We start from the raw sequence: 54,411 nt of genomic DNA, 5'->3' as shown, positions 1-54,411 counted from the left end.
CCCGTCCGCCCAGCGGGACCTCGGCATCTCGGACGGCAACCGCCAGTGGGTCATCACCGCCTACACCCTCGCCTTCGGCGGGCTGCTGCTGCTCGGCGGCCGGATCTCCGACCTCGTGGGCCGCAAACGCACCTTCGTCATCGGGCTGATCGGCTTCGCGGGCGCCTCCGCGCTCGGCGGCGCGGCCGTCAGCCCCGGGATGCTGTTCGGCGCCCGCGCCCTCCAGGGCGTCTTCGCCGCCGTCCTCGCACCCTCCGCGCTCAGCCTGCTCACCACGACGTTCACCGACCCCAAGGAACGCGGCAAGGCCTTCGGCATCTACGGCGCCCTGGCCGGCAGCGGCGCCGCGATCGGCTTCATCGTGGGCGGCGTGCTCACCGAGTACCTGGACTGGCGCTGGTGCCTCTACGTGAACGTGCCCATCGCGATCGTCGCGGTGCTCGGCGCGTCCGCCCTGCTGCACGACTCCCCCGGCCACCCGGCCCGGCTCGACGTGCCCGGGGTGGTCCTGGGCTGCGGCGGCCTGTTCGCGATCGTCTACGGCTTCAGCGAGGCCGAGTCGCGCGGCTGGAGCGATCCGTTCGTGCTGTCGCTGTTCGCGGCCGGGGTCGTCCTGCTCGCGGCCTTCGTGTGGTGGCAGACGCGCGCCCCGAGCCCGCTGCTGCCGCTGCACATCCTCAAGGACCGCAACCGCGCGGGCTGCCTGCTGACGATGATGCTGGCCGTCATCGGCATGTTCGGCCTGTTCCTGTTCATGACCTACTACCTCCAGGTCATCCTCGGCTACTCGCCCATGAAGACCGGCTTCGCCTTCCTGCCGCTCACCCTCGCGATCATCGTCGGCTCCACCCAGATCTCGGCCCGGCTGATGAGCCGGGTGCAGCCGCGGGCGCTGATGGTCCCCGGCATGATCCTCGCCGCGAGCGGCATGGTGATCCTCACCCAGATGACGGTGGACTCCTCCTACACCAGCGAGATCCTGCCCGCGCTGCTGCTCATGGGCCTCGGTATGGGCCTGACCTTCATGCCGGTGTTCGCCACGGCGACCGCGGGCGTCGCCCCGAAGGACGCGGGCGTCACCTCGGCCACCGTGAACACCTCGCAGCAGGTGGGCGGTTCCATCGGGACGGCGCTGCTCAACACCATCGCCACCACCAGCAGCGCCGCCTACATCACGGCCCATCTGACCGGCCCCGCCGAACGCAACGCGGTCACCCGCGAGGGCATCGTCCACGGCTACACGGTCGCCATCTGGTGGGCCGCCGGGATCATGCTCCTGGCGGGCCTGATCGCGGGCCTGATGGTGACGGCGAAACCCCCGAAACACGAACTCCCGTCCCAGGAGGCGGTCCCGGAGTCGGTGGGCTGACCGCCCTGAAGGGGCGCGGGGAACTGCGCGGCCGGCCACAGCGCCGCCGCAGACGAAAGACGGCACATCGAAAGACGGCACATCGATCGGCGGCACATCGATCGGCGGCCCCTCCCAGCGGAGCGCTCAGTGCCGCCCCGACACCCGGTCCGCGAGCCGCGCCAGGCGTGAGGAACCCGCGCTGTGGGTGCGCGTCTCGCGGCGGTCGGCGGTGCGGTAGGTGGCGTACATGCCCTGGACGCCCAGCCAGCGCAGCGGCTCCGGCTCCCAGCGGCGGACCTGATGGCCGACCCAGGGCAGCACGGTGAGGTCGGTGTTGCCGCCGCGCCCGGAATCCAGGAGCACGAGGTCGCGCAGGGTCCGGCCGGCCAGGTTGGTGGTGGCGACGCCCGAGCCGACGTAACCGCCCGCCCAGCCGAGCCCCGAGGCCCGGTCGAGGGTGACCGTGGCGCACCAGTCGCGCGGCACGCCGAGCACCCCGGACCAGGCGTGCGTGATCCGCAGCCCGGCGAGCGCCGGGAAGAAGGAGACGAGGATGTCCCGCAGCGCCTCGACGGTCTCGGGCTGCGTGCGGCCGTCGTGGTCGGTGCGCGAGCCGAAGCGGTACGGCACCCCGCGCCCGCCGAGCGCGATCCGCCCGTCGGCGGTGCGCTGGGCGTACATGTAGGCGTGCGCCATGTCCCCGAGCGCCTCCCGGCCCTCCCAGCCGACGGCCGCCCACTGCTCGTCGGTGAGCGGCTCGGTGGCGATCATCGAGGAGTTCATGGGCAGCCAGGTCCGCCGCTCGCCCTTCAGCGCGGCCGTGAATCCCTCGGTGCAGCGCAGGACGTACGGCGCGCGCACGGTGCCGTACGGCGTCACGGCCCGTCCGGCGTGGATCTCGGTGACCGGCGTCGACTCGTACACCTCGACGCCCAGCGCCTCGACGACCGACGCGAGCCCCTTGACCAGCTTCACCGGGTGCACCCGCGCCCCGTGCGGGGTCCACGTCGAGCCGACGGCCCCCGTGATCCGCAGCCGCTCGGCGGTCTGCCGGGCGCCGTACAGCTCGCGGTCGGTCTCGCCGTACGACACCTCGTGCGCGTGGAAGTCCTTGAGGCGGGCCAGTTGCGCGGGGGTCCGGGCCACCTCCAGGACGCCGCCGACCCGGACGTCGGCGTCGACGCCCTCCTCGGCGAGCGCCCGCACCACCTCGGCGACGGTGTCGTTCATGGCGCGCTGGAGCCGCACGGCGGCCTCGTGGCCGTGCAGGGCGGCGTAGCGGTCGCGGCCCGCGATGCCGTTGTAGAGCCAGCCGCCGTTGCGGCCGGAGGCGCCGTAGCCGCAGAACCGCTGCTCCAGGACGGCGATCCGCAGATCGGGGGCGGCCTTCTTCAGGTAGTACGCCGTCCACAGCCCGGTGTAGCCGCCGCCGACGATCACGACGTCGGCGGACCGGTCGCCGCCGAGCGGCTCCCGTACGACCGGGAGTCCGTCGTCCGCGTACCAGTAGGAGATCCCGCCGTTCACGACATCGCTTGCCGAGGTGCTCATGGCCGGACGTTATCCGGTGACACGGGCCCTGTCTCCTTCGGATTCCGCACTTTTCCACGTCCTCTGACCAGCGGATAACAGCCGAGACCGATGAGGGCGGCGACGAAGTGGCCGAAGTCGGTGAAGGTCGGCCCGGCGGCCAGCGGCACCGCGAAGAAGGCGAGCACGACCGCCAGATACGCCCACCGCCACGGTGTGCGGATCCGGTGGCCGAGCACCGCCACCACCCCGGCGAGCGCGTAACTCACGCCCACGTCCAGGGTGTTGACCGAGGACACCGGCGCGATCCCGTCCCGGATCGCCTTGAGCAGCGCGCCCTCGCTGACCAGGGTGGCCAGCACATGCGCCGCCACGCACACCGTCAGCCAGCGCCAGGTCCCCAGCCAGCGCTCGGCCTGCGCGTGGAAGACGGAGTACAGCGCCGCGTACGGCAGCCAGTACCCGCCGTCGATCCACATCGCACTTGCGATCAGCACCCGCACGGGGTGCCGGGACAGTTCGTGGAGGTTGGTGGACCGCTGCCGCAGGAACTCCTGCTCGAACTCCGGGGACATGTGGTGCAGGGCGACCGTGGTGAAGAACAGGACCGCCAGCCACACATAGGTGCCGGGCGCGCTGCGGACGTACGACCACACCGCCCGCCGCAGAGCGGAAAACCGCGGGAGCCGATTCACACCCGCAAGTATCGTCCGGAAGGTGATCGAGATTCCGGGCGCGCTGGTGACAGAACAGGTAAAGATCAACGGCGCGGCGGGGCGGGCGTTCGTCACGGGGCTGCCGGACCTGGTGGCGGTCTTCCTGGAGCGCTGGGAGCTGCGGACCGACGGTCCGCCGATGCACGGCGTGTGCGCGCTGGTCCTGCCGGTGACCGGCGCCGACGGCACCCGGGCCGTGCTCAAGCTCCAGCTCCTCGACGAGGAGACGGCGGGCGAGCCGGTCGCGCTCCGCACCTGGAACGGCGATCACGCGGTACGGCTGCTGCGCCACGACGGGCCGACCGGCACCCTCCTCCTGGAACGCCTCGACCCGCACCGCACGCTGATCCACGTCGAGGACGTCCACGCGGCCGTGCCGGTCATCGGGGACCTGCTGGCCCGGCTGACGTCCGTCCGGGCGCCGCAGGGCCTGCGGGAGCTGGGCGATGTCGCGCGGGGCATGCTGGAGCGGACCCCGGAGGCGCTCGCCCGGACACCCGGCCGCCGGGACCGCCGGCTGCTCGCCGACTGCGCGGCCGCCGTACGGGAGGTCGCGGCCGAGCCCGGCGACCGGCTCCTCCACTGGGACCTCCATTACGGCAACGTCCTCGGCGCCGACCGCGCCCCCTGGCTCGCGATCGACCCCAAGCCGCTCGCGGGCGACCCGGGCTTCGAACTCTGGCCGGCCCTGATCAACCGCTTCGACGCCGAGGACGTCCTCCGGCGCTTCGACGCGCTGAGCGGGGCACTGGGTCTCGACCGGGAGCGGGCCCGCGCCTGGACCCTGGGCCGGCTGCTCCAGAACAGCCTGTGGCGGATCGAGGCCGGCGAACGGCCTACGGCGGCCGACATGGAGATCGGCCGCCGTCTGCTGGGCCGGTGACGCGCCTGTCACCGGCCCGCGGTGGTCAGTGGGTGTCCGGTGGTGGGTCCCCGCGCAGGGCGAGGGAGTGGTAGGCGCCTGCGGTGACGGCCTGGACCTTGGTGTTCGCGGTGGCGGGGACCGTGTTCAGGGCCGTGCTGTTCGCCTTCCACTCGATGGCCCGGCCGCTGTCGAGCAGGGCGACGATGTGCCCGTATCCGGCGGCCACCGCGGTGACCTTGGACTGGGCGAGGGACGGCACGGACTGGTTGGCCACCTTGGCGCCCCAGGCGTAGACCCGGCCGCCGACGACGGCGACGGAGAGGTCCTTGCGGGCGGCGATGGCGGTGACCGTGCCGTTCTTGACCGCCGTGGGGATGTCGGTCTGCTTGTTGCGGTTGTCGCCCCAGGCGATGACCTTGCCCTCGTCGGTGAGGGCGAGGGCGTGGTAGGCGCCGGCGGCGATCGCGGTGATGCCGGAGTGGGCCGCCTCGGGCACGTCCGTCTGGTTGTAGCGGTCGTCGCCCCAGCCGATCACGGCGCCGTTCCTGAGCGCCAGCGAGAAGAACTGGCCCGCGGCGATGGCGCTGACGTCGGACTTCGCGGCGGGCGGGACGACCGTGGAGTCGTAGCGGTCGCTGCCCCAGGCGACGACCCCCTCGTTCCTCAGGGCGAGGGAGTGCAGATAGCCGCCGGAGACGGCGGTGACGCCCGAGGAGAGCGAGGCGGGGACGTCGGTCTGCTGGTAGAGGTTGCTCCCCCAGGCGACGACGGCACCGTCCTGCACGGCCAGTGAGTGGAAGTCGCCCGCCGAGACGGCGCTCGCTCCCTTCAGCGCCGCCTCGGGGACGGTCTTCTGGCCGTAGGTGTCGTCGCCCCAGGAGAGGGTGTCCCAGTCGGTCGCCGCGAGCCGCTCGGCGGCCGCCCGGGGAGCGGCCGACACGGGGTGGGTGAGGGCCGGCAGTCCGCAGGCCAGGACCAGGGCGAGCACCAGAGCCCGGCGCCGGGTCGGTTCACGGTGGGTCGGCATGGGGTGGGGTCCGTTTCGCTCTGGGCGCGGGGGCGCGGAGGTCGGCTCAGCCACGGTCGGCTCCGGCCGCCGGGGAGCCCGCGTCGTTGGGGGTCTCGGCGGAGGGCCGGCTGGAGCGGCAGCGGGACAGCTCGGCCGGGGTCATCGGGCCGGTGCGCTGGTAGAAGCGGTCGGCGAGCTGCGGGGAGGGGTAGTCCAGGACCGTGTACAGGCGCCAGTCCTGGTGCGGGTCGGCGGGCGTGGGGTTCGACGTGAACCAGCCCTCGGTGCGCTGGCGTCCGCTCTGGGTCTCGATCCAGGAGACCTCGCCGGGGCTGATCACTTCCTTGACCGTGCGGGTGGCCTCCGGGCTCCAGGCGGGGGTGGTGCCGGTACCGGTGGTGAACTGCCCGTTCATGTTCGTCGGGTTGGCGGTGGCACTGGCGGGCGGCAGTCCGGCGGGGGCCGGCAGATCGCTGATGGTGCGGGCGGTGAACTTCAGCGGGCGCTCGCGGTCGAGCGTGGCGCGGGTGCAGTTGACGTAGTTCTCGCCGACCTGCCGGGCGGGCTCGTAGTAGGCGAAGGAGTAGTCGTCCTCGGGGTGAACGCGCACCGGGCGGCGCTTCTGTTGCACTCGGTGACGGCCTGGGAGACGTCGGTCAGCTTGTCGTTGCCCTTGAAGGCGAGGGACGGGGGCAGGGCGTTGCTGCGGACGGTCTTGTCGAGCGGGGGCGCGACCTGGACGGCCTTGATGCCGGCGATCATGGGGCCGCAGTAACCGCCGTTGGTGCCGGTGCCCGCGGCGGCGCCGTACGGCTTCACCGGCACCGTGGAGGCGAAGGTGAGCAGGGGCTCGTACTGGTCGGCGGTGAAGGTGTACGTCCGTCCCGTGCGCCAGACGCCGGAGCCGAGGACGTTGAACTCCGCGTCCGGGTCGGGCTCGGTCAGCTCCTCCTGAGCCTCTCCGCCCTCGCCCTGGACCGTGTAGGTCTGGCCCTGTTCCACCGTGCGCGGGGCGCAGTAGGTGGAGACCCCGGGGCTGTCGTCGAAGGTGACGGTGACCCTGGCCCCCGGGCGGACACCGCGCAGGCGCTGCTTGAACTCGTAGGCGGCGCCGTTCTCGCGCAGCATCACGGCGACCTGCTTGTCCGGGTGGCCGGAGGCGTCGCCCGAGTAGCGCCAGACGCCGCCGGCGGTTCCGGCGCCGTTGTTCGCGGAGGTCGAACCGACCGACCAGCCGGTGACGCCGGCGTTGTTGTAGCCGGTACCGCTGAACGCGGGCAGCGCCAGATCCCCGTTGATCACCTCGACGGGCTCCTGCTGGACCCGCCCGGCGAACGCGGGACCGGCCGGCAGGACGACCAGTCCCAGGCAGACGGCGGCGACGGCGGGACGGCGCAGGGCGGTGGTTCGTCTTCTCACGTTCGTCCTCTCCGGGACTCGGGCGCGTAGGGGCTGCGGCGCACGGGCGGTCACGAGACCTCACCGCCGAGCGCGACGCGCTCCTTCAGCCGGGACCCCTCGGGCAGCTCCGGCGTGCCGGGCAGGGCGGCCGACCTGGTGGGAGGCTTCGGCTTGTCGGGGTCCTCGGCGCCGGTCTTGCCGCCGGGCCGCAGCTTCTGGCAGGTGTTGCCCGGGACGGTGAAGGTGTCGGCGACGAACGTGCTCGTATTGACGCTGGAGGGGCCGTCGACGAAGACGTTGCGGATCCCGAGCCCACCCCCGGTGGAGATGCTCCCGGCGACCCGCTGCATCGCGGCGCTCGCCCCGAACACGAGCGCGTCACCGGGCTCGACGACGACCTCGTAGGAAGTGGACTCGGTCTGCTGGGTGCTCCAGGTCTTGGAGTACGACAGCTTGAACGCGCCCTCGAAGGCGGCCCTGAGCGTGGCCGAACCGCCGATCGTGCCACTGGCGTTGGCCCCGCCCTTGGCGTTGACCTCGGCGCTGGGGCCCTTCGACTGGTCCGGCGTCTTGAAGTTGCCGCCGGCCTCGCCGCTCACCCCGGCGGTGACCGAGCCGGAGGCGTTGAGCTGCCCCTCGAGCGTGATCTGCCCGGTGATCTCCCCGCCCAGGTTGTCGGAGCTGGAGACCTCGAGGGAGACCTGACGGGTGACCTTGATGTCCTTCTTGGTGCAGTTGACGACCGCGTTGCCGAGGGACTTGACGGCGGTGTGGTACTCGCTGGAGGCGGCGCGGTTGACCGTGAACCGGCAGTCTCCGGCGTGCGCGGCGCAGTAATCACTCACTTCCTTGACCGAGGTCAGCGGGGAGTCGCCGTTGAAGGCCTGGGCGGCGGGCACGCTCCGGTCGGGGTCGGCGACGGCGGACGCGGCCGGCACGGTCAGCGCGACGACCACGGCGGCGCCGAGGGCGAGGGCCCGGCGGTTCATGGTCGTCACGGGTTCATCAGCTCGCAGACACCGGTCAGCTCGCCGGAGCCGGCCGAGGAGGTGAGCGCGGAGGGCAGCCCGGCGGCGAAGTCGTCGCAGGCACCGTCCACGACCGTGGAGGCGTTGTTCTCGGGGGCGGGGTGGACGGCGTCCAGCGTCTGCTGGGTCTTGGCCAGGCCGTCCTTCTGCTCCTTGCCCTCCCCTGCGAGGTCGGACATGCACTGCTTCGAGGACGGCGGGCACTTGGTGGCCTGGCCCTTGGCGGCGGCCATGTCCTCCTTGGCCTGGGCGGTGTCCTTGCCCACCTGGCCCTTCTGGCCGTCGACCTCGCCGCTGGAGGGCGGCGGGTCGTCGAACGCGCGGACGGCGGCGACGGCCGGGGAGGCGGTGAGAACGGCGACGGCCACCGCGAGCGCGGCGAGGCCCTGGGATACGCGGATGCGTGACATCTGAGGCACGAGCCCTTCCGAACATACGGCGAACGCATGTTCATGAATCGGTCAGATCGCCGCAAAGATATGCAAATGATCACAAGACTCAAGGATGCCGCGCCGGTCACATAGTGTGATCAATCGCCCGCCTGGCGCAAAAAAAGCGACCCCGAGGCAAGGACCCCGAGGCCGCGACGAGCCCCCTGTCGGACTCGAACCGACGACCTTCGCTTTACAAGTTCACCCCAGCGGCCGAGAAGCCACGGGCCCTGCTCCCCAGCCCAGCGAGCAGGGTGCACGACCGACTCTCCCGGTACGGCAATGTGCACCGGTGTTGCCGTCAAAGACTGCCGTCAGTCCCCGATGCCGTTGACGGGGGCCCGCCCGACAGCAAGAAGGTGTGAACTGGCCGCAAGTAGTTCCGGGTACGGCTCAGCCATCCGCGCGGCAGCCACGGCGGAGGCAATCAGGTCGTCGGAAGGTGCCGTACCTGACTGCTGCTCAACGGCCTTGACGAGAGACCATGCCGGGCCCTCGATCCCGAAGACCTGAACATCGGTGAGCCCAGACTCCCGCAGTTCTTCGGCGAGTTCCTCCCCGCGATGGAAGTACGACAGGGTGAAGTGATGGCCGTTGTGCACGGCCGTGCGGAGAATGTTGGACACCGACCCGTGCATCCGCTCGGTGTGCAGGTGGGCGTACGTGACGTGCTCGAACAGCGAGGCGTAGCGATTGATGGCTGCTGCCGCTACAAGCCCGCCAGGCTTCACGACGCGCCTGGCCTCCGAGAGTGCCGCGCGCCGGTCGGAGGCGTCGGGCAGGTGGTAGAGCGGGCCGAAGAGCTGCACGACGTCGTAACTGCTGTCGGACGCCTCCAACGCTCGCGCGTCCCCGAGCGACGCAGGGCAGACGACCGAAGCCTGTTCGACATGGCGGGGGACGGGATCCACCAGAGTCACCGCGTATCCGTCCTTGACCAGCCACTCCGCATGCACTCCCGCGCCGCCCCCGACGTCCAGCACGCTCGCAGGCGCCGGCGGCAGGAAGCGGCGCAGAAGTTCCTGAGTTCGCGCCAGCTCAAGGCGGCCATCCGCCGAACGGTGCAGGCGCCGACTCTCGTCCACGGTCTCGCCATAGAAGCGCATGACAGAAGGGGCCAATGCGAAATTCGACATAGCGGCAGTATGCTGTGTACCGGTGGACCAGTCCAGTACAGGAGACGGCACGAGGGGCATACATGGCACTACTGAAGTACGAGGAGATCGCAGAGTCACTGCGCGCCCGTATCGCTGCCGGCGAGTTCGGACCCGGTGAGACCCTGCCATCCGGCCGCGACCTGGCTGAACAGTGGTCGGTCTCACGCGCGACCACGGTCAAGGCCATGGACGTCCTACGGAACGACGGCGTTGTCGTGGCCAAGCAGGGCACCGGCTTCGTGGTGACCGAAACACCCGTCGCGCGGCCGGCTGGCGCCCGACGGGCGGGCTCCGCCCGCATCGCTGGCGGCATGCCGTTCCTGCGCGTCGGGGAACCGGATTGGGCGGAGCCGCCCGCACATGTGGCTACAACGCTCGGCATGGATCCCGGTGTGGCCACGCTTCGCCGCATCCGCATCCTCCAGCTCCCGGACGGCAGTCCGCACAGCTACGCGGAGGCCTGGTTCCCGCCGGACGTCGCGGAGGCCTCGCCTCGACTGGCACAGACGGCCCCCATCCCGGAAGGCACGACACGTTACGTGCGTCGGCAGACTGGCCGCTTCCCGGCGGAAGGCGTGGACGTGACCACCGTCCGCCTGGCCACCGAGACCGAAGCACTCCACCTAGGGCTGTCGGAACCCACGGCCGTCGCGGTGGTCCTTCACACCGCCTACGACCAGGAGGGGCGCCCTCTCGTGTGCGAGGAAGGCGTGACGCCTTCCCCTCACTTCGAACAGGTGGACACGTATGCGATGTAGGTGAGTGACCCATAGAGAAGCTGGACCGGTCCGCCGGTCCAGCTTTTTTTCTGCGCCAAATCAGCTCTGACCTGCACAGATGAGCAACACCCAATGACAGAAGGGGACTTGGAGCTTGACTGGACCGGTCCACCGGTCCAGTCTAGAGATGTGCCGGAGAGGCCACCCCAACGGAAGGCGGGGAGGCGTTCTCACGGCTGCTTGACCTGCACGAATGCATAGGGCGGGGACGCTGCAATCCCGCTAAAGGCCAGGGGATCAATCAGGGCTTCGGCCCGGTCTGGCGAGGTGGCCCGGTGACCGCGAGCAACGGCCGGCGTGTGGGGACTTGGTCCCCCTTGCAGTGATGTTCCCTGCCCCTTCGACCTGGGAGTTCCGATGCTCCGAAGAACGCTTTGGGCGCCGCCGTGATGGACCGGCCGGCGGCGCCTGCGCAACACCTGAGCCAGTGAGCGGAGCGCACGCGCTCACGGCCGAACCGGTCCGCCCCCTGACCTGCCATCGCAGCGGCTAGCGCTGCGGCCGGTTGCCTCCGCTGCACGTCTCGTACGTGCGGCGCTGAGGGGAGCCGGAACACCCCTTCTCGTTTCCCTGGAGTCCGCATGACCGCGACTGTCGAGATCGTCTCGTTCGGTTACCTGCACGACGCGCCCCCGGCCGCGCACCTGACCATCGACCTACGTCACCACTTCCGCGACCCGCACGTCTCGCCGGAACTGCGCTACATGACCGCCGACGACGCGCCCGTCCGGGCCGCCGTGATGAGCACGCCCGGCATCGCGGAGCTGGTGGAAGCGACCACTGCGGCGGTGGCCGCGTTCGCCGCCGGCCCGAGCGCCGGAACCGTGACGGTCGCCGACGGATGCGCCGGCGGACGCCACCGGGCCCCCACCTTCGCCCGCGCCCTCGCCTACCGGCTGACCACCGCCGGCCACACAGTCACCGTCCGCCACCGCGACATGGACAAGGCCGTCGTCCGGCGCTGAACGCACCTCACAGCCCCGGACCCGCCGCCCTCCCGGCGGGGACCGTGACGGAGCCGGATCGGATCCGGCCCGGGGCACCGGCCGCCTCTCGCGCGGCCCGCCGCACACCAGGTGTGCGGCGCATCCCCTTTCCCAAACGGCGCGCGGCCCCGGTGCTGGAACACCGGGGCCGCTGTTCGGGCCGTTCACCTACCAGGGAGAACACGACCCATGGAACACATCGTCACTGTTCAGGACGTTGTTACCGCGTTCACCGACTGGATCGAGCCGACGGATGCGGAGCTGGACGCGATCGAGCAGGAGTCCCCGCTGATCCTGGCAGAGGTCGCCCTGCTGGACGCGCAAATCAAGGCCCTGGACCACCCCGCGAACGACGTCGACACACGCCGCATCCGCCGGGCCCGGAACGGCCTGCTCGCCGCACGGCGGGACCTGACCAACCGCACGGCCGGCGCGATCGTGCCCGGCGGTGCGGCGTGAGCACCCCGACGCAGGAACTCACGACCGTACAGAAGGGCGTGCTGTCGGCCGCGTTCGTGCCGATGCTCGCCACCGGTGTGGTCGGCGGTATCGGCACCTACAGCAACATTGGCCACGCCTACGGCTCCGGGACCGCGCTCGGCGCGCTCGGTGCCGGTGAGGGTGCCACGGCTGTGCTCGCCCTGGTCCTGCTGGGCCTGACCATGCTGGGCCAGTCCTCACCGCTCGTCGTCCGGGCGGGTCTGTGGGTGCTGCCGGCCGCCGCGTCCGTCATGGCCGCCATGGCCGCGCCGGACCCGGGCCGCACGGTCGTCTACGCGCTGACCCCGCTGGGCATGTCCGTCTCGGCGGAGGGCATGGCGTTCCTCGCCCGCCGGATCGTCGTCCACACCGACGGGCGGGACGCCGAGCACGAGCGGCGCACCGCCGACATCGTCCAGGCTCTCGCCTACCACCGGGCCCGCGCCGCCCACCACCCGAGTGATTGGGTCAAGCGGTGGTCGGAGCGCAAGTCGTGGCGCCTCGCCCGCAAAGTCGGGGTCGGGGACGTCGCCCTGGGATCGAGGCTGCTGGAGGTTCAGCGCACCCGGATCACCGGCGGTGCGGACGCGGCCCTCGCCTCGATGTTCGGCACGGCGCCCCTCGATCCTCCTCCGGTCGCAAATGCGGAGGAATCGACCGTAAGCAGTCGAGAACGGTCTACCTCTGACCTGCCGGTATCGACCCCGGCCACGGTCGTCCTGACACGGCTCCCGGTGCCCGCTCCGGCGCCGGTCGACCTGGGCAAGTCGGGCGGCGGTATGAAGCCGATGCCCGCCGTCGCCCCGATCGTGAAGCCGGTGCCGATCGCCCCGGTGCCCGCCCGTTCGGTGCCGGCCGCGTCGATGGGGCCGCGTCGGGCGACGGGCCGTGTCCCGGTCGCCGCCAAGTCGACCCGCACCCGCCGCACCCCCGACCAGCTCATGGCGGAAGCACGCAAAGCGACGGCCGGTCTGCCGGACGCGGAGGTGACCGGGGAGGGCATCCGCCGGGCCCTGCGCACCTCGCCCGCGAACGCCCGCATGCTCCGTGACGCCCTGCTCGCCGAGCGCGCCGCCACTGCGGCAACGCCGTGAGCACACTGCCTGTGTTCCGGTGGCGCCTGGCCCCGGACGGCTACGCCACCCGCCGCCAACTGAGGGCCCGCGACCTGCGGCCCGGCGGTCAGGGTGTGGCCGCGACTCTCGAACGACCGCGCCGCCGCCGGGGCCCGCTGATCGCCTACCTGTACCGGGTCGACCTGGCCAAGCCGGTCCGGCCCATGACCCCCGCGAAGTGGGCGGCTCTGGCCAAGGCCAACACCGCCCGCCGCCTCTGTCCTTCCTGCCGGCGTGACGCCGGATACGTCATCCCTCCCGCGCTGGGCATGTGTGTGCCCTGCGCCTTTCCCGACCCTCCCGGGTCCGAAGGGACTGCCTGACATGGGCAACTCCGAGATCCGCCGCCTTGACCGCGAAATCGTCACGGCCGAACGCAAGTTGGAAGCGGCGCGCAACGGGGAGTTGTGGCCGCTGACCGGCTCCGAAAAGCGCAAGGTGATCACCGCTCTGGCGGGCGGTTCCCGTGCCGTGGTGCGGGGCAACAGCACCACCCGCGCGGAGAGCAAGCTGGACCGGCTGTCGGTGCAGATCGAGTCGCGGCTGTCGGCGGAGCTGAGCGCGCTGCGCACGGTGCGCGAGACCCTCATCCGCGAGGACGCCAAGACCAAGGCGCAGGCCAAGGCCGCCAAGAAGTCCTCCGGCTGGTGGTGAGCATGCCCGCCCGCTGCCCGGCCGCTCACCCGGACGACCCGACCCCCTGCACGGGACCGGTCGCGGTGACCGTGCTGGACGCCTTCAACGCCGGGGCCGACGGATGCGAGCACCACGGCGCCCGACTCCTGGCCAGCCTCGACGGCGGCCGTGTCCACCCCCTGCCCGACGCGGCGGACGGCGCCGCGATCCGGGTGTTCACGGCCGCCGACGGCATCCGCCCCTTCTGCTGGGTCGACGGCCCCCGCACCCGGCCGTCCCAGCTCAGCCGTGCCGAGACCCGCGCCCGGTATCCCGATCTTCCTTCCCTCGCCGCCCCGTCGGGGCCGCACTCAGGAGACCGTCATGAGTGAAGCCACCACGGAACAGACCACCGTGGGCACCGTCCACCGTCTCGACGACCACCGCACCGCCCGCACCACGCCGGCCGTCGACCTGGACAAGACCACCACCGCCCCCGCCCCGGCGGACGCCCCCGCCCTGGAGGGCGAGGCGGTCGACCGTCCCGGCAACCCCCTCGCCGACTGGCTCTCCCTGCCCGACACCGACGTCCTGCCCGCATGGGCCCGCTCGCGCAGGGCCGTCATCGACAACGTCCGCGCGTTCGGCCGGCTCACCTGGTGGCACACCCGCTACCACGCCTTCCGCACCCCGAAGTACCTGGTCAAGACGGTACTGCTGGCCGCGCGTGGCTTCTTCCGTGCCGCCGTGGGGCTGTGGCCGACGCTCTCGGCGCAGGACCACAGCGCGGTGGTCAAGGCCCTGCGGGCGCAGTCCAAGGCGCGGCCGGAGGATGTGGAGCTGGCCGCCCGGCTCCAGATCGCCCACGGCATCCGCACCCGCGCCCGGCGCTGGCGGTTCGGCGCCGCAGCGGCTGCGGTCGCCGCCGCCGCCCTCGGGATCGTGCTGGCGCCCCCGCTGCTGCAAACCGGCATCGCGGCGGCCGTCATCACCCCGCTCGCCTACCTGGGGCGGGGCAAGGAGACGCGGCTGTTGGACCAGGCGGCGCCGCCGCTGAAGGTGGACATGTCCGCGCAGCAGCTCAATGAGGCGCTGCGGGCCGCCGGCCTCCTCAAAAGCGGCAGCGGCAAGGACGACAAGGACGCTCCGAGGGTTTCGTGCACGATGGGCCCGGTCCGGGACGGCCGTGGCTGGGCCGTGATCTTCGACATGCCCAGGGGCGGCGGCAAGACCGCCTCCGACGTCCTCGCCAAGCGCGAGGTCATCGCGCAGGAACTCGGCGTCGACGAGATCCAGGTCATCATGTCCCGCGTCCGCGCCGCCAAGGGCGGCAACGCCGGCCGCGTCACCATGTGGGTCGCCGACGACGACCCCTACCTCGGCACCCCGAACCCGTCCCCGCTGGAGAAGGCGGAGCGGTTCTCCATCTGGGAGCCGGTCCCGTTCGGGCAGGACGCCCGCGGCAACCGCGTGGCGGTGCCGGTGATGTGGCAGTCGATGTTCTTCGGCGGTCTGCCCCGCCGGGGCAAGACGTTCTCGCAGCGGCTGCTCACGGCGGCCGGTCTGCTGGACGCCTACGTGCGTCACTACGTCGCGGACGGCAAGGGCGGTGCCGACTGGATGCCGATGAAGGCGGTCGCTCACCGGCTGGTCATGGGTGCCGAGGACGACGCGATCGAGGCGCTGAAGGCGATGCTGCAAGAGCTGCTGGCGGAGATGGAACGCCGGTTCGCGCTGCTGCGGGACCTGCCCACCTCCGTGTGCCCGGAGGGAAAGCTGACCCCCGACATCATGGTCAAGTACAACCTGCCGGTCATCTTCGTCACCATCGACGAACTTCAGGAGTACTTCACCGCGATGGAGCGCGAGGACCGCGAGCAGGTCATCAACGACCTGTGCCGGATCGCCCGACGCGGCCCGGCCGCCGGGTTCATCTCCAACTTCGCCTCCCAGCGCCCCGACGCCGAGTCCGTCCCGGCGAAGCTGCGCGAGATCATCACCATCCGCTACTCGACACAGGTCGTCGACCGCACCAGCTCGGACATGGTCCTCGGCAAGGGCAAGGCCGCGCAGGGCGCGGACGCCTCCGTGCTGTCGGAGGACCACAAGGGCGTGGGTGTGCTGGTCACCGGGCCGGCGTCGTTCGTGACCGTGCGGGCCGACTACCTCGACGGCACCGGGTTCGCCGCCCTGTGCCGCAAGGGCCGCACCCTGCGCGAGGCAGCCGGGCAGCTCACCGGCGACGCGGCCGGCGACGTCACCGCCGCCGCCGACGCGGCCGGCGTGAGCGTGCCCGCGATCGTCTCCGACGTCCTCGACGTCATGCGGCACTCCCCGCGCATGTTCACCACCGACCTCCTCGCCGCACTCGTCAACCTCGACGAAGACGTCTACGGCGACCTCAACGCCGAACGCCTCGCCGCCGAGCTGGAGGCGGCCGGCGTGAAGCGCACCAGCAAGCAGGTGAAGATCAGCGGCGCCAACGGAGCGGGCTACCAGCGCCGCGACATCGAGGCAGCCGTGCCCGCCGAGATCCTGCTGAGCACCGGCAGGTAAAGGGGCCCCGCCCTACCCCACCCCTACCGGACACCCCCTCCGCCCGGCCGCGCGCCGCCCTCGGCGACCGCCGCCGGGTAGAGGGGACTCCTTACCCCGGTAGAGGGGGAGGTAGAGGCCCCTGACCTGCAAGGTAAGGCCGGTAAAGGGGGCCAGGCAGCCCCCTGCCCAACCCCTCCCACAGCCCCTCAGGCAGGTGCGCCCTGTCTCCCGCCGACCACCGGAAGGGAAACCACCATGCACCCCCAGACCGCCCCGAACACGCCCGCCGCCTGGGCCCCGGAAGTCCACCACCCCACCCCCCTCGCCCCCGCCGTGGCGCCGTACGCGGCGCCGCTCATGCCGGTGCAGCCGCACGCCGTGCCGGCGGTCGCGAGCATCGTCCTGCCCGACGGCCGGGTCGTCACCGGCTACGCCATCCCCACCGCGCAGCCCGAACCGATCGCCGCGAAGCTGGCCGTGTCGCGGGCGGCGGTGAACGTCGCCCTCGGAGGCGTCGGGTTCCTCGCCGTCTGCGGCGGACTGCTGCTGCTCACCACGTTCATCACCGCGCTCACCGCGCTCATCACCCAGCTCATCACCCTGGCCGCCGTCGTCTTCGGCGGATGGATCGCCGTACAGATCTTCAGCAGCAACCGGCACAGCGCCGGGACCACGGTCAACATCCGCAAGGCCGTCATCAAGCGCAACAAGTTCTACGGCTGAGAAGGAGAACAACACCCATGCTCAGGCTGCGTATCTGGCTCACCGCACTGCCCCGCAACGCGCTGATCCTGACCGACACGCCCCGCCCCGACTGCCACACCTGCGAGGGCGTCGGCGGCATCGAGCACGACTACGGCGACTACGAGACCGGCGAGTGGGCCGGAACCGAGTGGGAGTTCTGCTCCTGCTGGACGCCATGGGCCGTGACCCTGCTGCCGCTCCCGCGCCGCCCCCGGTGGCTGCGCCGCCGCCGCGACACCGGCCGCGACCCGTGGGCCCCCGCTGGCTACAGCGACGAACCGCCCTTCTAGCTACGCCAAGGGCAGCCCCCGCCTCGCCAAAGTCCGGGGCTGCCCTTGTCCACCTGCCACCAACTGACCTGTGGAGGTCATCCAGCATGCAGCAACCCGCCCCCATCCTGCGAGCCCTCGCCTTACTCTCCCGGATCGAACCCATCCGAGTCCTGGACGCCTACTGCTGCATCGGGGGCGCCACCGAGGGCTACCGGCGCGCGTTCAAGAACTGCCACATCACCGGCGTCGACATCCAGGCACAGCCGGACTACCGGGGCGACGCGTTCCACCAGGGCGACGCGATCGAGTTCATCCGGGCCCATGGCCATGAGTTCGACTTCATCCACGCGTCCCCGCCGTGCCAGGGCGAGGGCGCCCCGACCAAGGGCACCAACGCAGCCCGCAACGCGGCCATCGGCCGCACGTATCCCCGGCTCATCGTCCCCACCCGCGCCGCGCTGGAGGCCACGGGACGGCCGTACGTGATGGAGAACGTGCCCGGCTCCGAGGTCCGCAAGGACATCCGGCTGTGCGGGGAACAGTTCGGCCTCGCCGTACTCATGCACCGCTACTTCGAACTCGGCGGATGGACCACCGCGCAGCCCGCGCACCCCCGGCACCGGGGCTACGTACGCGGCTGGCGCCACGGCGAGTACCGGGACGGCCCGTACGTCGCCGCCTACGGCGCCGGCGGAGGAAAAGCCACCGTCGCGGAGATCTGTGAGGCGAAGGGCATCGGCTGGTCCACCCATCACCTCAGGCTCAGGGAAGCGCTCCCGCCCGCCTACACCGAGTGGATCGCCACCCAGTTCCTCGCCCTGGAAGGGAGGGCGGCGGCATGAGCGCGAGCCCCGGACCCCTGCGGGTCGCCCTCGCCCTCGCGGCGGCCGGCGTCCCGGTCCTGCCCCTGCGGGCGGGCAAGGTCCCGTTCGGTAACTGCCGCACCTGCAAGGGGAACGCGTGCGGCGGCCGGCCCAATATGAAGATGGCGGGCCCCTGCCGGTGCCCCGGGCCGTGCCACGCGTGGGCCGCCGCGACCTCCGACCCGCACATCCTCACCTCGCCCGTGTGGGCGCCGGTGTGGCGTGAGGCGGCGGCCGTTGCCTACCACCCCGGCGGGGCCGGGCTGACGGTCGTCGACCTGGACGACGCGGCGGCCGTCGCATGGGCCCGCAAGAGCCTGCCCGCCACCCGCACTGTGGCGACGACGCGGGGTGAGCACTGGATCTACCGGGGCGCCATGGGGTCGTCGAACGCGGTCCGCCCTGGTGTCGACGTCAAGTCGGTCATGCAGTACGCCCGTTGGCTCGGTCCCGGGACCGGTCGCATGGCGCCTCTCCCGGCGGCCGTCCGCGCCCTGCTGGTGAAGGAAGACACCACCCCCGCCCCGGGGGAGGTGGCATCTTCCCTCCCCGCCCCGTGGGGCCGGTCGGTGGCCACCGGGTGCCGCCACACCGAGCGCTACGTCCGCACCGGACTCGAACGCGGCCTCACCCTCGTACGGGCCCGCACCGAATCCGGCGCCGGATCACAGGCGTTCGGCGTCGCCCGGTTCCTCGCCGCCCAGCACACCGCGTGCCCCGGCCCCTGCGGCCTCGCCGCGCTCGGCGAGGAGATCGTGACGGCCGCCGTCTCCGTGGGCGTCCCGGAGGCCTACGCCCGCCGCGCCGTCGCCAACGGCCTTGAGACGGCCGTGGAGCGCGCGGCATGAACAAAACATCCCGAACCCCCATGAACGGCCCTCAGGGCGCCGTACAGGGCCCGCCACGGCCAGCCGTGGGCGAACCGAAGGTCGCCGCCCGCAAGGGCGTCCCTGTCGGTGTCTGCCCGCACACCACCGCCGAAGGGAGGGCGGCCGCATGAACACACAGCCTGTGGACAACGACCTGTGGGCCGGACTGCCCGCCCTGGACGAACCGCCTAGCGAGGACGAGACGGCACCGGACGTGTGGGAGGACCCCATTCCCCTCACCGGCCGCCGGGAGCGTCCCACGTTCCCCGCTCACGTCCTGCCCGCCTGGTTGGGGGATTTCGTGGCGGCCGTCGCGGAGGAGACGCAGACCCCGGTGGACCTTGCCGGGTCGGTCGCCCTCGCCGTGCTCGCCACGGCGGCCGGCGGCCGGTCCGTGGTCCACGTGCGCGGCAACTGGCGCGAGCCCACCAATCTCTACACCGTGGTGGCGCTCCCGCCCGCGAACCGCAAGTCCGCCGTCTTCGCCCTGCTGACCAACCCCTTGTATGAGGCTGAGAAGCAGCTCAAGACCGCCATGCAGCCGGTCATTGTGGAGGCGGAGCTGACGGCACGGTTGGCCAAGGAAGCGGCGGACAAGGCCGCCACCAAGGCCGCGTCCGCCGACGGCGACAAGCGGGAAGAGATGGTGGCGACCGCCGTGGGCCTCGCGCAGTCGGCTGGCACGCTCACCGTGCCGGCTGAGCCGGTGCTGCTGGCGGACGACTCGACACCGGAGACGGTCACCTCGCTCATGGCCGAGCAGGGCGGGCGGCTGTCGGTGATGAGCGCGGAGGGCGGCATCTTCGACATCATCGCCGGCCGCTACTCCGGGGCCCCCAACATGGAAGTCTTCCTCAAGGGGCATGCCGGGGACCGGCTGAGGGTGAACCGGCAGACCCGCCGCGAGTACATCGACGCCCCCGCGCTGACCATCGGCCTCGCCGTACAGCCGGACGTACTGAGGGACATCGGGAAGGTGAAGGGGTTCGAGGGACGCGGACTGCTCGCCCGCTTCCTGTACTCCCTCCCCGTGTCCACGGTCGGCGAACGCCAGATCATCACCGACCCGGTCCCCGAGCAGACGGCCGCCACCTACACCGCCCGGGTCATCGACCTGACCCTGTCCCTGGCCGAGTGGACCGACCCGGCCGTCATCCAGCTCACCCCGGAAGCGGACGCGGCCCTGATCGCCTATCAGAAGCGCATCGAACCGCAGCTCAAGGCACGCGGCGGCACTCTGGGCCACATCTCCAACTGGGCCGGAAAGCTGGCCGGGGCGACCGCCCGCATGGCCGCGCTGCTGCACCTCGCCGAACACGGCGGCAACGGCTACGCCCACCCCGTCACCGAAGACACCATGCGCGCCGCGATCGAGCTGGGGGAGTACTACACCGCCCACGCCCTCGCCGTCTTCGACGTCATGGGCGCCGACCCGGTCCTCTCCCGGGCCCGCAGCGTGCTGGAAGCCGTGAGGGACAACCGGTGGGAGGACGTCAGCCGGCGGGACGTCTTCACCGTTCTCTCCCGCAGCGAGGTCCCCACCGTCGCCGACCTGGAACCCGCCCTCGCCCTGCTGGAAGACCACGGATACCTGCGCTCCTACCAGCCCGAACGCACCGGCAAGCGCGGACGCCCACCGGCGCCCCGCCTACTCGTCCACCCCGCCCTGCGGTAGCGGACACCCCGCCGCGCCCTGAACCTCTCCCGCACAAACCGCACAATCGCAAAAACCCCCGGACACCCCCGCTGACCTGCGACGGGACCCCGCGCCCACAGCGGCGAGGGGCCCGCCGCACAATCCCGCGATATTCCGCAAAAAACCGAGCACCACCCCGGCCACCGGGACCGACCACCCGCCGCCCCTGATTTTTGCGGAATATCGCGGATTTCTGCGGAGCACCACACACCACCACCCGCACACCACATCACCGCAGGTCAGATGAGCCACCCGGCTTTTCTGCGGATTTTGCGGTTTGTGCGGCGGCACCCGCCCACGAACTCAGCCCCACCTCGGACACACACGCGCACCCGCGACCGCCGCAAGGCCTCAGAGGAGTCCACGCATGACCACCGCCATGCCCCCGACCCCCCAAGCGCTCAAGGTCCCCGAGGTCATGACCGCCCTGCGCCTCAGCCGCAGCAAGGTCTACGACCTCATCCGCTCCAAGGAACTCCCGAGCTACACATCCGGCCGTGCCCGCCGCATCCCGGTGGAGGCCGTCAGCAAGTACATGCAGAACCGACTTGAGGAGAACGCGGCCTGATGGCACCCCGCAAGAGGAACCCGAACGGCGCCGGCAGTATCTGGCAGCGGAAGGACGGGCGGTTCGAGGCGCGCGTCTACGTGCCCCAGCCCGACGGCACCCGCAAGCGCAAGACGGTCTACGGCTCCACCTGGGAGGAGTGCGACGAGAAGCGGCAGGAACTCGTGCGACGCGACCGCCAGGGCATCCCGACGCCCTCGCGGTCGGCGAAGCTCTCGGAGTGGCTGCCGTACTGGCTGGAGGAGTACATCCGGCCCAACCGGAAGCGCACGACCTACGTGAAGTACGAAATGCACGTGCGGCTGTACCTTGTGCCCCTGCTGGGCACCCGCCGGCTGGAGTCGCTCACCACGGCGAACGTGCGACAGATGATCTCGAAGGTCACCGCGCAGTCGTCGGCCGCGACCGCGAAGGAAGCGCACCGCGTGCTGCGTACGGCGATCACCGCCGCATGCCGCGACGAACTGATCAGCCGCAATGTCGTGCAGCTCGTTCCGGCCCCCCGCGTCGAGCCGCGGGAACTGCGCCCCTGGTCGCTCGACGAGACGCTGACGTTCCTGGAGGCCGCGCGGACGGATCCGCTCTATACCGCGTTCGTCCTCGCCGTCGCCCTCGGTCTGCGGCGCGGCGAGATCCTCGGCTTGCAGTGGCGGGACGTCGACCTTGAGCGGCGCACCCTCACGGTTCGGACCACGCTCAACCGGGGCGGCAAGTCTCTCTACCTGGACACCACCAAGAACCGGCGGTCGCGGGTGATCCCGATTCCGATGATGTGCGTGGCCCCGCTCCGGTGGCACCGCATGCGGCAGGCCGAGCGACGCGCGGCGGCCGGCGCGGACTGGCACAGGAGCGATCACGTGTTCACGACCCGTAGCGGCCGGCCGATCGAGCCCCGGAATCTCTACCGGTCGTTCCTCCGGATCTCGGAGTCCGCGAGCCTGCCGAGGGTGCGGCTGCACGACACCCGGCACGGGTGCGCGTCCCTGCTCTTCGCGGCCGGCGTCGCGCCTCGCACCGTGATGGAGATCCTCGGTCACTCGCAGATCGCGGTGACCATGAACGTCTACACGCACGTGAGTGATGCGCACCGGCGGGAGGCCATGGGCCACATGGATCGTCTGCTGAAACGGCGCCGTTAGCGGGGACTGCCGTCAAGTTCTGCCGTCAGCGCCCCCACGGCCGGAAGGTCGCGGGGGCGTTGTCCCAGCTAGATCAAAGAGCCCCCTGTCGGACTCGAACCGACGACCTTCGCTTTACAAGAGCGGTGCTCTACCAGCTGAGCTAAGGAGGCGTGCCCGTGCAGTGTACCCAGGTCGGCGGGGCGGTCTGTCGAAAATTTCCGCGAAGTTCACATGCCTCCGGGTACTGACAGATCCGCCGGACCCGAGGTAGCGTCCAGAGCCAGTTCACTCATGTGGACTACACCAACCACCTTCCTACAACGGATCGTCCGGCACGTTCCTGCCGGTAGAAGGGGGCCTCTGAGCCATGGCCACTGTTACGTTCGACAAGGCGACCCGGATCTACCCCGGTTCCACGAAGCCCGCCGTCGACGGCCTCGACATCGAGATCGCGGACGGTGAGTTCCTCGTCCTCGTCGGCCCGTCCGGCTGCGGCAAGTCCACCTCGCTCCGCATGCTCGCGGGGCTCGAGGACGTCAACGGCGGTGCGATCCGCATCGGCGACCGCGACGTCACGCACCTGCCGCCCAAGGACCGGGACATCGCCATGGTGTTCCAGAACTACGCGCTCTACCCGCACATGACCGTCGCCGACAACATGGGCTTCGCGCTCAAGATCGCCGGCGTCAACAAGGCGGAGATCCGGCAGAAGGTCGAGGAGGCCGCGAAGATCCTCGACCTCACCGAGTACCTGGACCGCAAGCCGAAGGCCCTGTCGGGTGGTCAGCGCCAGCGTGTCGCCATGGGTCGCGCCATCGTGCGTGAGCCCCAGGTGTTCCTCATGGACGAGCCGCTGTCGAACCTCGACGCCAAGCTCCGCGTCTCGACCCGTACGCAGATCGCGTCCCTCCAGCGCCGCCTGGGCATCACCACCGTCTACGTCACCCACGACCAGGTCGAGGCCCTGACGATGGGCGACCGCGTGGCGGTCCTCAAGGACGGTCTGCTCCAGCAGGTCGACACCCCGCGCAACATGTACGACAAGCCCGCCAACCTGTTCGTGGCCGGCTTCATCGGCTCCCCCGCGATGAACCTCGTCGAGGTGCCGGTCGCCGACGGCGGCGTGAAGTTCGGCAACTCGGTCGTGCCGGTGCAGCGTGACGCGCTCTCCGCCACGTCCGACAAGTCGGTCACCGTCGGCGTCCGCCCGGAGCACTTCGACGTGACCACCGACTCCGACACCGGTCTCGGCGTCGTCGTGAACGTGGTCGAGGAGCTCGGCTCCGACGCCTTCGTCTACGGCACCGCCCAGGTCGGCGGCGAGGCCAAGGACCTCGTGGTCCGCGTCGGCGGCCGTGAGGTCCCGGAGAAGGGCAGCACGCTGCACGTCGTCCCGCGCGCCGGCGAGACCCACGTGTTCTCCACCTCCACGGGTGCGCGCCTCTCCGACTGACCGGCAAGAACCCGGACATTCCGGACCAGTTGACGACAAGGGCCCCGCTGATCGCCGCGGGGCCCTTCTCGCTGCCCGCGCACACCCCCGGCCCACCCCGCCACCCCCCGGCACACCGGACATTTCCCCCCGGCCGGACGAGTGACCGTCAACCCACTACCCCACAAGAGACACCACTTCATCCCCCGTCCGAGTGACGAAATGTCGCCGAATGATTACGGGGCGCTACCCTCACACGCGTGAAGCACTCCGCGAACCACTCCACCCAGCGCACGCAACGCGGCCAGGGCGGCCCAGCCCGCCGGATCGGCCGCTCGCTCGCCCTCGTCCTGCCCGTCGTCATGGTGCTCTCGGGAACCCTCGCGGTCACCCGGGTCAACTGGTCGGGAGACCCCTCGGACTCGGTGCTCACCGCCTCCGACGTCTCCACCGCCCACCGCACCTCCCACGGCGCCCCCCAGGCCCCGCAGGACGTCCTGCGCGACCAACTGCTGACCGAGCTCCAGGAGAAGGACCCGGGCACCGCCCTGACCCACCTCCAGGCCGCCGTGAACGGCAAGCCGTCGCTGGCCAGGCACTGCACCTCCATCGCCCGCGCCCTGGGCCGCGCCGCGGTCCGCATCTACGGCCCCTCACGCGCGCAGTCCTACGCCCGCCCGGTCTGCGACACCGCCTTCGCCTCGGGCGTCCTCGCGGCCCACAGCTGAGCCCCCCACCCCTCGGCGCGGCTCCCCCTCCCCCGACCGGGCGGGGGACCGCCCGGGCTCCCCCCGGGCACCTCACGGCACGGACACCTCTTACGGCACGGGCACCTCTTACGGCACGTACACCCGCGCCGCGTACAGTGCGCCCATGACTCACCCGCACGCCGCGTCCCGCCCCACGCAAGCCGTCGTCCTGGCCGGTGGCCAGGGATCCCGGCTGCGTCCGTACACCGACGACCGGCCCAAGCCCATGGTGGAGATCCCCGGCACGGGGACCCCGATCATCGGCCACCAGCTCACCTGGCTCGCCGAGGAGGGCGTCACCGACGTCGTCGTCTCCTGCGGGCACCTCGCCGAGGTCCTCCAGGACTGGCTGAAGACCGCCGACCTGCCGGTGAACGTCATGACGGTCGTCGAGACCGAGCCCCTCGGCCGCGGCGGCGGCCTCAAGTACGCGGCCGCGCACCTCCCCCACCCGGACCGGCCCTGGTACGCCACCAACGGCGACATCTGGACCCGCTTCTCGCTGCGCGAGATGGCCGACTTCCACACCGAGCGCGACGCCGTCGCCACCCTCGCGCTGGCCCGGCCGCGCATTCCGTGGGGCGCGGTGAAGACCGACGGCTTCGGACACATCACCGACTTCATCGAGGCGCCGCCGACGACGTACGAGATCAACGCGGGCGTGTACGTCTTCTCCCCCGAGTTCGCCGGGCTGCTCCCCGAGCGGGGGGACCACGAGCGGACGACGTTCCCCCACCTCGCGCGGGAGCGGCGGCTTGCGGGGTTCCCGATTCCGCAGGGGGCGTACTGGCGGGCCATCGACACGGCGAAGGATCTGACGGAGGCGGCGAAGGAACTTGCGGCGCTGGGTCGCTGAGGTCGTGATTCGGCTGCCGGCCGGTGGGGGCTGGTCGCGCAGTTCCCCGCGCCCCTGAGGTATGTGCAGGTGCCGTGCGCTCATCAGCACACGGCACCTGGTGCTTTTGCTTTTAGGGGCGCGGGGAACTGCGCGAACGCCCCCACCGGCCGTCAGCCGAACGGAACCGCTACCCCAGCAGTCCCCCCACCAGCCCCGGCTGGCCGGAAGACGAAGTTCCACCCGACGTCCCCCCGGTCGAACCCCCGGAGGAGCTCGTCGAGCCACCGGACGCAGGACCGGAGCTGGTGCTCGGCGCCTCGCCACCCCCCGTGGGGGCGGACTGCTGCGGCGGGACCTGGCCCGCGGTGCCCTGGGTCTGGCTGGGCGCGCCCGTCGTCGCCGTGCCCTCGTCGCGGGCCGTCGGCGTGCTGTCCGTGCCGGCCGTCGGGGCCGCCGAGGTCGCGCCCTGGGTGGGCGAGGTGGACGCCTCGGGGCTGCGGGACGACTCGTGGGTGCCGGACTCCTCCGGGAGCGGGGCGCCGGGCAGTTCGTTGCGCGGGGCCTCGCCGGGGCCGGGGACGACGACCCGGTCGGCGTCGCGGACCGCGCCACCGAGCAGGGCGCCGATCAGCAGCGTGAGACCGACGGCGATCGCGGTGACCAGGGCGCCGCGGCGCAGGACGTACCGGCGCAGCTCCCAGATGTCCGAGCGGGGGCCGAGCCGGCGCCAGGCCCCGGCGGCGAGACGGCCGTCGACGGAGTAGACCGGGGCGCCCGCGATGATCAGCGGCGACCATGCGGCGAGGCAGATGATGTCGGGGGTGTCGTAGACCGGCGCGGTCTTCCAGCTGACGGTGACGAGGATCGCCGCCGACAGGCCCGCGCCGACCACCGCGGCGACCCGCTGCCAGCAGCCCAGGACCGTGAGGACGCCCACGACGACCTGGAGGAAGGCGATGACGAGCCCGGAGCCGACGGGGTGGTGCAGGGCGAACTGGCGCAGCGGCTCGGCGACTTCCCAGGGGTGCAGGGTGTTCAGCCACTTCACCATGGAGCCGCGCTTGCCGCCGTCGAAGAAGACGGGGTCGCACAGCTTGCCCATGCCGGCGTAGATGGAGATGAAGCCGAGGAAGATGCGCAGCGGGAGCAGCACCACGCCCAGGTTCATCCGGCGGCCGGGGTAGTAGGCGTGCCGGGAGGCGTCCGGGTCGCCGGCGTGGCGTCTGCCGCGCGGTTCGACCGCCTCCGCGAGCGCCTCCCCGAAGTCCTCGAACTCGGCGTCGTCGTAGGGGGGTTCGTCGTAGGCGCTGCCGACCGTGCGGCTCTGCGGCAGCAGCCGGTGCTCGCCGGGGACCGGGGCGCGCTGGGCGCCGACGATCGGGGTCTCCAGGGTCTGCGCGGTGAGGTCGCCGTCGTAGCCGTCGCCCACGCGCGGGATGACCTGGGTGGCTCCGGCGTCGGCGCCGGGCGGTCCGCCGTGGCCGACGCTGCCGGCCCGCACCGCCTGCAGCAGCCGGTGGGCGCCGGTGTCGTCCGGGGCGGTCTGGCCGCTCCAGACGACGGGCCGGCGGCGGGCACCGGAGGCGGCGCCCGCTCTGCCCGCCGCCCCGACGACGGGGATGCGCGTGGTGTCCTGGCTGGCGCTCGCATGCCGGGCGATCCGCGGGGATTGGTTACGCCGCGCCGACACGCCCAGCTGCACGCGGAAGCTCGCGTGATTGACGATGATCTGCGCCGGATCGCTCGGCACCTTCACCATGCTCAGCGCGGGAGCGTCGTCGAGGCCGGATGCGAATCCCGACGAGCGGCCCCCCGTGGGTGTGCGGGGTGTTCTGGTGTCCACACTCATCTAACCGAGTGACGTGTGGTTAGGACACTGCTTTGACCCACCGGATCTGTCCGGACTCCGTCAAGGTTGCCCTACCCGCCGGATTTAACCCGTCGGGGTGAACGGACGGACGTGCGTTCAGATCCGGCACCGCATCTCCACGGCCGCGTTCAGGCCCGGCGCCGCGCCGCCTCGTACAGCACGATCCCCGCCGCCACACCGGCGTTGAGGGATTCCGCGCCGCCCGGCATCGGGATGCGGACGCGGAAGTCGCAGGTCTCGCCGACCAGTCGGGACAGCCCCTTGCCCTCGCTGCCGACGACGATGACGACCGGGCCGTCCAGCGCTGCGAGCGAGCCGATCTCGGCCTCGCCGTCGGCGGCCAGGCCGACGACCGCGATCCCGGCCTTCTTGTACGCCTCCAGGGCGCGGGTGAGGTTCGTGGCGCGGGCGACGGGCGTACGGGCCGCCGTACCCGCGGAGGTCTTCCAGGCACCCGCGGTCATCCCGGCCGCGCGGCGCTCGGGGACGACCACACCGTGGCCGCCGAACGCGGAGACCGAGCGGACGACGGCACCCAGGTTGCGCGGGTCGGTCACCCCGTCAAGGGCGACGATCAGCGGGTCCTCGCCGTCGTCGTGCGCGGCGTGGACCAGGTCCTCGGGGTGGGCGTACTCGTACGGCGGGACCTGGAGGACGAGCCCCTGGTGGTTGAGGCCGTTCGTCATACGGTCCAGCTCGGGGCGCGGCGCCTCCATGAGGTTGATGCCGCCGCGCTCGGCCGCGAGCTGGAGCGCCTCGCGCACCCGCTCGTCGTTGTCGATGAACTGCTGGACGTAGAGCGTGGAGGCGGGGACGCCCTCGCGCAGTGCCTCGACGACCGGGTTGCGGCCGACGACCAGCTCGGAGGCGCTCTTGCCGCCACGCCCGCGCGGCACGGGGCGGCGCTGGACCTGCTTGGCCTTGGAGGTGGCGATGCGGTTCTTCTTGTGTCCCTTGCGCATCTCGGCGGGCGGGGTCGGGCCCTTGCCCTCGAGGCCCCGGCGCCGCTGGCCGCCACTGCCGACCTGCGCGCCCTTCTTGCCGGACATGCGGCGGTTGTTGGCTGCCATGACCTACCTGATTCTGTGCGGAGGTGTGCGTACGTCTATGCAGTGTGCCGCCCGGGGAGCCGGGCGGCACAATCGATCAAGGGAACGGGCTGGGCGGGACTACCGGGTCCCGAGGGTCCAGCGCGGTCCCTGCGGGCCGTCCTCGATGGTCAGGCCGGACTGGTTGAGCTGGTCGCGGATGGCGTCCGCGGTCCCCCAGTCCTTGCGCGCCCGGGCCGCCTCCCGCTGGTCCAGGACCAGGCGTACGAGACTGTCGACCACGCCGTGCAGATCCTCGCCCTTCTCGGCCTCGCCCGCCCAGTGCGCGTCGAGCGGGTCCAGGCCGAGGACGCCCAGCATGGCGCGGACCTCGGCGAGCCGGGCCACGGCCGCTTCCTTGTCGTCGGCGGCCAGCGCGCTGTTCCCCTGGCGGACGGTGGTGTGCACGACGGCGAGGGCCTGCGGGACGCCCAGGTCGTCGTCCATCGCCTCGGCGAACGCCGGCGGCACCTCGGCGGCGGGCTCGACGACGCCCCCCGCCTTCTCGACGACGCGCTGGATGAAGCCCTCGATCCGCGCGAACGCCGACTCGGCCTCGCGCAGCGACTCCTCGCTGTACTCGATCATCGAGCGGTAGTGCGGGGTGCCGAGGTAGTAGCGGAGCACGATCGGGCGCCACGCCTTGACCATCTCGCTGACCAGCACGCTGTTGCCGAGCGACTTCGACATCTTCTCGCCGCTCATGGTGACCCAGGCGTTGTGCACCCAGTACTGGGCGAACTCGTCGCCGTAGGCCTTGGCCTGGGCGATCTCGTTCTCGTGGTGCGGGAAGATCAGGTCGAGGCCGCCGCCGTGGATGTCGAAGGCGGAGCCCAGGTACTTGTGGGCCATCGCGGAGCACTCCAGGTGCCACCCGGGACGGCCGCGGCCCCATGGGGTCTCCCAGTCGGGCTCGCCCGGCTTGGTCGCCTTCCACATCGCGAAGTCGCGCGGGTCGCGCTTGCCGGTGATGCCCTCCTCGGTGGGTTGGCGCAGATCGTCGATGTCCTGGTTGGACAGCGCCAGATAGCCGGGGTAGGAGCGCACGTCGAAGTAGACGCTGCCGTCGGCCTCGTACGCGTGACCGCGCTCGATGAGGCCGCGCATCATCTCGATCATCTCGGGGACGTGCCCCGTCGCCCGCGGCTCGTACGTGGGCGGCAGGCAACCGAGGGCGTGGTAGCCGTCGTTGAACGCGCGCTCGTTGTCGTAGCCGATGGACCACCAGGGGCGGCCCTGCTCGTGCGACTTGGTGATGATCTTGTCGTCGATGTCGGTGACGTTGCGGATGAACGTGACGTCGTAGCCGCGGTACTCGAACCAACGGCGCATGATGTCGAAGTTCAGGCCGGACCGGATGTGGCCGATGTGGGGGGCCGCCTGCACGGTGGCGCCACAGAGGTAGATCGAGACACAGCCCGGCTGGAGCGGGATGAAGTCACGGATCTGCCGGGCGCTGGTGTCGTACAGGCGAATAGTCACGATGCCTAGGGTAGTGGGCGGTGGGTGCTCTCCTCACCCCCGTCTGACCACCAAAGCGGTCGCCACGGCCATCAGGCCTTCCTCCCGTCCCGGGAACCCCAGTCCGTCCGTGGTCGCCCCCGACACCGACACCGGGGCTCCGGCCGCCTCCGACAGGATCTTCTGCGCCTCCTCCCGGCGCTTGCCGATCTTCGGCCGCGGCCCCACGACCTGTACGGCGATGTTCCCGACGGTGAAACCGGCCTCGCGGACGATCCGCGCGGCCTCCGTCAGCAGGGTCACCCCGGAGGCGCCGGACCACTCGGGGCGGCCGGTGCCGAAGTGCTGTCCGAGGTCGCCGAGGCCCGCCGCCGAGAAGAGGGCGTTGCAGGCCGCGTGGGCGACGACGTCGGCGTCGGAGTGGCCGGCCAGACCGGGGCCCGCGTTCTCCCACTTCAGGCCCGCGCACCAGAGCTCGCGGCCCTCCTCGAAGGCGTGGATGTCGGTGCCGATGCCGACCTGGGGCAGGGCGTACGGCAGGACGGGGGGCGGCTCAGAAGCCATCGTTGAGCCTCCTGCGGGCCAGGACCGCCTCGGCGAGGACGAGGTCGAGGGGACGGGTGACCTTGAAGGCCTCCTCGTGGCCGGGGACGACCACCACGGTCAGGCCGAGCTGCTCGACCATGCTCGCGTCGTCGGTGACGTCCTCGGTGACCGTCTCGTGGGCGCGGACCAGGGTGGCCCGGTCGAAGCCCTGCGGGGTCTGTACGGCGCGCAGCCGGGCGCGGACCGGGGTGGCGACGACCGGCTCGGGCCCGCCGGGGGCGGCGGCCGGTCCGACCTCCTTGACGGTGTCGGCGAGCGGCAGCGCCGGGACGACGGCGGGGGCGCCCTCGCGCACGGCCTCGATGACGGCGTCGACGGTGTCCACCGGGACCAGGGGCCGGGCGGCGTCGTGGACGAGGACGATGTCGTACTCGGGCGGCAGGGCGTCCAGGCCGAGGCGCACGGACTCCTGCCGGGTGTCGCCGCCGGGGACCACGAGGAAGTCGGTGCGCTCGGGCAGCGCGTGGGCGTCGAGCAGCGACTTGACCTCGCCGGCGCCGTCGGGCGGGGCCACGACGACCACCAGGGAGACGGCGCGGGAGGCGGCGAGGGCGCGCACCGCGTGGATCAGCATGGGCGTGCCGTTCAGTGCGCGGAGCGCCTTGGGGGCGCCCGGACCGAGGCGTACGCCCCGGCCGGCGGCCGGGATCACCGCGGCCGTGCGGGCGGGCGCGGGCGAGGGACGCGAATCGTCAGACATCGGTTCCTGTCAGGTTTGTGTGCTCGGCCTAGGTGGGTACGGAGACAGCGTGCCGGGCGCGACGCCTTGACCGGACCCTTCCGTGACGCGCCGGTCGAGCGCTGTCCGGGCTCGGCACGCAAAGTATCGGGGTTTCCCCGAAGTGGGACGGCCCGTGGGCATCCGTGGACGCGCGTGGACGTGGACAGGCGTGGACGGTGCGGCGGGGCGACCCATCGGGGGCGACCCATTCGGTGGGCGCACGGCATCCGGACGCGAACATGCCGCAGCGCCCGGCGACGGGATTCGTCATCGGGCACCGCGGCATTTCGGTGTTCAACGGTGTGCGTCGGCGTCGGCCTTCGCCGGCGTCAGGACGCGAGAACCTCGTCGAGCAGGGCTTCGGCCTTGTCCTCGTTGGTGTTCTCCGCGAGGGCGAGTTCGCTCACCAGGATCTGGCGGGCCTTGGCGAGCATGCGCTTCTCACCGGCGGAGAGTCCGCGCTCGCGCTCGCGACGCCACAGGTCACGCACGACTTCCGCGACCTTGATGACATCGCCGGAGGCGAGCTTCTCCAGATTTGCCTTGTAACGACGCGACCAGTTCGTGGGCTCCTCGGCGTACGGCGCGCGCAGCACCTCGAAGACCCGGTCCAGCCCGTCCTGACCGACCACATCACGCACGCCGACGAACTCCGCATTGTCCGCTGGCACACGCACCGTCAGGTCACCCTGGGCGACCTTCAGCACCAAGTAGGTCTTGTCCACGCCTTTGATCTGGCGAGTTTCGATGGCCTCGATCAGCGCGGCCCCGTGATGGGGATAGACCACGGTGTCGCCAACCTTGAACGTCATGTGACAGGTACCCCTTCCGTGGCTATCCAGGGTAACACGGAAACTGCGGTTCCTGAATGGCGTTTTCGCAGGTCAGGGCATATCTCGGGGCTTGACAAGTGCAACAGGAACGTGCTTCGGACGCCTCCCGGAAGCAGGTATTCGCAGGTCGGAGCGGCTCTTCGAGGGGGGTGAAACGCGGACGTTACACGCGTCCGGGGCCTGCCGCAGGCGGCCGAACGTCCGCATATGTCCGCTTCCAGATGTGCGACTTGCGCTACTCCGTTCGATGTCCGTGGCCGGATACCAGTCGTTTCCGGAATTGATCACCGGGGCTTCGGGCAGACCCGTGATCAATTTCCCGGACGGCCGCACATTCCTTCACGGAAAATCCGCGAGCGGAGCGCGACGGCGCTTAACCGGAGCGTCCGCGCGGATATACGAATGCCGTACGCCGACGTACGGGCAGGAAGAGCAAGGATGAAGTACGAGTGACGGATGGGTCACCCGAGAGTGTCGTGACGGGTGTGACGAGCAGGAAGATCACGGCGCGCGGCGGCCCCTGGACGCGTTAGAGGCGGGTCGGGTGCGGCGGCGCGGGAACGGCTCGGTAACCTAAGGCCGCTGACAGACCCTTAGGGCGGCTTTATCACCAGGTGAGCTGCCCCTGTGCGTTAAAGGAGTTGCCGCCGCCGTGAGCAGCAGCCTTCGACGCGGCGCCCTCGCCGCATCCGCCCTCGCGTTCTCGATCGCCACGCTCGCCGCCTGCGGCGCCGGCAACAACAGCCAGACGCTGGAGATCAAGCCGGACAACGCCTCCACCAGTGTGGGCGACATCAAGATCCAGAACGCTGTCGTCATCACCCAGCCGAACCCCGCCGGGGGCGGCCCGGTCGCGGTCTCCGCGACCGTCTTCAACACCGGCAGGACGGCCCAGACGATCGAGTCGATCGACGTCGAGGGCCTCGGCACCGCGAAGCTCTCGCCCGCGAAGGGGGAGAAGAACCTGACGGTCCCGGCCGGCGGTGTCGTCGTCATCGGCGGCGAGAACAACGCCTCCGCCGTCCTGGAGCACCCGGACGAGAAGTCGATCGACGGCAACGCCCAGAAGACCACCTTCACGCTCAGCGACACCGGTGCGGTGAGCCTGGCGGCCTTCGTCGTCCCGGCCGAGAGCTACTTCTCCAGCTGGGGCCCGAGCGACATCCCGAGCACCCCCGCGGAGTCCGCCTCGGAGTCCCCCTCCGAGAGCGCCTCGGAGACGGCCACGTCCACCGAGTCCCCGGCCGCGGGCGGCTCCGAGTCCGCGTCCGCCTCGGAGTCCCCCTCCGGGTCGGCCTCGGGCCACTGAGTCCCGTATACGCATACGACGTATACGCATGACACAGGGGCGGCACCCTCGATGAGGGTGCCGCCCCTGTCATGTCCGGTAAGCGGTTTACGGCTCGAACTTGTAGCCCAGACCACGGACCGTCACCAGGTAACGGGGCGCGCCCGGGTCGGGCTCGATCTTGGCCCGGAGGCGCTTGACGTGGACGTCGAGGGTCTTGGTGTCGCCCACGTAGTCGGCGCCCCAGACCCGGTCGATGAGCTGCATACGGGTGAGGACGCGGCCCGCGTTGCGCAGCAGCATCTCCAGGAGGTCGAACTCCTTGAGGGGCAGGTCGACCTTGGAGCCGGAGACGGTGACGACGTGGCGGTCGACGTCCATCCGGACCGGACCCGCCTCCAGGGCGGCCGGGGTCACCTCCTCCGGCTCCCCGCGGCGGCGCAGGACGGCCCGGATCCGGGCGACCAGCTCGCGCGAGGAGAACGGCTTGGTGACGTAGTCGTCGGCTCCTATTTCCAGGCCGACGACCTTGTCGATCTCGCTGTCCTTGGCGGTCACCATGATCACGGGGACGTTGGAGCGGCCGCGCAGCTGCCGGCACACCTCCGTGCCGGGCAGGCCCGGCAGCATCAGGTCGAGGAGGACGAGGTCGGCGCCGTTGCGCTCGAACTCGTCGAGTCCGTCGGGCCCGGTGGTCGCGACGGCGACCTCGAAGCCCTCCTTGCGGAGCATGTACGACAGGGCGTCGGAGAAGGACTCCTCGTCCTCGACGACGAGCACTCGGGTCACGGAAGGACCTCCGGGGCGGAAAGCGTCTGGTACGCGGTCGAATCGGGGGATGAGCGGCGGGACGGAGTGGGGGAGGGGGTGGGGATGGGGGTGCTGCCGCCGGCCTGCCCGTCCTCGTCATTGAGGTCGTCCAGGTCGTCGAAGGTGTCGAAACCCTCGAGGCCTTCCGGGTCGTCGGGATCCGGATGCTGGTGGGCGCGATCGCGGTCGCGGGCGGCCGCGGCGGCCTCGGGCAGCCGCAGGGTGAATGTGGAGCCCTGTCCCTCGGCACTCCACACCGTGACCTCCCCGCCGTGCGAGGCGGCCACATGCTTGACGATCGCGAGCCCGAGGCCCGTACCGCCCGTCTGACGGGAGCGGGCCGGGTCGACTCGGTAGAAGCGCTCGAAGATGCGCTCCTTGTCCTTGTCGGAGATCCCGATGCCCTGGTCGGTCACCGCGATCTCGATCAGATCCCCGCCGGGCACGGTCACCCGGCGGGCGGCTATGCCGACCCGGGTGCGGGCCGGCGAGTAGTTGACGGCGTTCTCGACCAGGTTGCCGAGGGCGGCGGCCAGCTGGCCGCGGTTGCCCCAGACACGCAGGTCGGCGGTGCCGCCGGCCGCCATGGTGATCTGCTTGGTGCCGGCCTGGTGCCGACAGCGGTCCACGGCCTCGGCGACCAGGTCGTCGATGCCGACGGGCTCCGCGTCCTCCAGCGGATCGTCGTTCTGCACCCGGGACAGATCGATCAGTTCCTGCACCAGGTTCGTCAGCCGGGTCGCCTCGATCTGCATCCGCCCGGCGAACCGCTCCACGGCCTCCGGGTCGTCCGAGGCGTCCATGACGGCCTCGGAGAGCAGGGAGAGCGCGCCGACCGGCGTCTTCAGCTCATGACTGACGTTGGCGACGAAGTCCCGCCGCACCGCCTCGATCCGGCGCGCCTCGGTGAGGTCCTCGACGAGGACCATCACGAGCCGTGAGCCGAGCGGCGCCACCCGCGCGGAGACCGCGAGGGCCTCGCCGCGCCCGGTGCCCCGGCGGGGCAGGTCCAGCTCGACCTGGCGTATCTCCCCGTCGCGCCGGGTGTCCCGGGCCATCTTGAGCATCGGCTCGACCGCAAGTTTTCCGCCACGTACGAGTCCCAGGGCGTACGCCGCGGAGCTCGCCTTGACGACGGCGTCGGCCTCGTCGAGGACGACGGCCGAGGAGCGCAGCACCGACAGGACCGTGTCCACGCCGGGCGGGAGCACGGGGTCGGTGTGCAGGGAGCTGCGGGTGGGGCGTGCCTGGTCGCGCTCGCTCCAGCGGAACGCCAGCATGGCGATGACACCGGTGAGCACCCCGGCGATCGCTGCCGCTGCGGCGACCGCCGCGTTCACGTCCATGCGTCCAGGTTAGGCACGGGATCCGGCGTGACCACAGCCATGCGGGTGCGACCTCGAACACTCGTCGCCCAGAGTTCACCTTGGAGCCAGTAGTGGTTCATTTGAGGTGACTGAATCCGACGCGTAGCGGGCGGACCGTGGCACCGTGGGGTTCGCCCCGGAGCATACGTACGTACGAGAGGGAATCCTGATGCGGGACGCGTACCACGAGGAACTTGACTCGATAGGCGACAGCCTGGTGGAGATGGCCCGGCTGGTCGGGTCGGCGATCGGGCGCGCCACGACCGCCATCCTCGACTCCGACCTGAAGCTCGCCGAGAGCGTCATCGAGAACGACCAGAAGGTCGACGAGCTGCAGCACGACCTGGAGGCGAAGGCGATCGCGCTGCTCGCCCGCCAGCAGCCGGTCGCCACCGACCTGCGGATCGTCGTCACCTCGCTGCGGATGTCGGCCGACCTGGAGCGCTCGGGCGACCTCGCCCAGCACGTGGCGAAGCTCGCCCGGCTGCGCTTCCCGAACCGGGCGGTGCCGCACGACCTGCACGCCACGATCCTGGAGATGGGCCAGCTCGCGCAGCGCCTGATGGCGAAGGCGGCGGAGTGCATCATCACCAAGGACGTCGACCTGGCGCTCCAGCTGGAGGCCGACGACGACGCGATGGACCTGCTGCACCGCACGCTGTTCCAGCACCTGATCGACGACCGCTGGAAGCACGGCATCGAGACGGCCGTGGACGTGACCCTGCTGGGCCGCTACTACGAGCGGTTCGCCGACCACGCGGTGGCGGTCGCCAAGCGCGTGGTGTTCCTGGTCACGGGTGAGCACGCGGACGAGCTCCAGCCCGACATCCAGCCGGACATCCAGCCGGCCACGGGGACCGAGGGGGCGTAGGTCTGCCGGGGAGGCAGACGGTGGGCTTCCGGAGAGCGTGCGGGCGCCACTGTGCGCCGTTGATGCGCCCGGCACAACGGGCATGCAATGGGCACAGGCCCTAGCGGAACACGTGCGCCTCCGGGAGGAACCCATGGCAGAGTCCCCCAGCACCCCTCAGCCCGACCCCACCCAGGAACGCCCGACCGAGCAGCCCGCCGAGATCAGGAACCTGATGCTGATCGGCGCGTGCGGCTGCGGTTCCGGGTGCGGCTGCGGGTGCCAGTCGGGCAGCCCGTGCCAGTGCGGCTGAGCGCGGCGTCGTACGTACGACAGGGCGGGGCCCGGTGACCACACCGGGCCCCGCCCTCTTGTCGCGGGAGCGCCGGGCCGGGCGCAGCATGGAGGGACGAGCAGGAACCCCGAACCGAACGGGAAAGGGGATGACCGCCATGCCCAAGTTCATGGACGTCCACCACAACATGAAGGGCATCACCCGCGAGCAGCTCCTCCAGGCGCACCAGGACGACCTCGCCATAGAAGGGGAGGAGGGCGTCCACTTCGAGTCCGCGTGGGCGGACCCGGACTCCGGCGTCGTCTACTGCCTCTCGGAGGCCCCGTCGGCGGAGGCGGTGCAGCGCATCCACGAGCGCACGGGTCACAAGGCCGACGAGGTCCACCCGGTCCCGCTCCAGGTGTGAAACCTGCATGATGGAGGTCCGGCGGGTGGAGGTCCGCCGGGTTGGGGGGAGACACCATGGACAGGCCGACGTCCGATGCGCAGCCCGATGCGCAGCTGATGGTCGCGGAGGCGCGGAAGGCGTTCTTCGTGATGTTCGGGTTCCTGGCGCTGGTCTGGCTGGTGCAGCTGGCCAACTTCGCCGACGACTACGCGCCGGCCCGCGAGTACGGCCTGGTCTCCGGCGACCTCGGCTCCCTGCCGCACCTCCTCACGGCGCCGTTCCTGCACTGGAGCTGGGCGCACATCGAGAGCAACTCCGGCCCGCTGTTCATCTTCGGCTTCCTGGCCGCGTACCGCGGGGTGCTGCGCTTCCTCGGGCTGAGCCTGCTGGTGGCGGTGACCAGCGGCCTCGCGGTCTGGCTCTTCGAGGGCGGGAACGCGGAGACGGTCGGCGCGAGCGGTCTGATCTTCGGCTACTTCGGATACGTCGTCGTCCGCGGCCTCTTCGACCGCCATCTCATCGACACGCTCATCGGCATCGTGATGGCGGCGTCCTTCGCCTACATGCTCACGGTGGCGATCCCCGGCACCCCGGGCGTCAGCTGGCTGGCCCACCTGGGCGGCCTCGTCGGCGGCCTCGCGGGCGCGTGGCTGTTCCGCAACCGCACGAAGCACACACGAAACGCTTCCGGTTCCTCCGGCTCCTCCGGTTCCTCCGGTTCCCCCCGGCAACTGCCCGGGACCCCCGCCCCCACCGGGAATCCACGGGCGGACCTGCACAAGGAGCTGGGGGACTTGGGGCTGCTCTGACACCGCGCCCCTTCGGCTGCACGACGTCGGCGCCGGGCTTGCTTCGATAAGCGCGTCTCCGTTTCTTCGTCTTCTTCGTCCGCTGCCGCGAGGATGCCGAGGATCACCAGCAGTGCCATGACCAGCAGGGCCAGAACGGCCACGGTGGTGGTCGTGGGGTAGTTCCACAGGAAGAGGGTGAGGCCGCCGGCCCCGATGACCGCGGCTGCGGCAAGGTGCCGGTTCCTGCGCAGCCACTGTCCGGCAGCCCCTGTCGTCATCCCCCTCCGGGCGAGCGCGTGACCGGCGGCCCCGGTGCTTCGGGCCGCGGCCGAGCGCACGGCGGTCGCGCCACGGCCGGGTCCGTACAGATATCCCGCGCCCACCACGAGCAGGGCCGTGACGAGCACGGTGAGGACCGCCTCCCGGAGGAACCTGACCAGGGTGTCGTAGATCGCTGCCGCGGCATCCCGCGTCTGCGCCGACTGAGGCGACTGAGCCGACTGCGTCACCGTGTCCAGAGAGATCTGGCGGGTGACGGCGAGCCCGACGAGCAGCCCGCACATCATGAGTGCCGTGCCGATGCCACCGGCCATCAGCGCGACCCGGCGGGAGGGCGCCGCCCAGATGCCGAGCCCGCCGAGCAGGACCACCGTCAGGGGCAGCCACGGACCGACGACGCCGAGCCAGCGCGCACCGTCCCGGGCCGCACCGAGATTCTCGTTGCGGACCAGCACGATCGATCTGTCGGCCCCGGGAATGTCCTGCGCCTTGACGAGGGTCGTGCCGATCAGTTGCTTCTGCACTTCTTCCGCCACCGGGCCGACGTTCAGTGTGAGGGTGTCGCCCTTGATCTCGAGCGCTCCGTTCCCCTCTCCCGTGAGGACGTTCGTCGCGACGGTATGAGCCCCGCGATTGACGCTGTCCCACGCCTTCGCGAAAGCGTCGCTCGTCACCACCTTCCCGACAGCGAAGCGCACGCCCGTCGTCAGTCCGGCCTTGATCTGGTCGTCCAGCGAACGGGCCGTGTCGACGAGGAACCGGGGTGCGTCGCGGTCGGCCAGGGCGTCGGCCAGCGCACGGGTGATCTTGCGAACGTCAATCTGCTTCACCAGCCCGTCGGTAACGCGATCGATCACCACGTTCTGGACGGCGGGGTCCCTGGGGAGAGGTGACACGGTCTGTGCGTACCGATCGACATCGGTGATCTCGGAATTCACCCACGTGGCGACGACGGTGACGGGTACGAGCAGTACGGCCAGCGCGAGCAGCAGAGAAGCCGCACAGAGTCGCAGGCGACGGTGGAGCGTGCCCTGAGCGCGCCGGCCGGAAGCCACGAAACCACTTACCCAGGCATACGTGATGTCGGCGTCAGCGTTTGACGGCGCCCTTGACCCGCTCTTTCTCTCCCCGCATCCTGCCCCGCGCTTCGAGGGCCGCGCCCTTCGCCGCGAGGGTGTTCTTGTGCATGGCGTGGGCCGCCTTGCGCACGGTCTTTCCGACTACCTGTTCGGCCTTCGCCTTGGCTCTCTCGCCTGCGCTCATGTCAGCACCTCCGCACCATCACTGGCCGAGTTCCCTGAAGACGCGGGCACAACCACGGGCCTATGAGCCGATGGGCAACTCTCGTGCTCGTCGGCGCGCTTGAGCCCGTAGCTCCTTCAGCCGACCGTGGAACGCGTTGTGGCGGTTCTGGTCGAGGTTCAGCGGGAGGTCGAGCTGAGAGATGAGCTGTGACTCCAGTTCCCACGGTTCGCTCTGCTCGATCCAGCACACCCGCGCGTTGTCCGCCATCCACTGGCTCAGGGTGACTTCCCCGACCTTGCCGAAGGTCATCCGCTTGCCGCTGCCCACCCGGCGCAGCTCGAGTCCGAGCAGGCAGCCGAGGGTGAGCCGCAGGGTCGAGCCGGCCGCGTTGCCCCGGTAGTGGTAGCGCACCCGCTTGCGCAGGTTCTGGGTGCTGCCGCCGCCGGGACAGGGCTCGCACGCACCAAGACCTCCTGCGCCGACCACAACCGGCCGGGACTGACGAGAGGGGTGGCTTCCACGAGGCCTCCTCCACCACCGACTTGCGCAGCCCCCTACCAGCGGAAAACCCACAGGCAGGGGGCTGGAAGGCGTTCGCTTACTTCTTCTTGCCCTGGGTCTTGTCGGGGATCTTGGTGAGCTGGGTTTTTGCTGGTCGGGGGCGCTGGGCTCGTGCGCCTGGTGGTCGTCGTTGGTCGTCATTGGCCACTGTCGAGCGACCTCGGACGGCCCAGGGACGGCCCAGCTCCGGCGCACTCGGCTGACGGCCGGCACTCCGCTATGACCTGTCTGAACCTCAGCCGACGACAGTCAGCCACAACGGCGGGCGTGCCGACCGACCACGCACGCGTATGTCTCGCTGGACCCCCACCGGCCCCAGCCACGCTTCCGGTGCCGTCGACCAGAACAAGCCGCAGCGGCCGGTCCGTGGCGACGACGCTTGAGCCCTCAGCTTGGGAAGCTTGGGTCTTCTGGCAGCGATGACTCGCCTGACCTGCGGGGAACGGTGCTCCAGCCCCTCCAGGTCCGCGGCCAAGTCCCCGCTGTTCCCCGTGAGTCCCCACAGGATCTGGCACGCGAATGGCACGATCTCCGGTTCCCGTCGCTCCGACGTAACCTCTGCGACTGCTGGGCCTTGACCGTCTGTGCCCCGCCTTGGATCGTCAGCTACGACGGCGGGCGCCACACCGCTGATGGCCTGCCGAAAACCGTTTTGGGGTCGAGTTGAGCCGATGATGTCAGGTGGCCGCTGTGAGAGCCTCTCCGGCCAGGACTTGTCCGGCCGATCACGTGCGGGAGCCTTTGCGTAGGCGGGCGGCCTGGCTGTCGGTCTTCTCGGGAATCGTGTGCCGGATGCCCCGGCGCCGCAGGTAGTTCCGGACGGGCCGCAGCCCTGCCCGTCGTCCGGCCAGCGGGCGCGATCAGGCGCGCCTGCTGGCCTTTCCAGCGAATTCAGCAGGTGGACCTGCTGGAGATCTTTATTCCCGTGACACTGTAGGCGTTGGCAAACACGGTTGAGGTGTTCGGCGAAAGGCAGATCGAGGTGCCGTCCTGGAGCCGCAGGTACACCACGTCGTCGTTCCGGGTGTTCACGACCCCGTAGTGCGGCCGGGGTGTGACGGCCTGATAACTACTGGTGACGTCCTTGTACTTCGAGAGCGGCGTGCCCGCGAGCAGGGCGTTGTTGTCCACGTAGAAACAGACGTAGGGGTACGGACAGCCGTGGGTGGGGGCCTCCGCGTGGGCTGCGGATGCGCCGGTCACGGAGATAGCTGCGACCGCCACGCTCACCCCCGCGAAGCTTGCAACCTTCCGGATGACGGACTTCATCAAACCTCCAAAAGATCGGTCAATTGTTCGAGTCTGCCCGTGAGTGGTGGCGGGCAAGACAAAGCAGGAGCGTAGCCGGGGCAGACGTAGGCTGCTGTCGCGAACTCCCCATCCCCCCAAGACTCTTGCGGACGGTCACGTCTGGGCCCGGCCGATGCAGCTCCGCTACTCGCTGTGGATGCTCATGCTGGCTATACGGAAGATCTTCTGGTCGATGTGCACGTCCACGAAGAACTTCATCGCCCTCGGGCTGAAGCTGGCACGGTTGTGGCACGAACCTCAGCCGACGACAGTCAGCCACGACGGAGGGCGCGCCGACCGACCACGCACGCGTGTGCCTCGCTGCACCCCCACCGGCCCCAGCCACGCTGCCATGCCGTCGTCCAGAGCAAGCCGCGCCGGCAGAAGCGTAGCGGTGAGACCTTGGGTGATGACCTCTTCGTCCCGAAGCAACTTGGGTGGGGGCGTGGCCCTGGACGGGTGCGCCTCTCACCTGGGCTGACGGTCCGTAGACGTTCGCGCTCGTGCGCCGCTATCCGCTGTCGTTGTCACGCAGTTAGACACTCATGCGGGGTTCGGCGTAACTCCGGGCTGGCTTGGCATCTGCGGCGAGGCCGCCGCCATGAGTGCCCGACGAAGAGCGCGCCGGCCATGCTCCCGCTCCAGGCCGCTGTCATCGATTGCCTTCCGAAGCATGGCCTCACTCACCTCGCAGGCGTGTTGCAGATCCGCTCCTTGAGCATCGGTGTCCGGGCTCCAGTCCCGTACCGGCCCGCTCGCACGAACGTGCTCAACGAGCCTCAGTCGAGTTGCATACACGCTGAGTTGCAATGCGACCAAGCTCCGCGGGGGCTCGATGTCGACCATGAGTGAAGGGTAGATGCCGGACTCTCAGCTTGGGAAGCTGCGGGCATTTGGGGCTGCTTCGGGCGCTGACTTGGGCGAACATCCTGGGCGAGGCGGCGTCGGGCAGGACGGCTGTCACCGTGATTCCCCGCTACTCCCCGCTCAATCTGGTGCGCTTGTGGTGCGGCGGCACTAAGCACCGTGGTCGGGAGTCGGCTCGATGACGTCTGCCCAGACCAGATCGCCCCACGGGTTTCCCTCTACGTCGAGGCGTTCCGCGACGACACGGCATCATCATCGTCATGGATGCTGGATTGGCTGCCGTGCTGGGCGCGGCGGTAGGAACAGTCGGTACGATCGCGACGGGCTGGACCTCAAGGTCACTGGGTAAGATCCAGATGCGTGTTGAGTCCCTGCGTGAGCGCAGGGAACCGCGAAGGTCCTCCTACGAGGCCTTCTCCTCCGCTGCCACTGCGCTCCACGATCATCTTGAGCCTTGGATTGCGTTTGGTCGACACCTCGGTCGGTCGGGGACCTCTGACACCGAGGGGTCGGACCGCGTCGTCGACTTGAGCCCTGGCAAATTCAAGGAGGGCTACGTTCCTCGTGCGGTTGAGCTTGCGGATGAGGTTGGCCGCTATGGTCGGCACGTGATCTTGGACGGGCCTGCTGAGCTGGAACCCTACGTGACCACAATTGTCGAACTGGCTGGCGCTCTGGTGACCGTCTTTAGGATCAGACAGAGCTTGAACCGCATGGTTGACGAAGAGGGCAGGTTGATCGTTGCTTACGACACGTCAAAGCTTTCGGACAAGCTCAAGCAGCTAGAGGAGGGCGTTCGAGAGTTCCTCCTTCAGGCAAGTGCGGCACTGGATCGCGAATTGGTCACAAGACTAAGCGGCCGGCGGCTGCCCTGGCCGACACAACGCTGGCTCACCCTTGGCACTCGAGAGAGGCTGGGGCGCTGCGCCGGGTGCCCTGGAGCTTCGATCCCTGGTGAGGCGACGCAAACTCGGCTACAAGGCCCCCTCGTTCACCGTGGCTGACCGCTTCATCTGGCACGGTTGTGGCACGAACCTCAGCCGCCGAAAGTCAGCCACAATGGCGGGCACGTCAACCGATCAGGCGCGCGTGTGTATCGGTACGCCCTCGCTGGCCTCAGCCACGCTATTTGATTGTGTAGTGACCAGGACGAGTTGCGACGGCTGGCCCGCGGTGAAGGCTCAGTAGTGAATAAGTGCGAAACTGTTTGCATCCCATGTACCTGGCCGCGCTTGATCGGCACTGATCCTGGCGGTGCATCACGCCCCCTAGCAGGACCCGCACCTTCCCCGGAATCCGTGTGCGGCTCGATCGGTCCGGCCGCCGACCGTCGATGACAGGCGCGTCGCTCCCTGGACACCAGAACGGGTCTTCGCCGTTCAGGCTGGCATGCCCGAGCGGTTCCGGGCCACGGTCGACCTGGGTGGCGGCTGCGGCCTGCGACAGGGCGAGATCCTCGGTGTGGCCGTCGACGCCATCGACTTCGAGTCGGACACGCTTCACGTGGTCCAGCAACTCAAGCTGAGCCGAAGCAAGGCCGTATTCGCCCCGCCCAAGGGTGGCAAGCTCCGGGACGTGCCGCTTCCTGGGCCGGTCGCTGATGCCCTGCGAGCCCACATGAAGCAGTTCCCGCCGTTCGACATCACCTTGCCGTGGAAGGTGGCGGACGGGCCTTCGGTGACCAAGCGACTGATCTTCACCGGGCCGCGCGGTGGTCACGTCTGGCGGACGTCCCTCAACGAGGAGGCGTGGAAGCGGGCGCTGGCCTCGGCTGGGGTGATCCCCGAACGGAAGCCCGGCGAGCCATACGCCGAGTCACGCGAGAACGGCATGCACGCGCTGCGTCACTTCTACGCCTCGCTGCTCCTGGACGCTGGGGAGAACATCAAGGCCCTCGCCGAGTACCTCGGCCACTCCGACCCTGGCCTGACACTCCGCGTGTACGCGCACCTCATGCCGTCCAGCCGGGAGCGGACGAGCAGAGCCGTGTCAGACGTCTATTCGAAGCGTCTGCACCCCGAACCGTGAGAGCCGCAGGTGGTCCGGCAGGATGCTCGGACGTGGTCACTTCGGGGAGGGAATTCATGGACTCGACGGATGGCGTCGTCAATCTGATCCACCTGGCCGACAGGCCCGGCACCAGCGGACACAGTGTCTCCGTGCGCATCCTGGGTCGCTATCAACCGGGAATTCTGACCGGCCACGACTTCCTCGACTGCGACATCGTCATCAAGGCGGAATCCGTCAGCGGCAACTTCTCGGTGACCCTTCTCCCTGAGGACCTGGAGGACTGGGAGGACGCCTTGGCAACCCTGGAGTCCGGCCGGTTCGCCATGTGGCTCACATCCGGGCGGACTCCTTCGATGAAGTTCAAGCCTGACGAGAGCGGCGGGCTCTGGGTGTCCGTGCACGACGGGCCGTCGTCAGGAGTCACTGTCACCGTCCCGTTGTTCGTGCCATCACCGAAGTGGGTTGCCGAGCAGCGCGACCTGCTCGCCCAGGCCCGCGAGGCCTACCCCCGCGAGGTCGTCGAGACATCACCCGGCGCCTACGAGTGGCGGCGTGCTCTCAGCGTCTGACGGCCCGACCGAGCAACTGACGGCCCACAGACGGCCCAGCCCCACCAAAAAGCCCCCGCCCCGCGAAGAAACCGCAGGTCGGGGGCTTAATGGTGTCGCGTTACTTCTTCTTGCCCTGGGTCTGGGGGGCCCGTTTTCCGGCCCTGGTCAGCGGGCCGCGCACCTCATCTGACCTGCGGTCGAGCCGTCGTTGTTGGTCATTGGTGGTCGTCGTCGGTCGACCTCGGAGGGCCCAGCGGGGGCCCAGGGAGGGCCCGGCGATGTCGCCCACCGGGCCTCACTCACGAAGAGGAGCAGCCTCACCAGACGTGCGAGCGCAGCCATCCCTTATATCCCTGCCATGGGTGATCGACTTCTCTTGCGGCAGCGCCTGTTGTCAGTGGGGGCTGCCAGAATCAGGGCATGACCGCAGCTTCTGTTCCGTTCCAGGAGATCCTGCAGAACCCCGACAACTACTCACACGATGACTTCGCCCGCGCCCGCGCTGAGAAGGTTCTGGCCGTCAGCGCCACCCTTCTACATCAACGGGGGCACGAGGACATCGCTGCTCTGCTGGCGCAGGCCGAGTTCTGCGACTTGGAGTACCAGGAGGAGGACTGGGGGAAGTCTTGGTTCGAAGTCGTGCTCGACTTCGACCACCCCCAGCTTGAGCGCTTCACCGAAGAGGTGCAGCAGCGTGCGCTGTCAGCCATGCAAGAGGTCTGCGACCGGGAGAACTTCGGCATCTCGGGTCTGCGGGCACGCGCCATCCTGCCCGAGGTGGGGGCCAACTGGCGGGAGCAATTGGCGGCCGGTGGCAAGGCGCGCCCTTCCAACCACGCCCGCAAGGTGCGGATTGGGCCAGCTCACCCGCAAGCTGACGGTCTGCACCTCACAAACGAGTGGGAGTGGCGTGTCTACGCCGTCCTGCGCGAGCGGCAGCAGGAACTCCCCGACAACGACACGATAGGAATCGTCCCTCTCAGCGCGATGAAGGTGCGTGATCACGTTTTTGAGCCGGACCTGCTGGTCACCTACAGGGGATACGCAGGAGTGATCGAGGTTGACGGACCGCATCACAAGGGCCGTAGCTCTGACGACAAGAGCAGGGAACGGCTTCTTCGGCACGCAGGGGTCAAGTACATCGACCGCATCGACGTCCGCGACGCAAGCGCGAAGGAGGAGGTCGAGAAGTTCGTCACCGACTTCCTCCGCCACCTCATCGGGTAGGCCGGGCAGCCGCGCGATCCTGTTTAAGCCGCGAACGGGAGTCGCGCGGGCGCGGGCGTACGGTCCGCGAATCCGTGGTCTGCGGGCCGTGCGACTCGCTGAGCAAGCCAGCCTGAGACACGTGGTCCGCCGTTCACCGCAGTCCCCTCCCGGACCGTACGGACATACGTGAAGCCTTGAGCGAGGTAGTACCGCTGGAGCGCCCCATTCGTCGTCCACGCGTCCAGCCGAACCCACCGGGCGCCCGCCCGGTACGCACGTTCACCTGCCCAGTCGAGCAACCGGCCGCCTATGTTCTGGCCGGCGTACTCCCGCGCAACAGTGAGTTTGTTGACGAACATCGCCGGTTCGGCCAGTTCCTCGTCAGTCCACAGCCCGTCTTCGGCGTCTGGGGTCAGGGTGATGGTGCCGGCAGTAGTGTGCCCGTCGCGGAGCATGAACACGGTGCCCGCTTCGATCGTGGCCAGCAGCTTGTCAGCCGGGTACGGACGGCTCCACTGATCAGATCCGAGACCGCGCAGCCAAGCTGCGGCCTCCTCACGGAAGGCCAACAGCTTGGATACGTCGTGCGGCTCTGCGGGGGTGATGATCACGTGTCTTCGCTCCGGGCGGCTAGGTTGCCGATCTCGTAGTTCATCCGGTTCAGGTCGCCACGGAACGTCGTGATGGTGCACCGGATAGGACGGTCCACCGAGTAGCCCGTTCGCGTCCAAAGCATCACCGGAACACCCGCTCCGATCTCCAAGAGCCGCGCCTCCTCCGGGGTGGGCATTCGGGCCGCGATCTCGTCGAAGTACCCAACCTGCTCAATGCCTTGAGCAGCCAGGTACCGCGTTGTGCCCTCTTCGATGTCTCCAGGCTCAGCAAGTCGCGGCGACGCGTCGACCAGCCACGACGGATAGTAGGTGGCCTGCGTGGACCAAGGAACGTCGTCCACGTAGCGATGACAAAACCGCAATACCGTCTTCGTACTCGGCTCGACCTTGAGGCGCTCAGCGATCTCCTGCGACGCTGGCAGCATCTCGACACGGAACGTCTGGTGCGGCCGGCGCCCCGCGTTCGTCACGTCCGTGTTGTACGCGTCGCCGTTCTGCGGAAACGTCAGGTTCTCGAAGCGGGACGCGTTGAGCTGGAACACCTCGTGCGACTTGACCTCGTACCCGAGTCCCTGACTGGACGAGATCAGCCCCTCACTGACCAGCAGACTCAGCCCGTTGCGGATGGTGTTGCGCGACGCGTCAAAGCGCTGCTGTAGGTCGTTCTCAGAGGGCAGCCGCGATCCAGGCGCATGGGTGCCGTTGACGATCTCGCGGCGCAGGACGTCGGCCACCTGCCGGTACTTCGGCTGCTTGTTCATGGCCCCATCATGACGCACTCGCGCAACTTGTTGGTACATGCAGCCCCTAACCCCTTGACGCATCACTGTCCGTCGGTGCAGCATCACTGCATCAGCTTGTACCAACAAGTTGAGCAGGTGGTGCAACACCTCCAAGTGTGCCCTCCTGCGCCGAAAACTCAACAGCGTGATCCGCCACAGACACGACGGCCGTGACCACACCGGCCGAGGTGAGCGGAGACCAGTCGGTCATCTCCCGTCAGGGACACGTGCCGACTCAAAAGAACGGATCTGCCCAAGGGCGCACACGCCGCGCGAAGAGACCGGGATGCGATTCCTCGGAGGAGCGGGACTGAGGCACAGATCCATATCGCGCAGTACGGGACGTCACCTCCCGCAAAAGGTGTCCAGCGCGGCTCAGTCCCGCACATCTCTGACCCTCGCCGCCCCTGTGCGGCGGCCGGTTGCCTCCGCTGCACGTCTTGTACGTGCGGCGCTGAGGGGAGCCGGAACATCCCCTGCGTCTTCTGGAGTCCGCCATGGCCTCGACTGTCGAGATCGTCTCGTTCGGTTACCTGCACGACGCGCCCCCGGCGGCGCATCTCACGATCGACCTGCGTCACCACTTCCGCGACCCGCACGTGTCGCCGGAGCTGCGCTACATGACCGCCGACGACGCGCCCGTCCGGGCCGCCGTGATGAGCACGCCCGGCGTCACGGAGCTGGTGGAGGCGACCGCTGCGGCGGTGGCCGCGTTCGCCGCCGGCCCGAGCGGCGGAACCGTGACGGTCGCCGACGGATGCGCCGGCGGACGCCACCGGGCCCCCACCTTCGCCCGCGCCCTGGCCTACCGGCTGACCACCGCCGGCCACTGCGTGACCGTCCGGCACCGCGACATGGACAAGGCCGTCGTCCAGCGCTGAACCCGCCCACACAGCCCCGGACCCGCCGCCCTCGCGGCGGGGACCGTGACGGAGCCGGATCGGATCCGGCCCGAGGCACCGGCCGCCCCTCGCGCGGCCCGCCGCACGCCTCATGTACGGCGCATCCCATTTCCCAACGGCGCGCACCCCCGGAGTTGGCCCTCCGGGGGTGCTGTTCGGGCCGTTCACCTACCAGGGAGAACACGACCCATGGAACACATCGTCACTGTTCAGGACGTTGTTACCGCGTTCGCCGACTGGATCGAGCCGACGGATGCGGAGCTGGACGCGATCGAGGAGGAGTCCCCGCTGATCCTGGCGGAGGTCGTCCTGCTGGACGCGCAGATCAAGGCTCTGGACCACCCCGCGAACGACGTCGACACGCGCCGCATCCGCCGGGCCCGGAACGGCCTGCTCGCCGCACGGCGGGACCTGACCAACCGCACGGCCGGCGCGATCGTGCCCGGTGGTGCGGCGTGAGCGCCCCGACGCAGGAACTGACGACCGTACAGAAGGGCGTGCTGTCGGCCGCGTTCGTGCCGATGCTCGCCACGGGCGTGGTCGGCGGTATCGGCACCTACAGCAACATCGGCCACGCCTACGGCTCCGGTACCGCACTCGGCGCCCTCGGTGCCGGTGAGGGTGCCACGGCCGTGCTCGCCCTGGTCCTGCTGGGGCTGACCATGCTGGGCCAGTCCTCGCCGCTCGTTGTGCGGGCGGGGCTGTGGGTGCTGCCGGCCGCCGCGTCCGTCATGGCCGCCATGGCCGCGCCCGACCCGGGCCGCACGGTCGTCTACGCGCTGACCCCGCTGGGCATGTCCGTCTCGGCGGAGGGCATGGCGTTCCTGGCCCGCCGGATCGTGGTCCACACCGACGGGCGGGACGCCGAGCACGAGCGGCGCACCGCCGACATCGTGCAGGCTCTCGCCTACCACCGGGCCCGCGCCGCCCACCACCCGAGTGATTGGGTCAAGCGGTGGTCGGAGCGCAAGTCGTGGCGCCTCGCCCGCAAGGTCGGGGTCGGGGACGTCGCCCTGGGATCGAGGCTGCTGGAGGTTCAGCGCACCCGGATCACCGGCGGTGCGGACGCGGCCCTCGCCTCGATGTTCGGCACGGCGCCCCTCGATCCTCCTCCGGTCGCAAATGCGGAGGAATCGACCGTAAGCAGTCGAGAACGGTCTACCTCTGACCTGCCGGTATCGACCCCGGCCACGGTCGTCCTGACACGGCTCCCGGTGCCCGCTCCGGTGCCGGTCGACCTCGGCAAGTCGGGCGGCGGTATGAAGCCGATGCCTGCCGTCGCCCCGATCGTGACGCCGGTGCCGATCGCTCCTGCGCCTGCCCGTTCGGTGCCGGCCGCGTCGACCGGGCCGCGTCGGGCGACGGGCCGTGTCCCGGTCGCCGCCAAGTCGACCCGCACCCGTCGCACCCCCGACCAGCTCATGGCGGAAGCACGCAAAGCCACTGCCGGTCTGCCGGACGCGGAGGTGACCGGGGAGGGCATCCGCCGGGCCCTGCGCACCTCGCCCGCGAACGCCCGCATGCTGCGTGACGCCCTGCTCGCCGAGCGCACCGCGACCGGCCCCGAGCTGGAAACGAGGGCCGTCTGATGGCGATGTGGCGGGACAAGACCCCGCGCAAGGACGACGAGATCACCCGCCCGGACCCCGGCCCGATCAACCCCGCCGGCAAGTCGCCTGGCACGTGGGGGCGCGCCGGGGTCCGGCCCGGTGACTCCCCCACCGGCCCGATGGCCACCCCCAACCGCCGCCGCAGGCCGAAAGCGAGCTGACCGTGTCCAAGTCCGAGATCCGCCGCCTTGACCGTGAGATCGAGAAGACGATGAAGAATCTGGAGGCGGTCCGCCGGGGTGAGTGGTGGCCGCTGAACGGCAGCGAGCGCCGCGCCCTGGCCCGCGCCCTCGCCGGCGGCGCCTACCAGATCAGCCGGGGCCGCAGCGCGGGCCGTGCCGAGCAACGCATGGACACCACCGGCAGTGCCGCCGAGCTGCGGCTGAACGCCGAACTGACCGCCCTCTACGGCGAGCGTCAGCGCCTCATCACGGAGGCGGCCCGCGCCAAGGCCGCCAAGAAGTCCTCCAGCTGGTGGTGACCAGCCCCATCCCCCGCACGCCCGGGGTGGCCGCTCTTTCCACGGACCCGACCACCCCGGCACCTGCACTCCCCTTACTCCCGCCCCCAAGGGGGCAGTCAGGAGCAGTTCCAGCATGTCCGAGAACGTCGTTCACCTCCACAAGCCCACCGACCCCCCGGCCCACGACGCGACGCCCACCGTGCTCACCGTCGTGCCCGACGCCCCGCCCGCGCCGCCCGCCCCGCTGTGGGTGCGCTCCGGCCGCGCGGTGAAGACCGCCGCCACGCACGAGAAGACCCGGGCGACGGCCCGGGCCCTCGCCCGGCACTCCTCCTACACGTTCAACGGCGGGCGGATCGTGGCCCGCCGCACCTGGGACGGCAAGACCGGCGCCCGCTACGAGCGCATGATCCGGGCGGCGGAAGCCGCGGGGAACCTGGAAGCGGCGGAGGAGTGGGAGGAGCGCCTGACGCGCTTCCGCGCGGCCCGCCACCACCGCCGCATGGACCTGCTCCACTCGCCCGTGGACGCCGCCAAGGGCGTCGGAGTCGGTGCCGGGATGGGCGTCGGTGTGCTGGTCGCCCTCGGCGTGGTCATGGCGATCAACACGGGCGAGGTGCGGGACGTGGTCACGCCGCTGTCCGCGACCATCGACTTCATCGCCCTGCTGATCCGGATCGTTCAGATCGTGTGGGGTCCGGCCCTCACGATCGGCCCGTTCCTCGCCCTGCTCGCCCTGTGGTCGGTCGGCCGCAAGCAGCACGCCGCCCCCGCATGGGCCCTCCCGGCCAACGCCCGCAGCAGCGAGGGCGAGCCGATCACCCCGTCCATCGTGGTCAAGGCCCTGCGCGACCTCGGCGTACCCGCCCTGGCCCGCGCCATCAAGGAGATGGGCGACGCCGGCGCCTCGATGCTCGGTCCGATCCGGATCGCAGGGTGCGGGGTGGAGGTGGACGTCACGCTTCCGTCCGGGGTGGCCACCAACGAGGTGCAGGGCAAGCGGCGCAAGCTTGCCGAGAACCTCACCCGGCACGAGCACGAGGTGTTCATTACCATCCCGGAGGCCGCGCGGACGGTGCGGCTGTGGATCGCCGACTCCGGGGCGCTGGACGAGCCGATCGGTCCGTCCCCGCTGGTCACCGACGAAACACTGACCGCCGACTATGCCAAGGGCCGCGCCCCGTGGGGGCAGGACCTGCGCGGCGACGCCGCTTCCCTGAGCCTGTATCAGCGGCACCTGCTGATCACGGGTCTGTCCAACCAGGGCAAGACCGCCGCCCTGCGCTCCCTCGCTCTGTGGGCGTCGCTGGATCGGCGGGTGGAGTTCCGGATTGCCGACCTCAAGGGCGCCGGTGACTGGGCCATGTTCGACGGTCTGGCCACCGTGCTCATCCAGGGGCCCACGGATGAGCACGTGATCGAGGCGACCGAGATGGTCGAGGGTCTGGTGGAGGAGATGAACCGCCGCATCGCGGCCCGGCAGGCCGACCCGGGCACAGTGTTCGAGCCGCTGATCGGCATCGTGGATGAGGCGCAGGTGGCGTTCATGTGCCCGGCCGTGGACGACGAAAGGCGTCCCTACGGCGGGTCCAAGGCCACCTCCCGCTACTTCATGGCCGTGCGCAAGGTCCACAACCAGGGCCGTGTGGTCGACGTGCTCATGTACGAGGGGACGCAGGACCCCACCGACCAGAACCTTCCCAAGCTGGTCCGCGAGGGCGCGCACACCCGGGCCTCGCTCGCGCTGGGCACCGAGGCACAGGCCGTCATGGCCCTCGGCGAGAAGGCCGTCAACGGCGGCGCCGCCCCGCACCTCCTGCGCCAGGGTCTGGACAAGGGAACCCTGGTCGTCGCGTCCGACGGGATCGAGATTCCCAAGGGCCAGTCCTCCATCACGGTGCGCACGCACTTCATCGGCGACGACGACGCCAAGGCCATCACCGACCGCGCCAAGGCCCTGCGCAACGGCGTCACCACCCTGCACGCGGTGAAGCGGGGCGAGGACCGTGACGCGCTCGCCGACATCCTCGGTGTGATCGGCGACGAGAAGCGGGTGCTGACGCAGGACATCGTCAAGCGGCTCGCGGTGCTCAGCGAGGACGCCTACGGCGGGTGGGCCTTCACCGACCTCACCGGCGTGCTGGAGGCGGCCGGCGTCGAGGCGTACAAGTCGCACGGCCGCATGACCGTCCGCCGTGACGACGTCGCCCAAGCGCTCGCCGAACGCGACGCCGAGGGTTCCGTTTCCGCCTCCGAGTAGCGGGGAGGCGCACCCTCCCGTGCCGGGGAGGCGGGGAGAACTCCCCAACCGCCTCCCCAGCCCGCCTCCCCCACGGTGATCAGCGAAAACACCGTTTCGGGGAGGCGGGGAGGCACCCCAGCTCAGCCCCCTGAAACCCCCTCCACAGCGCCCCCGGCAGGGGGTGTGTCTGCCTCCCCGACCGAGCACCGGAAGGGATTCCGCATGTATCCCGAGCACACCCCGAACGCGCCCGCCGTACGGGCCCCGGAAGTCCACCACCCCACCCCGATCACCCCCGCCGTGGCCCCGTACGCGGCGCCCCTCGTTCCCGTCCAGCCGCACGGCGTGCCGACGGTCGCGAGCGTCGTCCTGCCGGACGGCCGTGTCGTCACCGGCTACGCCATGAGCCCCGTCCAGCCGGAACCGGTGGTCGCCAAGCCGGTCGTGTCGCGGGCGGCGGTGAATGTCGCCCTTGGGGGCGTCGGGTTCCTCGCCGTGTGCGGCGGACTGCTGCTGCTCACCACGTTCATCACCGCCCTGACCGCGCTGATCACTCAGCTCATCACCCTGGCCGCCGTCGTCTTCGGCGGGTGGATCGCCGTGCAGATCTTCAGCGGCAACCGGCACGGCGGCGGGACCACGGTCAACATCCGCAAGGCCGTCATCAAGCGCAACAAGTTCTACGGCTGAGAAGGAGACGAAAACCCATGCTCAGGCTGCGTATCTGGCTCACCGCGCTGCCCCGCAACGCGCTGATCCTGACCGACACGCCCCGCCCCGACTGCCGCACCTGTGAGGGCGTCGGCGGTATCGAGCACGACTACGGCGACTACGAGACCGGCGAGTGGGCCGGAACCGAGTGGGAGTTCTGCTCCTGCTGGACACCGTGGGCCGTGACCCTGCTGCCGCTCCCGCGCCGGCCCCGGTGGCTGCGCCGCCGCCGCGACAGCGCCCGCGACCCGTGGGCCCCCGTCGGCTACAGCGACGAACCGCCCTTCTAGCTACGCCAAGGGCGGTCCCCACCTCACGCCAATGAACGCGGGACCGCCCTTGTCCACCTGCCACCAACTGACCTGTGGAGGTCATCCAGCATGCAGCAACCCGCCCCCATCCTGCGAGCCCTCGCCTTACTCTCCCGGATCGAACCCATCCGAGTGCTCGACGCCTACTGCTGCATCGGCGGCGCCACCGAGGGCTACCGGCGCGCGTTCGACAACTGCCACATCACCGGCGTCGACAAGGAAGCCCAGCCGGACTACCGGGGCGACGCCTTCCACCAGGGCGACGCCATCGAGTTCATCCGCGAGCACGGCCATGAGTTCGACTTCATCCACGCCTCGCCGCCGTGCCAGGGCGAGGGTGCCCCGACCAAGGGCACCAACGCAGCCCGCAACGCGGCCATCGGCCGCACGTATCCCCGGCTCATCGTCCCCACCCGGGCCGCGCTGGAGGCCACCGGGCGGCCGTACGTGATGGAGAACGTGCCCGGCTCCGAGGTCCGCAAGGACGTCCGGCTGTGCGGGGAACAGTTCGGCCTCGCCGTACTCATGCACCGCTACTTCGAACTCGGCGGCTGGACCACCGCGCAGCCCGCGCACCCCCGGCACCGGGGCTACGTGCGTGGGTGGCGTCACGGCGAGTACCGGGACGGCCCGTACGTCGCCGCCTACGGCGCCGGCGGCGGAAAGGCCACCGTCGCCGAGATCCGCGACGCCAAGCACATCGACTGGTCCACCCACCACCTCAGGCTCCGCGAAGCGCTCCCGCCCGCCTACACCGAGTGGATCGGCCGCGCGTTCCTCGCCGCCCACGCCCCCGCGCTGGAGGTGGCCGCGTGAACGCGCGTGTGCTGCCGTTGCGGCGGCCGAACGGGCTGCGGGTGCTGGACGTGTGCTGCGGCGCCGGCGGGCTGTCCATGGGCTACTACCTCGCCGGGTTCGACGTCCTCGGCGTCGACATCCGCCCCCAGCCCAACTACCCCTTCCCCTTCGTCCGGGCGGACGGCCTCGACTACGTGGCCGAGCACGGGCACACCTTCGACCTGGTCCACGGGTCCTGGCCGTGCGAGCGCTACGCCACCGTGACCAGGTGGCGCGGCAACCCCGAGGACCACCCCGACCTGATCGGCCCCGGCCGCCAGGTCATGCGGGCGACGGGGCGGCCGTGGGTCATGGAGAACGTCCCCGAGACCGCCGCCGCGGGCGTCCTGCGCCCGGACTACCTGTTGTGCGGAACCCAGTTCGGGCTCAACCTGCGCCGTCACCG

General features: G+C 70.4%; 58 protein-coding genes, 1 tRNA gene and 1 pseudogene (1 of these 60 only partly in view). 38 read left to right on the top strand and 22 right to left on the bottom strand.

All coding sequences use genetic code 11. The features are described from left to right. Window positions 1–1,369, top strand: partial view of an MFS transporter gene (locus ABZ490_RS06815; RefSeq protein ID WP_358985283.1) — the 3' portion only. It extends 125 nt beyond the left edge of the window; 1,369 of the gene's 1,494 nt are visible here — the last part of the coding sequence; its start codon lies off the left edge, out of view; it ends in the stop codon at window positions 1,367–1,369. 126 nt (window positions 1,370–1,495) lie between these two features. Here the strand turns inward: ABZ490_RS06815 and ABZ490_RS06810 are convergent, their stop codons facing one another. Together ABZ490_RS06810 and ABZ490_RS06805 are read right to left on the bottom strand one after the other, a co-directional pair. Beyond that, on the bottom strand, window positions 1,496–2,902 hold the full coding sequence (locus tag ABZ490_RS06810; RefSeq protein WP_358985280.1) for an FAD-dependent oxidoreductase: 1,407 nt from the start codon (window positions 2,900–2,902) through the stop codon (window positions 1,496–1,498). Continuing rightward, window positions 2,899–3,576 (bottom strand): rhomboid-like protein, encoded by a 678-nt coding sequence (locus tag ABZ490_RS06805; protein ID WP_358985277.1) that lies wholly within the window; start codon window positions 3,574–3,576, stop codon window positions 2,899–2,901. Before ABZ490_RS06805 ends, ABZ490_RS06810 begins: the two co-directional genes overlap by 4 nt. Before the next feature lie 22 nt (window positions 3,577–3,598). On the opposite strand from ABZ490_RS06805, the gene ABZ490_RS06800 reads away from it, so the two are divergent. Continuing rightward, complete coding sequence (locus tag ABZ490_RS06800; RefSeq protein WP_358985274.1) at window positions 3,599–4,480, top strand: aminoglycoside phosphotransferase family protein; 882 nt, start codon at window positions 3,599–3,601, stop codon at window positions 4,478–4,480. Between the two features lie 25 nt (window positions 4,481–4,505). Here the strand turns inward: ABZ490_RS06800 and ABZ490_RS06795 are convergent, their stop codons facing one another. The 6 genes from ABZ490_RS06795 to ABZ490_RS06770 all read right to left on the bottom strand — a co-directional run bounded on the left by ABZ490_RS06795 (window position 4,506) and on the right by ABZ490_RS06770 (window position 9,467). Further along, window positions 4,506–5,489, bottom strand: a complete 984-nt coding sequence (locus ABZ490_RS06795) for a hypothetical protein (protein ID WP_358985271.1) — start codon at window positions 5,487–5,489, stop codon at window positions 4,506–4,508. A gap of 46 nt (window positions 5,490–5,535) precedes the next feature. Beyond that, window positions 5,536–6,081 (bottom strand): hypothetical protein, encoded by a 546-nt coding sequence (locus tag ABZ490_RS06790; protein WP_358985268.1) that lies wholly within the window; start codon window positions 6,079–6,081, stop codon window positions 5,536–5,538. Continuing rightward, window positions 5,967–6,890 carry a hypothetical protein gene (locus ABZ490_RS06785; protein ID WP_358985265.1) on the bottom strand — a complete coding sequence of 308 codons (924 nt, stop codon included), beginning with the start codon at window positions 6,888–6,890 and terminating at the stop codon, window positions 5,967–5,969. Before ABZ490_RS06785 ends, ABZ490_RS06790 begins: the two co-directional genes overlap by 115 nt. A gap of 50 nt (window positions 6,891–6,940) precedes the next feature. After that, complete coding sequence (locus ABZ490_RS06780) at window positions 6,941–7,870, bottom strand: hypothetical protein (RefSeq protein ID WP_358985262.1); 930 nt, start codon at window positions 7,868–7,870, stop codon at window positions 6,941–6,943. Then, window positions 7,867–8,310, bottom strand: coding sequence for a hypothetical protein (locus ABZ490_RS06775; protein WP_358985259.1), 444 nt, complete (start codon window positions 8,308–8,310; stop codon window positions 7,867–7,869). The genes ABZ490_RS06780 and ABZ490_RS06775 overlap by 4 nt, the downstream gene beginning before the upstream one ends. A 335-nt stretch (window positions 8,311–8,645) precedes the next feature. Further along, window positions 8,646–9,467 carry a methyltransferase domain-containing protein gene (locus tag ABZ490_RS06770; RefSeq protein WP_358985256.1) on the bottom strand — a complete coding sequence of 274 codons (822 nt, stop codon included), beginning with the start codon at window positions 9,465–9,467 and terminating at the stop codon, window positions 8,646–8,648. 62 nt (window positions 9,468–9,529) lie between these two features. Between ABZ490_RS06770 and ABZ490_RS06765 the strand changes: the two genes are divergently transcribed. From ABZ490_RS06765 to ABZ490_RS06695, 15 genes are all read left to right on the top strand, one after another. Then, window positions 9,530–10,246 carry a GntR family transcriptional regulator gene (locus tag ABZ490_RS06765; protein ID WP_358985253.1) on the top strand — a complete coding sequence of 239 codons (717 nt, stop codon included), beginning with the start codon at window positions 9,530–9,532 and terminating at the stop codon, window positions 10,244–10,246. A gap of 602 nt (window positions 10,247–10,848) precedes the next feature. Beyond that, on the top strand, window positions 10,849–11,232 hold the full coding sequence (locus ABZ490_RS06760) for an RNase adapter RapZ (RefSeq protein WP_358985250.1): 384 nt from the start codon (window positions 10,849–10,851) through the stop codon (window positions 11,230–11,232). 210 nt (window positions 11,233–11,442) lie between these two features. Further along, window positions 11,443–11,712 carry a DUF6284 family protein gene (locus ABZ490_RS06755; protein ID WP_358985247.1) on the top strand — a complete coding sequence of 90 codons (270 nt, stop codon included), beginning with the start codon at window positions 11,443–11,445 and terminating at the stop codon, window positions 11,710–11,712. 62 nt (window positions 11,713–11,774) lie between these two features. After that, window positions 11,775–12,827, top strand: a complete 1,053-nt coding sequence (locus tag ABZ490_RS06750; protein ID WP_358985944.1) for a conjugal transfer protein — start codon at window positions 11,775–11,777, stop codon at window positions 12,825–12,827. Next, the gene (locus ABZ490_RS06745; protein ID WP_358985244.1) at window positions 12,824–13,171 is read left to right on the top strand and encodes an RRQRL motif-containing zinc-binding protein; all 348 of its coding nucleotides are present in this window, start codon (window positions 12,824–12,826) and stop codon (window positions 13,169–13,171) included. The genes ABZ490_RS06750 and ABZ490_RS06745 overlap by 4 nt, the downstream gene beginning before the upstream one ends. Before the next feature lies 1 nt (window position 13,172). Then, on the top strand, window positions 13,173–13,502 hold the full coding sequence (locus ABZ490_RS06740; RefSeq protein ID WP_358985241.1) for a hypothetical protein: 330 nt from the start codon (window positions 13,173–13,175) through the stop codon (window positions 13,500–13,502). 2 nt (window positions 13,503–13,504) lie between these two features. Beyond that, window positions 13,505–13,855: a hypothetical protein gene (locus ABZ490_RS06735; RefSeq protein WP_358985941.1), complete on the top strand. Its 351-nt coding sequence runs from the start codon at window positions 13,505–13,507 to the stop codon at window positions 13,853–13,855. Next, window positions 13,848–16,019, top strand: coding sequence for an FtsK/SpoIIIE domain-containing protein (locus ABZ490_RS06730; RefSeq protein WP_358985238.1), 2,172 nt, complete (start codon window positions 13,848–13,850; stop codon window positions 16,017–16,019). The genes ABZ490_RS06735 and ABZ490_RS06730 overlap by 8 nt, the downstream gene beginning before the upstream one ends. 237 nt (window positions 16,020–16,256) lie before the next feature. Continuing rightward, window positions 16,257–16,724, top strand: a complete 468-nt coding sequence (locus ABZ490_RS06725; RefSeq protein ID WP_358985235.1) for a hypothetical protein — start codon at window positions 16,257–16,259, stop codon at window positions 16,722–16,724. 17 nt (window positions 16,725–16,741) lie between these two features. Further along, window positions 16,742–17,035, top strand: a complete 294-nt coding sequence (locus ABZ490_RS06720; RefSeq protein WP_358985233.1) for a hypothetical protein — start codon at window positions 16,742–16,744, stop codon at window positions 17,033–17,035. An 86-nt stretch (window positions 17,036–17,121) separates the two neighbouring features. Then, window positions 17,122–17,859 carry a DNA methylase gene (locus ABZ490_RS06715; RefSeq protein WP_358985230.1) on the top strand — a complete coding sequence of 246 codons (738 nt, stop codon included), beginning with the start codon at window positions 17,122–17,124 and terminating at the stop codon, window positions 17,857–17,859. Next, window positions 17,856–18,728: a bifunctional DNA primase/polymerase gene (locus ABZ490_RS06710; protein ID WP_358985227.1), complete on the top strand. Its 873-nt coding sequence runs from the start codon at window positions 17,856–17,858 to the stop codon at window positions 18,726–18,728. The genes ABZ490_RS06715 and ABZ490_RS06710 overlap by 4 nt, the downstream gene beginning before the upstream one ends. Window positions 18,729–18,891: 163 nt before the next feature. Beyond that, a complete protein-coding gene (locus ABZ490_RS06705) occupies window positions 18,892–20,424 on the top strand; it encodes a YfjI family protein (RefSeq protein WP_358985938.1) in 1,533 nt (510 codons plus the stop codon). Window positions 20,425–20,812: 388 nt separating this feature from the next. After that, window positions 20,813–21,013 carry a helix-turn-helix domain-containing protein gene (locus ABZ490_RS06700; RefSeq protein ID WP_358985224.1) on the top strand — a complete coding sequence of 67 codons (201 nt, stop codon included), beginning with the start codon at window positions 20,813–20,815 and terminating at the stop codon, window positions 21,011–21,013. Next, on the top strand, window positions 21,013–22,152 hold the full coding sequence (locus ABZ490_RS06695) for a site-specific integrase (RefSeq protein WP_358985221.1): 1,140 nt from the start codon (window positions 21,013–21,015) through the stop codon (window positions 22,150–22,152). The genes ABZ490_RS06700 and ABZ490_RS06695 overlap by 1 nt, the downstream gene beginning before the upstream one ends. Before the next feature lie 79 nt (window positions 22,153–22,231). Here the strand turns inward: ABZ490_RS06695 and ABZ490_RS06690 are convergent. Then, window positions 22,232–22,304, bottom strand: a tRNA-Thr gene (locus tag ABZ490_RS06690). Window positions 22,305–22,501: 197 nt separating this feature from the next. On the opposite strand from ABZ490_RS06690, the gene ugpC reads away from it, so the two are divergent. From ugpC to ABZ490_RS06675, 3 genes are all read left to right on the top strand, one after another. After that, window positions 22,502–23,587: a sn-glycerol-3-phosphate ABC transporter ATP-binding protein UgpC gene (gene ugpC / locus ABZ490_RS06685; RefSeq protein WP_358985218.1), complete on the top strand. Its 1,086-nt coding sequence runs from the start codon at window positions 22,502–22,504 to the stop codon at window positions 23,585–23,587. Window positions 23,588–23,826: 239 nt separating this feature from the next. After that, window positions 23,827–24,294, top strand: coding sequence for a hypothetical protein (locus tag ABZ490_RS06680; protein ID WP_358985216.1), 468 nt, complete (start codon window positions 23,827–23,829; stop codon window positions 24,292–24,294). A gap of 145 nt (window positions 24,295–24,439) precedes the next feature. After that, window positions 24,440–25,171, top strand: coding sequence for a nucleotidyltransferase family protein (locus tag ABZ490_RS06675; RefSeq protein WP_358985213.1), 732 nt, complete (start codon window positions 24,440–24,442; stop codon window positions 25,169–25,171). 169 nt (window positions 25,172–25,340) lie between these two features. Here the strand turns inward: ABZ490_RS06675 and ABZ490_RS06670 are convergent, their stop codons facing one another. The 6 genes from ABZ490_RS06670 to ABZ490_RS06645 form a co-directional block, all read right to left on the bottom strand. Further along, a complete protein-coding gene (locus ABZ490_RS06670) occupies window positions 25,341–27,002 on the bottom strand; it encodes a DoxX family membrane protein (protein WP_358985210.1) in 1,662 nt (553 codons plus the stop codon). Between the two features lie 149 nt (window positions 27,003–27,151). Beyond that, window positions 27,152–28,093 (bottom strand): 23S rRNA (guanosine(2251)-2'-O)-methyltransferase RlmB, encoded by a 942-nt coding sequence (rlmB, locus tag ABZ490_RS06665; protein ID WP_358985207.1) that lies wholly within the window; start codon window positions 28,091–28,093, stop codon window positions 27,152–27,154. A gap of 99 nt (window positions 28,094–28,192) precedes the next feature. After that, window positions 28,193–29,593, bottom strand: coding sequence for a cysteine--tRNA ligase (gene cysS / locus ABZ490_RS06660; RefSeq protein WP_358985204.1), 1,401 nt, complete (start codon window positions 29,591–29,593; stop codon window positions 28,193–28,195). A gap of 33 nt (window positions 29,594–29,626) precedes the next feature. Then, entirely contained in the window at window positions 29,627–30,136 is a 510-nt protein-coding gene (gene ispF / locus ABZ490_RS06655; protein WP_358985201.1) for a 2-C-methyl-D-erythritol 2,4-cyclodiphosphate synthase, read from the bottom strand. Then, window positions 30,126–30,878 carry a 2-C-methyl-D-erythritol 4-phosphate cytidylyltransferase gene (gene ispD, locus ABZ490_RS06650; RefSeq protein ID WP_358985198.1) on the bottom strand — a complete coding sequence of 251 codons (753 nt, stop codon included), beginning with the start codon at window positions 30,876–30,878 and terminating at the stop codon, window positions 30,126–30,128. The genes ispF and ispD overlap by 11 nt, the downstream gene beginning before the upstream one ends. A 350-nt stretch (window positions 30,879–31,228) precedes the next feature. Then, window positions 31,229–31,711 (bottom strand): CarD family transcriptional regulator, encoded by a 483-nt coding sequence (locus tag ABZ490_RS06645; RefSeq protein ID WP_003953493.1) that lies wholly within the window; start codon window positions 31,709–31,711, stop codon window positions 31,229–31,231. Between the two features lie 673 nt (window positions 31,712–32,384). Between ABZ490_RS06645 and ABZ490_RS06640 the strand changes: the two genes are divergently transcribed. Continuing rightward, window positions 32,385–33,041, top strand: coding sequence for a DUF461 domain-containing protein (locus ABZ490_RS06640; RefSeq protein WP_358985195.1), 657 nt, complete (start codon window positions 32,385–32,387; stop codon window positions 33,039–33,041). 87 nt (window positions 33,042–33,128) lie between these two features. Here the strand turns inward: ABZ490_RS06640 and ABZ490_RS06635 are convergent, their stop codons facing one another. Both ABZ490_RS06635 and ABZ490_RS06630 read right to left on the bottom strand, forming a co-directional pair. Further along, the gene (locus ABZ490_RS06635) at window positions 33,129–33,809 is read right to left on the bottom strand and encodes a response regulator transcription factor (protein ID WP_015659563.1); all 681 of its coding nucleotides are present in this window, start codon (window positions 33,807–33,809) and stop codon (window positions 33,129–33,131) included. After that, on the bottom strand, window positions 33,806–35,176 hold the full coding sequence (locus ABZ490_RS06630) for an ATP-binding protein (protein ID WP_358985190.1): 1,371 nt from the start codon (window positions 35,174–35,176) through the stop codon (window positions 33,806–33,808). The genes ABZ490_RS06635 and ABZ490_RS06630 overlap by 4 nt, the downstream gene beginning before the upstream one ends. Window positions 35,177–35,366: 190 nt before the next feature. Between ABZ490_RS06630 and phoU the strand changes: the two genes are divergently transcribed. The 4 genes from phoU to ABZ490_RS06610 all read left to right on the top strand — a co-directional run bounded on the left by phoU (window position 35,367) and on the right by ABZ490_RS06610 (window position 37,539). Further along, a complete protein-coding gene (gene phoU, locus ABZ490_RS06625) occupies window positions 35,367–36,068 on the top strand; it encodes a phosphate signaling complex protein PhoU (RefSeq protein WP_358985188.1) in 702 nt (233 codons plus the stop codon). Between the two features lie 133 nt (window positions 36,069–36,201). Beyond that, window positions 36,202–36,360 carry a hypothetical protein gene (locus tag ABZ490_RS06620; RefSeq protein WP_166663508.1) on the top strand — a complete coding sequence of 53 codons (159 nt, stop codon included), beginning with the start codon at window positions 36,202–36,204 and terminating at the stop codon, window positions 36,358–36,360. Between the two features lie 139 nt (window positions 36,361–36,499). Continuing rightward, window positions 36,500–36,748 carry an SCO4226 family nickel-binding protein gene (locus tag ABZ490_RS06615; RefSeq protein ID WP_358985935.1) on the top strand — a complete coding sequence of 83 codons (249 nt, stop codon included), beginning with the start codon at window positions 36,500–36,502 and terminating at the stop codon, window positions 36,746–36,748. Between the two features lie 56 nt (window positions 36,749–36,804). Then, a complete protein-coding gene (locus ABZ490_RS06610) occupies window positions 36,805–37,539 on the top strand; it encodes a rhomboid family intramembrane serine protease (protein WP_358985184.1) in 735 nt (244 codons plus the stop codon). Window positions 37,540–38,889: 1,350 nt separating this feature from the next. Here ABZ490_RS06610 and ABZ490_RS06605 read toward each other — a convergent pair. From ABZ490_RS06605 to ABZ490_RS06595, 3 genes are all read right to left on the bottom strand, one after another. Further along, window positions 38,890–39,063, bottom strand: coding sequence for a hypothetical protein (locus ABZ490_RS06605; protein ID WP_358985181.1), 174 nt, complete (start codon window positions 39,061–39,063; stop codon window positions 38,890–38,892). A gap of 60 nt (window positions 39,064–39,123) precedes the next feature. Then, complete coding sequence (locus ABZ490_RS06600; protein WP_358985179.1) at window positions 39,124–39,531, bottom strand: GIY-YIG nuclease family protein; 408 nt, start codon at window positions 39,529–39,531, stop codon at window positions 39,124–39,126. A 966-nt stretch (window positions 39,532–40,497) separates the two neighbouring features. Continuing rightward, the gene (locus tag ABZ490_RS06595) at window positions 40,498–40,875 is read right to left on the bottom strand and encodes a hypothetical protein (RefSeq protein ID WP_358985176.1); all 378 of its coding nucleotides are present in this window, start codon (window positions 40,873–40,875) and stop codon (window positions 40,498–40,500) included. A 2,169-nt stretch (window positions 40,876–43,044) separates the two neighbouring features. On the opposite strand from ABZ490_RS06595, the pseudogene ABZ490_RS06590 reads away from it, so the two are divergent. The 3 genes and pseudogenes from ABZ490_RS06590 to ABZ490_RS06580 all read left to right on the top strand — a co-directional run. Continuing rightward, window positions 43,045–43,791: pseudogene (locus tag ABZ490_RS06590) on the top strand (site-specific integrase); the annotation flags it as partial. 56 nt (window positions 43,792–43,847) lie between these two features. Further along, a complete protein-coding gene (locus ABZ490_RS06585; protein WP_358985173.1) occupies window positions 43,848–44,342 on the top strand; it encodes a DUF5959 family protein in 495 nt (164 codons plus the stop codon). Window positions 44,343–44,744: 402 nt separating this feature from the next. Next, window positions 44,745–45,551 (top strand): hypothetical protein, encoded by an 807-nt coding sequence (locus ABZ490_RS06580; protein ID WP_358985170.1) that lies wholly within the window; start codon window positions 44,745–44,747, stop codon window positions 45,549–45,551. 23 nt (window positions 45,552–45,574) lie between these two features. On the opposite strand, the gene ABZ490_RS06575 is transcribed toward ABZ490_RS06580, so the two are convergent. Both ABZ490_RS06575 and ABZ490_RS06570 read right to left on the bottom strand, forming a co-directional pair. Continuing rightward, the gene (locus ABZ490_RS06575; RefSeq protein WP_358985167.1) at window positions 45,575–46,144 is read right to left on the bottom strand and encodes a GNAT family N-acetyltransferase; all 570 of its coding nucleotides are present in this window, start codon (window positions 46,142–46,144) and stop codon (window positions 45,575–45,577) included. Further along, window positions 46,141–46,908 carry a GntR family transcriptional regulator gene (locus tag ABZ490_RS06570; RefSeq protein ID WP_358985164.1) on the bottom strand — a complete coding sequence of 256 codons (768 nt, stop codon included), beginning with the start codon at window positions 46,906–46,908 and terminating at the stop codon, window positions 46,141–46,143. Before ABZ490_RS06570 ends, ABZ490_RS06575 begins: the two co-directional genes overlap by 4 nt. Window positions 46,909–47,426: 518 nt before the next feature. On the opposite strand from ABZ490_RS06570, the gene ABZ490_RS06565 reads away from it, so the two are divergent. The 10 genes from ABZ490_RS06565 to ABZ490_RS06520 form a co-directional block, all read left to right on the top strand. Next, window positions 47,427–47,810, top strand: coding sequence for an RNase adapter RapZ (locus tag ABZ490_RS06565; RefSeq protein ID WP_358985161.1), 384 nt, complete (start codon window positions 47,427–47,429; stop codon window positions 47,808–47,810). Between the two features lie 210 nt (window positions 47,811–48,020). Further along, window positions 48,021–48,290: a DUF6284 family protein gene (locus tag ABZ490_RS06560; protein ID WP_358985157.1), complete on the top strand. Its 270-nt coding sequence runs from the start codon at window positions 48,021–48,023 to the stop codon at window positions 48,288–48,290. Between the two features lie 62 nt (window positions 48,291–48,352). Then, a complete protein-coding gene (locus ABZ490_RS06555) occupies window positions 48,353–49,420 on the top strand; it encodes a conjugal transfer protein (protein WP_358985932.1) in 1,068 nt (355 codons plus the stop codon). Further along, window positions 49,420–49,602: a hypothetical protein gene (locus ABZ490_RS06550; protein WP_358985151.1), complete on the top strand. Its 183-nt coding sequence runs from the start codon at window positions 49,420–49,422 to the stop codon at window positions 49,600–49,602. The genes ABZ490_RS06555 and ABZ490_RS06550 overlap by 1 nt, the downstream gene beginning before the upstream one ends. 2 nt (window positions 49,603–49,604) lie before the next feature. Then, window positions 49,605–49,922 carry a hypothetical protein gene (locus tag ABZ490_RS06545; protein ID WP_358985148.1) on the top strand — a complete coding sequence of 106 codons (318 nt, stop codon included), beginning with the start codon at window positions 49,605–49,607 and terminating at the stop codon, window positions 49,920–49,922. Window positions 49,923–50,037: 115 nt separating this feature from the next. Continuing rightward, window positions 50,038–52,164 carry an ATP-binding protein gene (locus ABZ490_RS06540; RefSeq protein ID WP_358985145.1) on the top strand — a complete coding sequence of 709 codons (2,127 nt, stop codon included), beginning with the start codon at window positions 50,038–50,040 and terminating at the stop codon, window positions 52,162–52,164. 204 nt (window positions 52,165–52,368) lie between these two features. Then, complete coding sequence (locus ABZ490_RS06535; protein WP_358985142.1) at window positions 52,369–52,836, top strand: hypothetical protein; 468 nt, start codon at window positions 52,369–52,371, stop codon at window positions 52,834–52,836. A 17-nt stretch (window positions 52,837–52,853) separates the two neighbouring features. Continuing rightward, a complete protein-coding gene (locus ABZ490_RS06530) occupies window positions 52,854–53,147 on the top strand; it encodes a hypothetical protein (RefSeq protein WP_358985139.1) in 294 nt (97 codons plus the stop codon). A gap of 90 nt (window positions 53,148–53,237) precedes the next feature. Then, on the top strand, window positions 53,238–53,984 hold the full coding sequence (locus ABZ490_RS06525) for a DNA methylase (protein ID WP_358985137.1): 747 nt from the start codon (window positions 53,238–53,240) through the stop codon (window positions 53,982–53,984). Beyond that, window positions 53,981–54,411 (top strand): DNA cytosine methyltransferase (locus ABZ490_RS06520; RefSeq protein WP_358985134.1); only part of this gene is annotated, 431 nt, incomplete at its 3' end. The genes ABZ490_RS06525 and ABZ490_RS06520, both read left to right, overlap by 4 nt.

This window comes from Streptomyces sp. NPDC005811 (assembly GCF_040630405.1).
Lineage (GTDB): Bacteria > Actinomycetota > Actinomycetes > Streptomycetales > Streptomycetaceae > Streptomyces.
This window is presented reverse-complemented; position numbering and strand designations above follow the sequence as displayed.

Excerpts from the sequence above, each read along its gene's own strand:
- ispF (WP_358985201.1), bottom strand. The coding sequence starts at position 30,136 with ATGGCTTCTGAGCCGCCCCCCGTCCTGCCGTACGCCCTGCCCCAGGTC.
- ispD (WP_358985198.1), bottom strand. The coding sequence starts at position 30,878 with ATGTCTGACGATTCGCGTCCCTCGCCCGCGCCCGCCCGCACGGCCGCG.
- ABZ490_RS06750 (WP_358985944.1), top strand. The coding sequence starts at position 11,775 with ATGCTCGCCACCGGTGTGGTCGGCGGTATCGGCACCTACAGCAACATT.
- ABZ490_RS06555 (WP_358985932.1), top strand. The coding sequence starts at position 48,353 with ATGCTCGCCACGGGCGTGGTCGGCGGTATCGGCACCTACAGCAACATC.
- ABZ490_RS06725 (WP_358985235.1), top strand. The coding sequence starts at position 16,257 with ATGCACCCCCAGACCGCCCCGAACACGCCCGCCGCCTGGGCCCCGGAA.
- ABZ490_RS06645 (WP_003953493.1), bottom strand. The coding sequence starts at position 31,711 with ATGACGTTCAAGGTTGGCGACACCGTGGTCTATCCCCATCACGGGGCC.
- ABZ490_RS06730 (WP_358985238.1), top strand. The coding sequence starts at position 13,848 with ATGAGTGAAGCCACCACGGAACAGACCACCGTGGGCACCGTCCACCGT.
- ABZ490_RS06550 (WP_358985151.1), top strand. The coding sequence starts at position 49,420 with ATGGCGATGTGGCGGGACAAGACCCCGCGCAAGGACGACGAGATCACC.
- ABZ490_RS06530 (WP_358985139.1), top strand. The coding sequence starts at position 52,854 with ATGCTCAGGCTGCGTATCTGGCTCACCGCGCTGCCCCGCAACGCGCTG.
- ABZ490_RS06595 (WP_358985176.1), bottom strand. The coding sequence starts at position 40,875 with ATGAAGTCCGTCATCCGGAAGGTTGCAAGCTTCGCGGGGGTGAGCGTG.
- ABZ490_RS06560 (WP_358985157.1), top strand. The coding sequence starts at position 48,021 with ATGGAACACATCGTCACTGTTCAGGACGTTGTTACCGCGTTCGCCGAC.
- ABZ490_RS06570 (WP_358985164.1), bottom strand. The coding sequence starts at position 46,908 with ATGAACAAGCAGCCGAAGTACCGGCAGGTGGCCGACGTCCTGCGCCGC.
- ABZ490_RS06720 (WP_358985233.1), top strand. The coding sequence starts at position 16,742 with ATGCTCAGGCTGCGTATCTGGCTCACCGCACTGCCCCGCAACGCGCTG.
- ABZ490_RS06620 (WP_166663508.1), top strand. The coding sequence starts at position 36,202 with ATGGCAGAGTCCCCCAGCACCCCTCAGCCCGACCCCACCCAGGAACGC.
- ABZ490_RS06615 (WP_358985935.1), top strand. The coding sequence starts at position 36,500 with ATGCCCAAGTTCATGGACGTCCACCACAACATGAAGGGCATCACCCGC.
- ABZ490_RS06605 (WP_358985181.1), bottom strand. The coding sequence starts at position 39,063 with ATGAGCGCAGGCGAGAGAGCCAAGGCGAAGGCCGAACAGGTAGTCGGA.
- ABZ490_RS06775 (WP_358985259.1), bottom strand. The coding sequence starts at position 8,310 with ATGTCACGCATCCGCGTATCCCAGGGCCTCGCCGCGCTCGCGGTGGCC.
- ABZ490_RS06670 (WP_358985210.1), bottom strand. The coding sequence starts at position 27,002 with ATGAGTGTGGACACCAGAACACCCCGCACACCCACGGGGGGCCGCTCG.
- ABZ490_RS06715 (WP_358985230.1), top strand. The coding sequence starts at position 17,122 with ATGCAGCAACCCGCCCCCATCCTGCGAGCCCTCGCCTTACTCTCCCGG.
- ABZ490_RS06580 (WP_358985170.1), top strand. The coding sequence starts at position 44,745 with ATGACCGCAGCTTCTGTTCCGTTCCAGGAGATCCTGCAGAACCCCGAC.
- ABZ490_RS06585 (WP_358985173.1), top strand. The coding sequence starts at position 43,848 with ATGGACTCGACGGATGGCGTCGTCAATCTGATCCACCTGGCCGACAGG.
- ABZ490_RS06755 (WP_358985247.1), top strand. The coding sequence starts at position 11,443 with ATGGAACACATCGTCACTGTTCAGGACGTTGTTACCGCGTTCACCGAC.
- ABZ490_RS06735 (WP_358985941.1), top strand. The coding sequence starts at position 13,505 with ATGCCCGCCCGCTGCCCGGCCGCTCACCCGGACGACCCGACCCCCTGC.
- ABZ490_RS06810 (WP_358985280.1), bottom strand. The coding sequence starts at position 2,902 with ATGAGCACCTCGGCAAGCGATGTCGTGAACGGCGGGATCTCCTACTGG.
- ABZ490_RS06540 (WP_358985145.1), top strand. The coding sequence starts at position 50,038 with ATGTCCGAGAACGTCGTTCACCTCCACAAGCCCACCGACCCCCCGGCC.
- ABZ490_RS06765 (WP_358985253.1), top strand. The coding sequence starts at position 9,530 with ATGGCACTACTGAAGTACGAGGAGATCGCAGAGTCACTGCGCGCCCGT.
- ABZ490_RS06675 (WP_358985213.1), top strand. The coding sequence starts at position 24,440 with ATGACTCACCCGCACGCCGCGTCCCGCCCCACGCAAGCCGTCGTCCTG.
- ABZ490_RS06535 (WP_358985142.1), top strand. The coding sequence starts at position 52,369 with ATGTATCCCGAGCACACCCCGAACGCGCCCGCCGTACGGGCCCCGGAA.
- ABZ490_RS06770 (WP_358985256.1), bottom strand. The coding sequence starts at position 9,467 with ATGTCGAATTTCGCATTGGCCCCTTCTGTCATGCGCTTCTATGGCGAG.
- ABZ490_RS06710 (WP_358985227.1), top strand. The coding sequence starts at position 17,856 with ATGAGCGCGAGCCCCGGACCCCTGCGGGTCGCCCTCGCCCTCGCGGCG.
- ABZ490_RS06740 (WP_358985241.1), top strand. The coding sequence starts at position 13,173 with ATGGGCAACTCCGAGATCCGCCGCCTTGACCGCGAAATCGTCACGGCC.
- ABZ490_RS06760 (WP_358985250.1), top strand. The coding sequence starts at position 10,849 with ATGACCGCGACTGTCGAGATCGTCTCGTTCGGTTACCTGCACGACGCG.
- ABZ490_RS06525 (WP_358985137.1), top strand. The coding sequence starts at position 53,238 with ATGCAGCAACCCGCCCCCATCCTGCGAGCCCTCGCCTTACTCTCCCGG.
- ABZ490_RS06630 (WP_358985190.1), bottom strand. The coding sequence starts at position 35,176 with ATGGACGTGAACGCGGCGGTCGCCGCAGCGGCAGCGATCGCCGGGGTG.
- ABZ490_RS06610 (WP_358985184.1), top strand. The coding sequence starts at position 36,805 with ATGGACAGGCCGACGTCCGATGCGCAGCCCGATGCGCAGCTGATGGTC.
- ABZ490_RS06700 (WP_358985224.1), top strand. The coding sequence starts at position 20,813 with ATGACCACCGCCATGCCCCCGACCCCCCAAGCGCTCAAGGTCCCCGAG.
- rlmB (WP_358985207.1), bottom strand. The coding sequence starts at position 28,093 with ATGGCAGCCAACAACCGCCGCATGTCCGGCAAGAAGGGCGCGCAGGTC.
- ABZ490_RS06695 (WP_358985221.1), top strand. The coding sequence starts at position 21,013 with ATGGCACCCCGCAAGAGGAACCCGAACGGCGCCGGCAGTATCTGGCAG.
- phoU (WP_358985188.1), top strand. The coding sequence starts at position 35,367 with ATGCGGGACGCGTACCACGAGGAACTTGACTCGATAGGCGACAGCCTG.
- ABZ490_RS06565 (WP_358985161.1), top strand. The coding sequence starts at position 47,427 with ATGGCCTCGACTGTCGAGATCGTCTCGTTCGGTTACCTGCACGACGCG.
- ABZ490_RS06795 (WP_358985271.1), bottom strand. The coding sequence starts at position 5,489 with ATGCCGACCCACCGTGAACCGACCCGGCGCCGGGCTCTGGTGCTCGCC.
- ugpC (WP_358985218.1), top strand. The coding sequence starts at position 22,502 with ATGGCCACTGTTACGTTCGACAAGGCGACCCGGATCTACCCCGGTTCC.